Source organism: Pseudomonas sp. B14(2022) (genome assembly GCF_012030485.1).
In the GTDB taxonomy this organism is placed as follows: Bacteria; Pseudomonadota; Gammaproteobacteria; order Pseudomonadales; family Pseudomonadaceae; genus Aquipseudomonas.
On the sequence record NZ_JAAUVM010000007.1, the window covers coordinates 113111 to 170781 of the forward strand.

General features: G+C 61.9%; 46 protein-coding genes (2 of these 46 running past the window's edge). 24 read left to right on the plus strand and 22 right to left on the minus strand.

Annotation, left to right across the window (positions count from 1 at the left end):
• Nucleotides 1-1046: the 5' portion of a glutamine--tRNA ligase/YqeY domain fusion protein gene (locus HCF10_RS13020; RefSeq protein WP_131698096.1), read on the minus strand. Its footprint begins 655 nt before the window's first position; the window shows 1046 of its 1701 coding nt (coding positions 1-1046); its start codon is at nucleotides 1044-1046; the stop codon falls past the left edge of the window.
• A 249-nt stretch (nucleotides 1047-1295) separates the two neighbouring features.
• Here HCF10_RS13020 and HCF10_RS13025 point away from each other — a divergent pair, with 249 nt between their 5' ends.
• Together HCF10_RS13025 and lpxH are read left to right on the plus strand one after the other, a co-directional pair.
• Entirely contained in the window at nucleotides 1296-1799 is a 504-nt protein-coding gene (locus HCF10_RS13025) for a peptidylprolyl isomerase (RefSeq protein WP_065927032.1), read from the plus strand.
• Complete coding sequence (gene lpxH / locus HCF10_RS13030; RefSeq protein ID WP_145337638.1) at nucleotides 1796-2545, plus strand: UDP-2,3-diacylglucosamine diphosphatase; 750 nt, start codon at nucleotides 1796-1798, stop codon at nucleotides 2543-2545. Before HCF10_RS13025 ends, lpxH begins: the two co-directional genes overlap by 4 nt.
• A gap of 94 nt (nucleotides 2546-2639) precedes the next feature.
• On the opposite strand, the gene HCF10_RS13035 is transcribed toward lpxH, so the two are convergent.
• The 7 genes from HCF10_RS13035 to HCF10_RS13065 all read right to left on the minus strand — a co-directional run bounded on the left by HCF10_RS13035 (nucleotide 2640) and on the right by HCF10_RS13065 (nucleotide 13557).
• Nucleotides 2640-4169, minus strand: coding sequence for a DHA2 family efflux MFS transporter permease subunit (locus HCF10_RS13035; RefSeq protein ID WP_131698098.1), 1530 nt, complete (start codon nucleotides 4167-4169; stop codon nucleotides 2640-2642).
• Nucleotides 4169-5368: an HlyD family secretion protein gene (locus HCF10_RS13040; protein ID WP_167655685.1), complete on the minus strand. Its 1200-nt coding sequence runs from the start codon at nucleotides 5366-5368 to the stop codon at nucleotides 4169-4171. Before HCF10_RS13040 ends, HCF10_RS13035 begins: the two co-directional genes overlap by 1 nt.
• 15 nt (nucleotides 5369-5383) lie before the next feature.
• Nucleotides 5384-6835, minus strand: a complete 1452-nt coding sequence (locus HCF10_RS13045; protein ID WP_167655686.1) for an efflux transporter outer membrane subunit — start codon at nucleotides 6833-6835, stop codon at nucleotides 5384-5386.
• Nucleotides 6832-7305, minus strand: coding sequence for a MarR family winged helix-turn-helix transcriptional regulator (locus tag HCF10_RS13050; RefSeq protein WP_167655687.1), 474 nt, complete (start codon nucleotides 7303-7305; stop codon nucleotides 6832-6834). Before HCF10_RS13050 ends, HCF10_RS13045 begins: the two co-directional genes overlap by 4 nt.
• A gap of 144 nt (nucleotides 7306-7449) precedes the next feature.
• Nucleotides 7450-11121, minus strand: coding sequence for a translocation/assembly module TamB domain-containing protein (locus HCF10_RS13055; RefSeq protein ID WP_205885673.1), 3672 nt, complete (start codon nucleotides 11119-11121; stop codon nucleotides 7450-7452).
• Entirely contained in the window at nucleotides 11121-12848 is a 1728-nt protein-coding gene (locus HCF10_RS13060; protein WP_145337633.1) for an autotransporter assembly complex protein TamA, read from the minus strand. Before HCF10_RS13060 ends, HCF10_RS13055 begins: the two co-directional genes overlap by 1 nt.
• Nucleotides 12849-12912: 64 nt before the next feature.
• Nucleotides 12913-13557, minus strand: a complete 645-nt coding sequence (locus tag HCF10_RS13065; RefSeq protein WP_131698104.1) for a GNAT family N-acetyltransferase — start codon at nucleotides 13555-13557, stop codon at nucleotides 12913-12915.
• 168 nt (nucleotides 13558-13725) lie between these two features.
• Between HCF10_RS13065 and xthA the strand changes: the two genes are divergently transcribed.
• Both xthA and HCF10_RS13075 read left to right on the plus strand, forming a co-directional pair.
• Nucleotides 13726-14538, plus strand: a complete 813-nt coding sequence (gene xthA, locus HCF10_RS13070; protein WP_131698105.1) for an exodeoxyribonuclease III — start codon at nucleotides 13726-13728, stop codon at nucleotides 14536-14538.
• A 149-nt stretch (nucleotides 14539-14687) separates the two neighbouring features.
• Nucleotides 14688-16022 carry a substrate-binding domain-containing protein gene (locus HCF10_RS13075; RefSeq protein WP_167655689.1) on the plus strand — a complete coding sequence of 445 codons (1335 nt, stop codon included), beginning with the start codon at nucleotides 14688-14690 and terminating at the stop codon, nucleotides 16020-16022.
• 120 nt (nucleotides 16023-16142) lie between these two features.
• Here the strand turns inward: HCF10_RS13075 and HCF10_RS13080 are convergent, their stop codons facing one another.
• Nucleotides 16143-17372 carry an acyl-CoA dehydrogenase gene (locus tag HCF10_RS13080; RefSeq protein WP_029298342.1) on the minus strand — a complete coding sequence of 410 codons (1230 nt, stop codon included), beginning with the start codon at nucleotides 17370-17372 and terminating at the stop codon, nucleotides 16143-16145.
• A 166-nt stretch (nucleotides 17373-17538) separates the two neighbouring features.
• On the opposite strand from HCF10_RS13080, the gene HCF10_RS13085 reads away from it, so the two are divergent.
• The 3 genes from HCF10_RS13085 to HCF10_RS13095 all read left to right on the plus strand — a co-directional run bounded on the left by HCF10_RS13085 (nucleotide 17539) and on the right by HCF10_RS13095 (nucleotide 19898).
• A complete protein-coding gene (locus tag HCF10_RS13085; RefSeq protein WP_131698107.1) occupies nucleotides 17539-18474 on the plus strand; it encodes a LysR family transcriptional regulator in 936 nt (311 codons plus the stop codon).
• Between the two features lie 115 nt (nucleotides 18475-18589).
• A complete protein-coding gene (locus HCF10_RS13090) occupies nucleotides 18590-18982 on the plus strand; it encodes a MerR family transcriptional regulator (RefSeq protein ID WP_090402693.1) in 393 nt (130 codons plus the stop codon).
• A gap of 16 nt (nucleotides 18983-18998) precedes the next feature.
• On the plus strand, nucleotides 18999-19898 hold the full coding sequence (locus HCF10_RS13095) for a hydroxymethylglutaryl-CoA lyase (protein WP_167655690.1): 900 nt from the start codon (nucleotides 18999-19001) through the stop codon (nucleotides 19896-19898).
• 549 nt (nucleotides 19899-20447) lie between these two features.
• Here HCF10_RS13095 and HCF10_RS13100 read toward each other — a convergent pair.
• Together HCF10_RS13100 and HCF10_RS13105 are read right to left on the minus strand one after the other, a co-directional pair.
• Nucleotides 20448-25619, minus strand: coding sequence for an NEL-type E3 ubiquitin ligase domain-containing protein (locus HCF10_RS13100; RefSeq protein ID WP_167655691.1), 5172 nt, complete (start codon nucleotides 25617-25619; stop codon nucleotides 20448-20450).
• 81 nt (nucleotides 25620-25700) lie between these two features.
• Nucleotides 25701-27335 carry an AMP-binding protein gene (locus tag HCF10_RS13105; protein WP_167655692.1) on the minus strand — a complete coding sequence of 545 codons (1635 nt, stop codon included), beginning with the start codon at nucleotides 27333-27335 and terminating at the stop codon, nucleotides 25701-25703.
• A gap of 150 nt (nucleotides 27336-27485) precedes the next feature.
• On the opposite strand from HCF10_RS13105, the gene HCF10_RS13110 reads away from it, so the two are divergent.
• The 4 genes from HCF10_RS13110 to HCF10_RS13125 are packed head-to-tail and all read left to right on the plus strand — an operon-like array spanning nucleotide 27486 to nucleotide 33012.
• Nucleotides 27486-28649 (plus strand): isovaleryl-CoA dehydrogenase, encoded by a 1164-nt coding sequence (locus HCF10_RS13110; RefSeq protein WP_131698111.1) that lies wholly within the window; start codon nucleotides 27486-27488, stop codon nucleotides 28647-28649.
• 11 nt (nucleotides 28650-28660) lie between these two features.
• A complete protein-coding gene (locus HCF10_RS13115) occupies nucleotides 28661-30268 on the plus strand; it encodes a carboxyl transferase domain-containing protein (RefSeq protein ID WP_053138385.1) in 1608 nt (535 codons plus the stop codon).
• Between the two features lie 15 nt (nucleotides 30269-30283).
• On the plus strand, nucleotides 30284-31090 hold the full coding sequence (locus HCF10_RS13120) for a gamma-carboxygeranoyl-CoA hydratase (protein WP_167655693.1): 807 nt from the start codon (nucleotides 30284-30286) through the stop codon (nucleotides 31088-31090).
• Nucleotides 31087-33012 (plus strand): acetyl/propionyl/methylcrotonyl-CoA carboxylase subunit alpha, encoded by a 1926-nt coding sequence (locus HCF10_RS13125; RefSeq protein WP_167655694.1) that lies wholly within the window; start codon nucleotides 31087-31089, stop codon nucleotides 33010-33012. The genes HCF10_RS13120 and HCF10_RS13125 overlap by 4 nt, the downstream gene beginning before the upstream one ends.
• Here HCF10_RS13125 and HCF10_RS13130 read toward each other — a convergent pair.
• The gene (locus tag HCF10_RS13130; RefSeq protein WP_145337623.1) at nucleotides 33009-33644 is read right to left on the minus strand and encodes a LexA family protein; all 636 of its coding nucleotides are present in this window, start codon (nucleotides 33642-33644) and stop codon (nucleotides 33009-33011) included. The genes HCF10_RS13125 and HCF10_RS13130 overlap by 4 nt on opposite strands.
• Nucleotides 33645-33775: 131 nt before the next feature.
• On the opposite strand from HCF10_RS13130, the gene HCF10_RS13135 reads away from it, so the two are divergent.
• Complete coding sequence (locus HCF10_RS13135; protein ID WP_131698116.1) at nucleotides 33776-34126, plus strand: DUF6124 family protein; 351 nt, start codon at nucleotides 33776-33778, stop codon at nucleotides 34124-34126.
• Between the two features lie 464 nt (nucleotides 34127-34590).
• Entirely contained in the window at nucleotides 34591-35742 is a 1152-nt protein-coding gene (locus tag HCF10_RS13140) for a M14 family metallopeptidase (protein ID WP_167655695.1), read from the plus strand.
• An 18-nt stretch (nucleotides 35743-35760) separates the two neighbouring features.
• Here HCF10_RS13140 and HCF10_RS13145 read toward each other — a convergent pair whose 3' ends face one another.
• Nucleotides 35761-36300, minus strand: a complete 540-nt coding sequence (locus tag HCF10_RS13145) for a cytochrome b (RefSeq protein ID WP_167655696.1) — start codon at nucleotides 36298-36300, stop codon at nucleotides 35761-35763.
• Nucleotides 36297-37379 (minus strand): catalase family peroxidase, encoded by a 1083-nt coding sequence (locus HCF10_RS13150; protein ID WP_131698118.1) that lies wholly within the window; start codon nucleotides 37377-37379, stop codon nucleotides 36297-36299. Before HCF10_RS13150 ends, HCF10_RS13145 begins: the two co-directional genes overlap by 4 nt.
• Nucleotides 37380-37548: 169 nt before the next feature.
• On the opposite strand from HCF10_RS13150, the gene HCF10_RS13155 reads away from it, so the two are divergent.
• From HCF10_RS13155 to HCF10_RS13170, 4 genes are all read left to right on the plus strand, one after another.
• Nucleotides 37549-38055 (plus strand): RNA polymerase sigma factor, encoded by a 507-nt coding sequence (locus tag HCF10_RS13155; protein ID WP_167655697.1) that lies wholly within the window; start codon nucleotides 37549-37551, stop codon nucleotides 38053-38055.
• Nucleotides 38052-38789 carry an anti-sigma factor family protein gene (locus tag HCF10_RS13160; protein ID WP_131698119.1) on the plus strand — a complete coding sequence of 246 codons (738 nt, stop codon included), beginning with the start codon at nucleotides 38052-38054 and terminating at the stop codon, nucleotides 38787-38789. The genes HCF10_RS13155 and HCF10_RS13160 overlap by 4 nt, the downstream gene beginning before the upstream one ends.
• Before the next feature lie 62 nt (nucleotides 38790-38851).
• Nucleotides 38852-39946, plus strand: a complete 1095-nt coding sequence (gene zapE / locus HCF10_RS13165; RefSeq protein WP_167655698.1) for a cell division protein ZapE — start codon at nucleotides 38852-38854, stop codon at nucleotides 39944-39946.
• Nucleotides 39947-39988: 42 nt separating this feature from the next.
• On the plus strand, nucleotides 39989-41293 hold the full coding sequence (locus HCF10_RS13170) for a protein kinase (protein WP_167655699.1): 1305 nt from the start codon (nucleotides 39989-39991) through the stop codon (nucleotides 41291-41293).
• Nucleotides 41294-41369: 76 nt separating this feature from the next.
• Here HCF10_RS13170 and HCF10_RS13175 read toward each other — a convergent pair whose 3' ends face one another.
• Together HCF10_RS13175 and HCF10_RS13180 are read right to left on the minus strand one after the other, a co-directional pair.
• Nucleotides 41370-42077, minus strand: coding sequence for a YebC/PmpR family DNA-binding transcriptional regulator (locus HCF10_RS13175; RefSeq protein WP_131698122.1), 708 nt, complete (start codon nucleotides 42075-42077; stop codon nucleotides 41370-41372).
• Nucleotides 42078-42176: 99 nt separating this feature from the next.
• On the minus strand, nucleotides 42177-43034 hold the full coding sequence (locus tag HCF10_RS13180; RefSeq protein WP_131698123.1) for a LysR substrate-binding domain-containing protein: 858 nt from the start codon (nucleotides 43032-43034) through the stop codon (nucleotides 42177-42179).
• Between the two features lie 113 nt (nucleotides 43035-43147).
• On the opposite strand from HCF10_RS13180, the gene HCF10_RS13185 reads away from it, so the two are divergent.
• The 3 genes from HCF10_RS13185 (at nucleotide 43148) to HCF10_RS13195 (ending at nucleotide 45784) form a co-directional block, all read left to right on the plus strand.
• On the plus strand, nucleotides 43148-44257 hold the full coding sequence (locus HCF10_RS13185; RefSeq protein WP_167655700.1) for a 2-aminoethylphosphonate--pyruvate transaminase: 1110 nt from the start codon (nucleotides 43148-43150) through the stop codon (nucleotides 44255-44257).
• Between the two features lie 28 nt (nucleotides 44258-44285).
• Complete coding sequence (phnX, locus tag HCF10_RS13190; protein ID WP_167655701.1) at nucleotides 44286-45113, plus strand: phosphonoacetaldehyde hydrolase; 828 nt, start codon at nucleotides 44286-44288, stop codon at nucleotides 45111-45113.
• A 113-nt stretch (nucleotides 45114-45226) separates the two neighbouring features.
• The gene (locus tag HCF10_RS13195; RefSeq protein WP_131698126.1) at nucleotides 45227-45784 is read left to right on the plus strand and encodes a cytochrome b; all 558 of its coding nucleotides are present in this window, start codon (nucleotides 45227-45229) and stop codon (nucleotides 45782-45784) included.
• Here HCF10_RS13195 and HCF10_RS13200 read toward each other — a convergent pair.
• Both HCF10_RS13200 and HCF10_RS13205 read right to left on the minus strand, forming a co-directional pair.
• Nucleotides 45774-46664 carry a 1-aminocyclopropane-1-carboxylate deaminase/D-cysteine desulfhydrase gene (locus tag HCF10_RS13200; protein ID WP_167655702.1) on the minus strand — a complete coding sequence of 297 codons (891 nt, stop codon included), beginning with the start codon at nucleotides 46662-46664 and terminating at the stop codon, nucleotides 45774-45776. The two genes, HCF10_RS13195 and HCF10_RS13200, sit on opposite strands and share 11 nt — an antisense overlap.
• A gap of 57 nt (nucleotides 46665-46721) precedes the next feature.
• The gene (locus tag HCF10_RS13205) at nucleotides 46722-48761 is read right to left on the minus strand and encodes an NADPH-dependent 2,4-dienoyl-CoA reductase (RefSeq protein ID WP_131698128.1); all 2040 of its coding nucleotides are present in this window, start codon (nucleotides 48759-48761) and stop codon (nucleotides 46722-46724) included.
• Between the two features lie 211 nt (nucleotides 48762-48972).
• Between HCF10_RS13205 and HCF10_RS13210 the strand changes: the two genes are divergently transcribed.
• Together HCF10_RS13210 and HCF10_RS13215 are read left to right on the plus strand one after the other, a co-directional pair.
• Nucleotides 48973-50103, plus strand: a complete 1131-nt coding sequence (locus HCF10_RS13210) for a carbon-nitrogen hydrolase family protein (protein ID WP_167655703.1) — start codon at nucleotides 48973-48975, stop codon at nucleotides 50101-50103.
• A gap of 4 nt (nucleotides 50104-50107) precedes the next feature.
• The gene (locus tag HCF10_RS13215; protein WP_167655704.1) at nucleotides 50108-51142 is read left to right on the plus strand and encodes an AraC family transcriptional regulator ligand-binding domain-containing protein; all 1035 of its coding nucleotides are present in this window, start codon (nucleotides 50108-50110) and stop codon (nucleotides 51140-51142) included.
• Nucleotides 51143-51150: 8 nt separating this feature from the next.
• On the opposite strand, the gene HCF10_RS13220 is transcribed toward HCF10_RS13215, so the two are convergent.
• Both HCF10_RS13220 and HCF10_RS13225 read right to left on the minus strand, forming a co-directional pair.
• Nucleotides 51151-51408, minus strand: coding sequence for a hypothetical protein (locus HCF10_RS13220; RefSeq protein ID WP_145337611.1), 258 nt, complete (start codon nucleotides 51406-51408; stop codon nucleotides 51151-51153).
• A gap of 76 nt (nucleotides 51409-51484) precedes the next feature.
• Entirely contained in the window at nucleotides 51485-51961 is a 477-nt protein-coding gene (locus HCF10_RS13225) for a MarR family winged helix-turn-helix transcriptional regulator (protein WP_131698132.1), read from the minus strand.
• Between the two features lie 145 nt (nucleotides 51962-52106).
• On the opposite strand from HCF10_RS13225, the gene aceE reads away from it, so the two are divergent.
• Nucleotides 52107-54767 carry a pyruvate dehydrogenase (acetyl-transferring), homodimeric type gene (gene aceE / locus HCF10_RS13230; RefSeq protein WP_167655705.1) on the plus strand — a complete coding sequence of 887 codons (2661 nt, stop codon included), beginning with the start codon at nucleotides 52107-52109 and terminating at the stop codon, nucleotides 54765-54767.
• A gap of 1 nt (nucleotide 54768) precedes the next feature.
• On the opposite strand, the gene HCF10_RS13235 is transcribed toward aceE, so the two are convergent.
• Nucleotides 54769-55557, minus strand: a complete 789-nt coding sequence (locus tag HCF10_RS13235; RefSeq protein ID WP_145337609.1) for a DUF2242 domain-containing protein — start codon at nucleotides 55555-55557, stop codon at nucleotides 54769-54771.
• Nucleotides 55558-55646: 89 nt separating this feature from the next.
• Entirely contained in the window at nucleotides 55647-56543 is an 897-nt protein-coding gene (locus tag HCF10_RS13240; protein WP_131698135.1) for a LysR family transcriptional regulator, read from the minus strand.
• A gap of 119 nt (nucleotides 56544-56662) precedes the next feature.
• Between HCF10_RS13240 and HCF10_RS13245 the strand changes: the two genes are divergently transcribed.
• Nucleotides 56663-57671, plus strand: partial view of an MFS transporter gene (locus HCF10_RS13245; RefSeq protein WP_167655706.1) — the 5' portion only. 197 nt of this gene lie beyond the right edge of the window; the window shows 1009 of its 1206 coding nt (coding positions 1-1009); it begins with the start codon at nucleotides 56663-56665; its stop codon lies beyond the right edge, outside the window.

Here is a 57671-nt window from a genome sequence, read left to right on the forward strand (position 1 = left end):
GCGTCGAGGTCCTGGCGGATGCTGAACTCGAGCATGCCGTAGTCGACCACACCGTCGGAGCGGTTGGTGCCGACCATCTCGCAGAAGTTGCGGATCGACGCCGGGGTGTAGCCGCGGCGGCGGAAGCCCGACAGGGTCGACATGCGTGGGTCGTCCCAGCCATTGACGTGCTTTTCATCCACCAGTTGCTTGAGCTTGCGCTTGCTGGTGATGGTGTAGTTGAGGTTCAGGCGGCTGAATTCGTACTGACGCGGGTGCGCCGGTACCGGCAGGCTGTCCAGGAACCACTCGTACAGCGGGCGATGGCTCTCGAACTCCAGGGTGCAGATGGAGTGGGTGATGCCTTCGATGGCGTCCGACTGGCCGTGGGTGAAGTCGTAGTTCGGGTAGATGCACCACTTGTCGCCGGTCTGGTGGTGGTGGGCGTGGCGGATGCGGTACATGATCGGGTCGCGCAGGTTCATGTTCGGCGAGGCCATGTCGATCTTGGCGCGCAGCACGCGGGCACCGTCCGGGAACTCACCGGCGCGCATGCGGGCGAACCAGTCGAGGTTCTCTTCTACCGAACGGTCGCGGAACGGGCTGTTCTTGCCCGGTTCGGTCAGCGTGCCACGGTACTCCTTGGCCTGCTCCGGAGTGAGGTCGTCGACGTAGGCCTTGCCGGCCTTGATCAGCTCGACGGCCCAGTCGAACAGCTGGTCGAAGTACTTGGAGGCATAGCGCACTTCACCGGACCACTCGAAGCCCAGCCACTTGATGTCGCTTTCGATGGCGTCGATGTATTCCTGGTCTTCCTTGGCCGGGTTGGTGTCGTCGAAACGCAGGTGCGTGACGCCACCGAACTCCTGGGCCAGGCCGAAGTTCACACAGATCGACTTGGCGTGACCGATGTGCAGGTAGCCGTTGGGCTCTGGCGGGAAGCGGGTGACGATCTGCGTGTGCTTGCCCGAATCCAGGTCCGCCTGGATGATCGGGCGCAGGAAATTGACCGGGACGGCAGGTCCGGCCTTGGAATTCGAGGTAGGGTCGACAGTGGGCTTGCTCATAGGATCCTTGAACAGACAGGTTCGTGGCCGGTTGGGGCCAGATAAAACAAAGGCGATATCATAGCTGATGCTGTCAAGACACTGACAGGTCACGACCAAAAACTGCTGCTTTAATTAACCGGGCGGTAAAAAACCACCTCGAAATTCCTGCCGGGCACGCTAAACTGCGCGCCTTGGCCGCCGTTTAGCCAGACAGGTAAGGCGCCCCAGGCGTCCAAACCCACGAATTCCCTGAAAAGAGTAGTGAACATGACCCAAGTCAAACTGACCACCAACCACGGTGACATCGTCATCGAGCTGAACGCCGAGAAAGCGCCGATCACCGTCGCCAACTTCATCGAGTACGTTAAGGCCGGCCACTACGAAAACACGGTTTTCCACCGTGTCATCGGTAACTTCATGGTCCAGGGCGGCGGTTTCGAGCCGGGCATGAAAGAAAAGAAAGACAAGCGCCCAAGCATCCAGAACGAAGCGGACAACGGCCTTTCCAACGACAAGTACACCGTCGCCATGGCCCGTACCATGGAGCCGCATTCGGCCTCCGCGCAGTTCTTCATCAACGTGGCCGACAACGCCTTCCTGAACCACAGCGGCAAGAACGTACAGGGCTGGGGCTACGCCGTGTTCGGTAAAGTCACCGAAGGCCAGGACGTTGTCGACAAGATCAAAGGCGTGTCGACCACCTCCAAGGCCGGTCACCAGGACGTTCCGGTCGAAGACGTGATCGTCGAGAAAGCCGAGATCGTTGAGTGATATTACTGATTTCAGATTTGCATCTGGAAGAGGAACGCCCGGACATTACCCGGGCGTTTCTGGATCTGCTCCACACCCGCGCCCGTGGCGCCCAGGCGTTGTACATTCTGGGGGACTTCTTTGAAGCCTGGATTGGCGACGATGGGATGACGCCCTTCCAGCGTTCGATCTGCGAGGCTCTGCGCGAGCTGAGCGACAGCGGTACCCCGATTTTTATCATGCATGGCAACCGCGACTTCCTGCTCGGCAAAGCGTTCTGCAAAGCGGCAGGCGCCACGTTGCTCAAGGATCCGAGTGTCGTGCAGCTCGCAGGCGAACCCGTGCTGTTGATGCACGGCGACAGCCTCTGCACCCGCGACCTTGGCTATATGAAGCTGCGGCGCATCCTGCGTAACCCGATTGTGCTGTTTATCCTGCGTCACTTGCCGTTGCGCACCCGCCATCGGCTGGCGCGCAAGCTGCGCAGTGAAAGCCGTGCGCAAACGCGCATGAAGGCCAACGACATTGTCGATGTCACGCCCGAGGAAGTGCCGCGGGTGATGCAGCAGTTCGGCGTGCGCACCCTGGTCCACGGCCATACGCACCGCCCGGCGATCCACAAGTTGCAGATTGGTGACCAGGCGGCCAAGCGCATTGTGCTGGGGGATTGGGACAAGCAGGGCTGGGCGTTGCAGGCAGATGAGCAAGGGTTTCAGTTAGCGGCGTTTGACTTCGTCAATCCGCAGCTGGCGTTGCCTGGCAACTGATCCTCGAATCCCACTGATCCAATGTGAACAGAGATCAAAATGTGGGAGGGGGCAAGCCCCCTCCCACAATTGATTGCATTTCAGTCTTTGCCAATCAGTGGCCGGACGCTTCCGGCCCTGCCTTGGCACCAAACGGCGGCTTCGCCAGCCACACCAGCAGCATCAACCCCATGAACATCCACCCCAGCAACGTGAAGTAATCCACGGTGGACATCATGTACGCCTGGCTGGTGAGGATCTGGTCCAGTTGGGCGTAGGCCTTGTGCCCTGCCCCACCGAGCGCCTGCAGTGCGTCGCGGGTGGCGGAGTCATAGGTGGTCATGTTCTCGCTCATGTACGCATGGTGCTGGTCTGCCCGGCGAATCCAGATCCAGGTGGTCAACGAGGCCGCAAAACTGCCGCCCAGGGTCCGCAGAAAGGTCGCAAGACCAGCGCCGTCGGCAATCTGATGCGGTGGCAGGTCGGACATCAGGATGCTCAAGGTCGGCATGAAGAACAGCGCCACGCCGATGCCCATGAACAACTGCACCAGGGCGATGTGGGTGAAGTCCACCTCATTGGTGAAGCCCGCGCGCATAAAGCAGCTCAGGCCAATCGCCAGGAACGCCAGGCCTGCCAGCAGGCGCAGGTCGAACTTGTGCGCGTACTTGCCCACAAACGGTGACATCAGCACCGGCAGGATGCCGATCGGCGCCACCGCCAGGCCGGCCCAGGTGGCGGTATAGCCCATCTGGGTTTGCAGCCATTGCGGCAGGATCAGGTTGATGCCGAAGAAGCCCGCGTACCCCAAGATCAACACAATCGTGCCGATGCGAAAGTTACGGTAGGCAAACAGCCGCAGGTTGACCACCGGGTGCTTGTCGGTCATTTCCCAGATGATGAACACCGCCAGGGCAATCACCGAAATCGCCGCGCCCACAATGATGAAGTTGGATTCGAACCAGTCCAGGTCGTTGCCCTTGTCGAGGATGATCTGCAGGGCGCCGACACCGACGATCAGGCTGAGCAGCCCGACGTAATCCATCGGTTGGTAGCTGGTTTCCACCGGGCGTTTCTTGAGCTGCGAACGCACCACCATCACCGCAAAGATACCGATGGGGACGTTGATAAAGAAGATCCACGGCCAGCTGTAGCTGTCAGTGATCCAGCCACCGAGGATCGGCCCCGCAATCGGCGCCACCACCGTGACCATCGCCAACAGCGCCAGGGCCATGCCACGCCTGGCCGGCGGGTAGACCGCGATCAGCAAGGTCTGGGTCATCGGGTACAACGGCCCGGCCACCAGACCTTGCAGCACCCGGAAGCCGATCAACTCGGGCATCGAGGTGGAAATACCGCAGAGGAACGAGGCCAGCACAAACAGAATGGTGGCCCACAAAAACAGCTTCACTTCGCCAAAACGCCGGCTCAACCAACCGGTGAGCGGCAAGGCGATGGCGTTGCTCACCGCAAACGAGGTGATGACCCAGGTGCCCTGCTCCGAACTCACGCCGAGGTTGCCGGAAATGGTCGGCAACGCCACGTTGGCGATGGTGGTGTCGAGCACCTGCATAAAGGTCGCCAGCGACAGGCCAATAGTGGCCATCAACAGGCTGGGCGGCGTGAAGGAGGCGTTATTGCTCATCAGCGTTGCACAGCCTTGGGCGCGGCGTTGCTGTTGTCATGGATCAACTGGGTGATCATGGCGTCAGCCTCGGCCAATTGGCGGTCATACACGTTGGTGGTGAACGAAGCCTTCTGCGGCGCCTGTTGCGCCAGCACCGGGCCGCTCTGGTCATGCAGGTCCACATTCACCACCGTGCTCAAGCCGACCCGCAGCGGGTGCTTGGCCAGTTCTTCGGCATTGATGTGGATGCGTACCGGCACCCGTTGCACGATCTTGATCCAGTTACCGGTGGCGTTCTGCGCCGGCAGCAGGGCAAACGCGCTGCCGGTACCGGCGCCGAGGCTATCTACGGTGCCGCTGTACTTAACATCGCTGCCATAGATGTCCGACTCAATGTCCACCGGCTGGCCAATGCGCATATCGCGCAGCTGGGTTTCCTTGAAGTTGGCGTCGATCCACAGCTGGTTCAGCGGGATCACCGCCATCAGCGCAGTACCCGGCTGCACACGCTGGCCCAGTTGCACGGTGCGCTTGGCCACATAGCCGGTGACCGGTGCGATCAAGGTGCTGCGGGCATTGGCCAGGTACGCCTGGCGCAGTTGCGCAGCGGCCGCTTGCACGTCCGGGTGGGACGAGATCACGGTGTCATCCACCAGCGCGTTGCTGGTCTTGAGTTGTTGCTCAAGGTTGGTCAGGGCGTTCTTGGCGGCGGTCAGGCTGTCACGGGCGTGGGACAGTTCTTCCTGGGAAATCGCGCCGCCCTGGGCCAGGGTCTTACGGCGGTTGAAATTGTCCTGGGCGGTTTGCACGTCGGCTTTCTGTGCGTTGACCTGGGCTTTCATGCCATCGACGTTGCTGTACAAGCCACGCACCTGGCGCACGGTGCGGGCCAGGTTGGCCTGGGCACTTTGCAGGCCGACGGCGGCGTCGTTGGGGTCGAAGTTGATCAGCACCTGGCCTTCGTGGACCAGGTCGCCATCGTCGGCGCCGATGCTGACCACGGTGCCGGTGACCAGCGGGGTGATTTCCACCACGTTGCCGTTCACATAGGCATCATCGGTGCTTTCGTTGAAGCGCCCGTAGAGTTCATACCAGCCCCATACGCCCACAACACAGAGGATGACGATCAGCGCCAGGCCAATCAGCATGACTTTGCGTTTGCGCGGGTTGTTGTCTTTGGGTTGTTCTGTAGCGTTGGTGTTTTCGGCAGTGGCCATGACAAATACCTCAAATTATTCCGTGCGAGTGGCTGGGGTGGTCGACGCCACGTTGTCGGCGTTGTATCCGCCACCCAGGGCCTGCATCAATTGAATCGACAGATCGATCTGCGCGGCATTCAGGGTCGCCAGCTGACGCTGGGCCTGCAGCAATTGCTGCTCGATGCTGAGCACATCCAGGTAGTTACCGATCCCTGAGCTGTAGCGCTGCATGCCGGTGTCGTAAGACTGCTGGGCAATGTCCGCAGCATGTTGCTGGGCCTGGATCTGCCGACCGGTTTCGCGCAGTTGCGAAAGGGTGTTGCCGATATCGCCCAAGGCCTGCACCAAGGTCTTGTTGTACTGGGCTACCGCCAGGTCGTAGTCGGCATCGCGGGCATCGAGGTCGGCGCGCAGGCGGCCGCCGTCGAAGATCGGCAGCGAGATCGTCGGCGCAATATTGAAGAAGCGGCTGGCCGAGCCGAACATCGCATCCCCCAGCAACGACTCGGCCCCGGCGCTCGCGCTGAGGTTGAGGTTGGGGTAGAAGCGCGTCTTGCTGGCGGCGATGTCCTTGCTCGCCGCCTCGACTCGCCAACGCGCGGCGATCAGGTCCGGGCGACGGCCCAGCAGTTCGGCGGGCAGCACCGAAGGGACGGCGACGGCGGCGGGTTTCAACACGCTGGGGCGCGCCAGCTCATTGCCGCGGTCCGGGCCTTTGCCAAGCAACACCGCCAGGGCGATCTTGGCGCTCTGCAGTTGTTTTTCCGCGTCGATCAGTTGCGACTGGGAGCTGGCTTCCAGGCTCTCGGTCTGCTGGTACTGGTACTGGCTGTCGATGCCCGCGCTGAGGCGACGCTTGCTCAAGTCGAGCATTTGCCGGGTGCGCTTGAGGTCATCGCTGGCCAGGTCTCGCACGATATGCGCCTGGCCCAGGTCGCTGTAGGCCTTGGCCACATCGGCGGCGAGGGTCAGGCGCGCGGCCTGCTGGTCGACTTCGGCGGCGCGGGCCTGGCCCAACGCGGCTTCCCAGGCGGCGCGCTGGCCACCCCAGAGGTCGAAGTTGTAATTGAAGCTGGCACCGATATTACGCACGGTCGAATAGGCATCGCCCTCGCCGCGCGGGTCCTGGTCCTTGGCCAGGCGTGAACGGCTCACGCCGGCGCTGGCATCCAGGGTCGGCATGCGCGCGGCATTCGCGGCATAGGCGGCGGCTTCGGCCTGATGGGCACGGGCGCTGGCGACTTGCATGTCGGGACTGTTTTGCAGGGCTTCCTGGATCAGGCCGTCGAGCTGCGGGTCGCCGAGGCTTTTCCACCAGTCGGCGCTGGGCCAGGCAGCATTCGACAGGGTCACGCCGCTCAGGGATTTGCCGGTTTGCAAGGTGTTGGCGTCGAGGCGCTTGCCCTGGGTGTCGAGGCCGCTGAAGTTGGCGCAACCGGCCATGCTCATGGCCACAAGCACCAGGCATAGGGCACGTGTGTTCATTCTTTACCTACCCGCTGCAGGGTGATGGGATCACCGGCAGCTATCAGAATTTTCTTGAGGATCCGTTCCAGGGTTTGCAGCTCGCCGGGCTCAAGTACGCCCGCCAGCTGGTTCAACGCTTGGGCGCCTATGTGCGGCAGCATGTCTGCCAGGCGCTGGCCGTCGGCAGTCAGCACCAACTGCACCTGGCGACGGTCCAGCTCGGAACGCTGGCGGCTGAGCAAATTTTTCTGCTCCAGCCGGTCGAGCATGCGGGTCATCGAACCGCTGTCCAGGGACAGGTTGCGGCACAGCTCTGCCGGGGTGTCGACGCCGAACTGGGCCATGATGATCAACACCTTGAACTGCGCGGCAGTGATGCCGTGGGGTTCCATGTGGGTGTCGATGATGCGGTCCTTTAGGATCGCCGCGCGGCCCAGCAACAGGCCAAGGTGGCAGTTGTGGAAGTTTTCGGGGGTGAAATGAGGCATCGGAAGTCACCTTATTACTGCCTAGGCAGTGAATGTATGACGAGATGTTACTGCCTAGGCAGCGAAAGTCAAATGGAATAATTAGCTTGCTTGCTAATGTGGGAGGGGGCTTGCCCCCTCCCACATTTTGTACTGCGAAAGGATCTAGAAATCGCGCTTGTAGAAGATGTCGAGGGAACTGGCCACACCACTCGCCACTTCCAGGTACACCCTCTTGCTCAGCAGGTAGCGCAAGGCGATGGTGCTGGCCGGTTCGAACACCCCCACGCCGTAACGCAGGCTGAGTTTCTCGGTGATCTTGCCGCTGGCCACCACCGCCGTGGTGGTGCCGCTGCCCTGGGTGTCGAGGTCGAAGTCCTGGATGCCCAGCTTGTTGGCAAGATCCGAGGTGACCCCGGCGCTGCCCATCAGGCCCAGGCCAAGTGCGGCCTGGGCGAGCATGTTGTTGTCTTCGCCCGTGGTGCTCAGCGGGCGACCCAGCACCAGATAGGACAGCGCCTGCTCCTGGCTCATGGCCGGTTCCGAGAAGATCTGTGTGGTGGGCTGCTCGGCGCTGCCGCTCAGGCGGATGCCGGCCACCACATCATCGGTCTTACGAATCGCCTCAATATCCAGATAGGGCTGGTCGAGCGGCCCGGCGAACAGCAGGCGTGCACGGCGCACATCGAGCCGTTGCCCGTAGGCACGATAGCGACCGTCGTTGAGCCACAACTCGCCACGGGTATCCATGTTGTCGCCGATGTGCACATGGCCCTGCACCTTGGCGGTCAGGCCAAAGCCCGAGAAGTTGAGCTGGTCTTCGCCCACTGCCACGTCGATATCCATGGCCATGGCCATCGGCGGCTTGCCCTCTTCGGTCTGGCTGCCGACGATCACGGTGTCATCCGAGACCTTGACGGTGGAAGGCGGCAACTCACGCATGGTAATGTCGCCGCGTGGGATCCGCACCTTGCCGGCAATCGCCAGTTTGTCGTTCTTCAGGCTGATTTTCAGGTCCGGCGCCACTTCCAGCGTGGCGTAGGGTTCCACCGTGACCGGCAGTTGCGACCCTTGCAGGCTGAGGTCCACCGCCAGGGCCTGATCCCAGTCGATCTGGCCCTTGAGGCTGCCCTGCCCGGCCTTGCCACTGCGCCATGCGCCGTTCAACTGCACGCGTTCACCGGCAATCAGCGCCTGCACGTTCAGGCCTTCAAGGCTGATGGGCAGCTCCGGCCCGGAGACTTCGCCGCCCACCAGGTTAAGGTTGCCGTTGACCTGTGGCGCCAGCAATCCTCCGGAGAGCCGGCCGCTGCCGTTGAGCTTGCCGTTGAGTTTCTCGACCATTGGCACAAACGGCCGTGCCACGGCGAGATCGAGGCCGGTCAGGCTGAAATTGCCGCTGATCGGCTTGTTTTTCGGCAACGGGTTGATCTGCGCCTGCAACAGCAACTCGCCGAGCTTGCCGCCACGGAAGTTCAGCTGGGTGTCGATACGCTTGGGGTTGAGGGTGGTTTCCAGCTTGAGGGTGTCGTAGGGGAAATCCAGCCACTGGTCCTTGTCCTTCACGCGCAGGGTGCCGCCACTGGCATCCACCGAGACCACGCCTTTGGGGCCGCTGTCGGGCAAGTCCAGTTGGATGTCGGCGTTGAGCTTGCCCTGCCAGGCGAAGTCCTTGGGCAAAAACGCCGCCAGGCTGTCGATGGGGAATTGCTTGAGGTGGTAGCGCAACTTGGGTTCGGGCATCAGGCGCTGGTCTTCACCGCACAGGCTGGCGGCGCCGGAGACCCAGCAGTGGGCCGCGAAGGTCAGCTTGCCGTCGGCCATGCGCTCGATTTTTGCCGGCGCTTGCAGCCTCCAGTCCTGGCCACCCGCCTGCACATCGCCACTGGCCAGGCGGCCGCGCCAGTTGCCTTTGTCGAGGTTGCCATCCAGGGCCAGGGCCAGTTTGACCAAGGGGCCGGCCAGGTCGAGTTGGACCTTCTGGCTCCTGATGTCGCCCTGGGCGCTGGCGGTGAGCGTGCCGACCTGGGTGTCGCCGCTTTGAATGCCGCTGCCCTTGAGGTCGATTTTCGCGCGCTGGGCACTGTCCAGGTTCGCGTCCAGGCTCAGGCTTTGCAGGCGATTATCGGCGAACGCCAGTTGCTGGCCCTTAAGGTCGAGTTTGCCTTGGGGCGCCTTGAGGCTGCCGGCCACGTCGAGTCGGCCATTCACCTGCCCACGCAGCTGCGGCCACAGCTGGGCCAGGCGCGCCAGCTTGATGTCGATCTGCCCGGCCAGGCGTTGCTGCAGGCTGCCGCTGCCGTTGATGCGGTTGTCGCCCAGGCGCATATCCAGGTTGGCCAGGGTCCATTGCTCGCCCGCGCCTTCGGCCTTGGCCGCCAGCACTGCGGTTTGCCCGCGCAGGCGGCCCTTGAGGTCGAGATCGGCGTTGAGTGTGAGCTGTTCGTTTTTGAATTCACCTTGGCTGCGCAAGGGGCCAGCCAGCGTGCCAGGCAATTCCGCCACCCAGAAAGCCGGGTTCAGCGCCGACAGGTCCAACGCTGTATCCCAGGCAATGCCATCGGCAAATTGCAGGTTCAGATGCCCTTCGGCCTTGCCTTGGCCGGCGGTCAGTTTCAGCTCCGGCAGGAAGATTTGCGTGAGGTCGCCACTGAACGGCGTGACCACATTGAATTTGCCGGCCGGGCCGTCGAGGTCGGCCTTGAGGTTGCCGAGGTAGTTGCCGTCTTTGTAGGAAACCTCACCGTTAAAGGTGCGCACTACCACCTGTGGCTCGTCGATCAGCGGATAGAGGCGATGCCAGGGAAAATCCAGCCAATCGATCTTGGCCTCGGCGCTGAAGCCTTGTTGCCAATCCAACTGCGCCGTGAGCTTGAGGCTTTTTTTGTCGCCGGCATTCAGGTCCAGGCCAGCGATCTGCGCGCCCTTGGCGTCGACCCTGCCTTGCAGCAGCAGGTCCACCGGGCCTTTGTCCGCCGGCAGCACAGCTTTGCCCAGCAGTTGGTAGCCACTGCCCAGGTCACCCTTGGCGGTGAGGTCCAGTTGATTGAGTTGCAGGGTGTCGGGCAGATCGGCGCTGAGTTTGAAGCCATCGGCTGTGATATGCACCTCGGCCGGGAGGTTGTCCGCCAGGGGTTGCAGCTCGCCCTTGAGTTTGGCCGGCAGGTAGCCGCTGCTGTCGGCGTCGAGCCTGAGGGTCTTGAGCAGGTCGCCCTCGACCTTGAGCGCGACCGTCCACGGCGCGCCGCCGGGGGCGTAGGGCAGGCTCAGGTTGCCGCTGGCGGTCAGCGGCCATTCGCCACTGGGTTGCAACAGGCCGTTCAGGTCCAGCACCAGGCCGTCCCGTTGCAGGTGCGCCGCGTCAATCTGCATGCCGGCGGCGGTCCAGTGCGCGGCCAGTTGCAGGCCCTTGAGTTCTTCGCTGCCGTTAAACAGCAGGCTGCCGACACGAACGTCGCCCAACTGAATGGAAACGGGCAGCTTCAGGTCCGGCAATTGAATCGGCCCGCTGCTCTCTTCGGTGCTCGGCGCAACGTCCAGGCGGACTTGCTCCACGTCCAGGCGATTGATGCACAGGGTCATGCGCAGCAGGCACGCCGGTGACCAGTCAAACGTCGGGGCATCGAGTTCGACGCGACTGCCGTCTTGCGCCCACACCAGATGATCGGCGCTCCACTGGCCGCCCAGACGGCCCTGGAAATTCTCCACGCTCAACCCCGGTACACGCCCCAGCGCCCAGCGACTGCCCGCCTGGGTACCGAGGACCGCCCACAGGGCCAGCAACAGCACGGCAAGGATGGCCAACACGGCCAGCCCCGCTATTTTCACACCACGCATCACAGCTCAGGCCCCATGGAAAAGTGCAATCGAACGCCGCCCGGGTCTTCCAGGGCATGGGCCAGGTCCAAGCGGATCGGACCGACCGGCGAGACCCAGCGAATGCCGACGCCGACGCCGGTTTTCAGGCTGGGCAAGTCCAGGGAGTTGAACGAGTTACCCTGGTCGATAAACGTCGCTATCCGCCATTTTTCGGCGATGGAATATTGATACTCGGCGCTCAGGGCCACCATGTAGCGGCCGCCGATACGGTCGCCCCGGTCGTTCTCGGGTGACAGGGTCTGGTACTCGTAACCGCGCACGCTCTGGTCGCCACCGGCGAAGAAGCGCAATGACGGCGGCACCGACTTGTAGCCGTTTGTCGCACTGCCGCCGACCTGCGCCCGTGCCAGGAAACGGTGGTTGTCCCACAGGGTGGTCAGGCCCTTGACCATGGCCGTGCCGTAAAGCAGGTTGGTGTCGGACCCCAACCCCTCCTTGGCCACCTTGCTGTCGAATTGCAGGCGGTAGCCGTTGTGGGGGTCGATGCGGTTATCGCTGCGCAGGTAGGAATAACTGATCCCCGGCATCACCAGGTTACTCAGGCCCGAGTCATTGCCCAGGCGATATTCTTCGCGCTGGTATTTGAGCGAGATCACCCGCGTCCAGCCACTGGGCAACTTGCTGTGCCATTCGGGCCCGAGGGTGAGCAATTTACTCAAGGTGTCGGTGTTGGCGATTTCTTCATTCTGGTAACCGCCGGCAAAACGCAGCTTATCGGTGAGCGGCGGGTCGAGCGGGATGTCGTACCACAGCCCAACGTTCTGCCGTGGCGCCGACAACTCGGCTTCCCAGCCATAGCTGTGGCCCTGGGGATTGACCCAGTGGCGCGTCCAGTTGGCCTTGCCGCGCGGGCCGACGTCGGTGGAGAAACCCAGGCCCAGGCCCATGGTGCGGGGCTTGCGGGTCTCCAGGTTGACGGCCACCGGAATCACATCATTGGCCGAAGCTGCGGGGGCCGCGTCGACGCGCACGCCTTCGAAAAAGCCGCTGGCTTGCAGGTTCTGGTTAAGTTCGGCGATCAGTTCGGAATCGTAGGGGGCGCCACTTTTAAACGGCACCATGCGTTGCAGCAGCTCTTCGTCAAAGGGCGTATCGCCGGCAAAGCTGACCTTGCCCAAGGTGTAGCGCGGGCCGCTGTCATAGATGAGTTCGATATCGGCGACGCCGGCCTGGGGGTCTACCGAGAGTTTCTGACTGGTAAAGCGCCCGCTGAAAAAGCCGTAGCGCGAGGACTGGTTCTGGATAAGACGCTTGGCGTCTTCGTAGTGGCCGTGATTGAGCACGGCGCCGGACTTGAGGTCATCGCTGGCGGGCACGCGAAAGGCCTTGAGGTTCGCGGCAGGGCCGTCGACCCGAATGTTCACGTTGCGCAAATGCACCGGTTCGCCGGGGTCGATGGTGAGGATCAGGCGCGGGTTCTCGCCGCCCTTCACATCGCTTTCGATCCGGGGCTGATAGAAACCGAGTGCCTGGGCGGCTTTGCGCGCCTGCTCTTCGGCACCACGGCTGAACCGCAGCAAGGCCTCTTCATCACGCTCGCCCACGCCACCGATATAGCCTTCGATGTTGGCTTTCAACGCGTCGTTTGAAGGCTTGATCCGCACGTCCAATTCGCTTTGCGCGAATGCGCCGCAGCTTGTGAACAGCAGAACCAAGCCGCTGGTAAATCTTCCTGGAAACTTCATAGGCGCGGATGCTACACGAGCTGGGGAGAAACTTAGAACTCAGACGATTCTGAAAAATTCTGCGCTAAGCCGTTGCAGCATGTAACACCTGCGGATTGGGGTGGAAAAATACGTGTTCCAGAATCGGTCCTACCGCCACTTCGCCGATCTCTTCATAGCCCTGGCGCTTGTAGAACTCCAGATAGCGCGAATTCCCCGTATCCAGTACCACACCGGATGAGTGCGGGTCTTCCGCGCACCAGTTGTGCACCGCTCCCAGCAGCTGTTCACCGTAGTGCTTGCCCTGGAATTGCGGGTGAATGCCCATCAGCGGCAACACATGCACCGACTCGTTGGGCAAGCAGGCCATTACCGCATAGTGGTAGTCCAAGTAGCGCCGGGTGCCGCGCACGCCGGTGCTCAACCACATACGCAATTGCCAGGCCCAGCTTTCGGTAATCCCCAGGCGCCGCTGTGGGGGCGCGATCAGCGCGATGCCGATCAGGCGGTCGTTGATGAACAGCCCAATCGCCGGAAGTTTCTGGAAGAAATGCTGCTTGACCAGTTCGCGCACCGTGGCGCGTACCCGTTGTTCATAGCCTGCGCGTTCAGCTTCAAAGATGTAGGCAAACGTCGGCTCATGCCGATAGGCCTGGTACAGCAGGGAGCGGGCTTCGCGGGAATAGCCGCTGTTGAGCAGGCGAACTTCGCCAATGGCAGTGTCAGTCATACAGTCAATCTCCCTGGGCGCCACTCAATAGATGGCGTTCTTATGGGTACGAACCTACGCAGCACCAGTCGTTCCCAGACATTAGCAGTGCATCTGTCCTACCGCCACGCTGGCCCCCGTCCGACTTGTCCGCTAGCATCGCCCTTTTGCCAGACTGGACCGCCGACCATGAAAATCGTCTCCTTCAATATCAACGGGCTGCGCGCCCGCCCTCATCAGCTGGCGGCACTGATTGAAAAACACCAACCCGACGTCATCGGCCTGCAGGAAACCAAGGTCCACGACGACCAGTTCCCCCTGGCCGAAGTGCAGGCCCTGGGCTATCACGTGTACTACCACGGGCAAAAAGGCCACTACGGCGTGGCACTGCTCTCGCGCAAAGAAGCATTGAGCGTGCACAAGGGCTTTGCCAGCGATGAAGAAGACGCCCAGCGCCGCTTTATCTGGGGCACCTTCGCCGATGAAAACGGCCAACCGATCACCATCATGAACGGCTATTTCCCACAAGGTGAAAGCCGCGACCATCCGACCAAGTTTCCGGCCAAGCGCCGCTTCTACGCAGACTTGCAACACCTGCTGGAAAGCCAGTTCAGCAACGACCAGGCCCTGGTGGTGATGGGCGACGTAAATATTTCCCCGGAAGACTGCGACATCGGCATCGGCGCCGACAACGCCAAGCGCTGGCTGAAAACCGGCAAGTGCAGCTTCCTGCCCGAAGAGCGCGAATGGATGGCGCGCCTGAAGAATTGGGGCCTGGTGGACAGTTTCCGGCACCTCAACCCCGAGGTGGCCGACCGTTTCAGCTGGTTCGACTACCGCAGCCGTGGGTTCGAGGATGAGCCCAAGCGTGGGCTGCGCATTGACGTGATCATGGCGTCAACCGGCCTGGTGCCGCGGGTCAAGGATGCGGGCGTGGATTATGACCTGCGGGGTTTGGAGAAACCGTCGGACCATGCACCGATCTGGCTTGAACTCAGCTGATCGCCCTGACTGTGCTCGGGCCAAATGTGGGAGGGGGCTTGCCCCCGATCGCGGTGTATCAGTAACAGATAAGCTGACTTTCAGTCACATTACTGAAATCCAACTGACTTAATCTCGCAGCACTCCCTTTGGCTTGAGAAGGTGCCGGCATGATGCTGCGCGTTCTGTTCCTGTTGTGTTGCGCATTTTCCCTCTCCGTTGTGGCTGCCCCCCTCCCCGTTCCCGACCAAGGCCCGGCTTTGCGCATTCAGGGTTCCAACACCATTGGCGCGGCGTTGGGGCCGGCGCTGGTCAAGGGCTTGATGGAGCATCAGGGCCTGCAGGCGGTGCACAGCGAAGCGGCCGAGGGCGCCAATGAACAGCGCGTGGTCGGCAAGACGCGCCAGGGCAAGACAGTCACCGTCGAGGTGGCGGCCCATGGCTCCAGCACAGGGTTTGCCGCGCTGAAAAAAGCCAGCGCCGACCTGGCTGCGTCTTCCCGTCCGATCAAGGACAGCGAACTGGTGGACCTCGACCCCCTGGGCGATCTTAAAAGCCCCGAGGCCGAACAGGTGATCGCCATCGACGGCCTGGCCATTATCCTCAACCCGCACAACCCACTGAATACGTTGAACACCGAGCAACTGGCGCAGATCTTCAACGGCGAGATCGACACCTGGGAAGCGCTGGGCGGTATCGGTGGTGCCATTCATTTGTACGCGCGGGATGACCAATCCGGCACCTATGACACCTTCAAGGAACTGGTGTTGCGCCTGCGCGGCAAGCCCCTGGCCGCGTCCGCCAAGCGCTTCGAGTCCAGCGAAGCGTTGTCCGATGCGGTGAGCCGGGATCCCCAGGGCATCGGCTTTATCGGCTTGCCTTACGTGCGCCAGGCCAAGGCGGTGGCGATTGTCGATGGCGACTCGCAACCGATGCTGCCATTGAACAGCCTGATTGCCACCGAGGATTACCCGCTGTCACGCCGGCTGTTCTTCTACCTGCCGCCGTCCTCCAGCAACCCGTGGGCCAAGGCCCTGGTGGACTTTGCCCAGAGCAGCAAAGGCCAGGCGATTGTGGCGGCCAACGGGTTTATCGCCCAGCAGGTGCAGGCGATGACGGTGCAACCCCGTCCCTCGATGCCTGACGACTACCAAGCGATTGCCCGTGACGCCCAGCGTTTGACCGTGAATTTTCGCTTCGAGGAAGGCAGCGCCAGCCTGGACAACAAGGCGCGCCAGGATGTGCAGCGCGTCGTGGCCTATATAAAGAGCCACGCCAAACTCGACAAGCAGGTAACGCTGGTGGGATTCGGCGACGCCAAGAATGACCCGCAACGGGCGGCGCTGCTGTCGAAGCTACGGGCGATGGCGGTGCGCCGGGAGCTGGTCAAGAACGGCGTGGTATTGCGCGATATTCGCGGCTTCGGCGCACAGATGCCGGTGGCGGCGAACACGGCGGATGAGGGGCGGATCAAGAATCGGCGGGTGGAGGTTTGGGTGTACTGAGGGCTTAGCCTTGCGGTGTTCGGAATGGCCTCATCGGGGGCAAGCCCCCTCCCACACTTTGAATGTATTCCCAAATCAAAATGTGGGAGGGAGCTTGCCCCCGATGCAGGCGACGCGGTGTTACTGCCCGCTGCGCATCAACTCTTTAGGCACATACTTGCCGATCTCGAACTTGCCGATTGCCGCGCGGTGCACTTCGTCCGGGCCGTCGGCCAGGCGCAGGGTACGTTGCATGGCGTACATGTAGGCCAGCGGGAAGTCGTTGGAGACGCCGGCGCCGCCGTGGATCTGGATCGCGCGGTCGATCACCTTCAACGCCACGTTCGGCGCCACCACCTTGATCTGGGCGATTTCACTTTTCGCCACCTTATTGCCCACGGTGTCCATCATGTACGCCGCTTTCAGCGTCAGCAGGCGCGCCATGTCGATTTCCATGCGTGAGTCGGCGATTTTGTCGATATTGCCGCCCAGGCGCGCCAAAGGCTTGCCGAACGCGGTGCGGCTGACGGAGCGTTTGCACATCAGTTCCAGCGCGCGCTCGGCCATGCCGATGGAGCGCATGCAGTGGTGGATACGGCCTGGGCCAAGCCGGCCTTGGGCAATCTCGAAGCCTCGGCCTTCACCCAGCAGTACGTTTTCGTACGGCACACGGACATTGTCGAACAGCACTTCGGCGTGACCGTGGGGCGCGTCGTCGTAGCCGAACACCGGCAGCGGGCGTACGATTTTCACCCCAGGGGCGTCCACCGGCACCAGGATCATCGAGTGCTGCTGGTGGCGCGGTGCATCCGGGTTGCTCAGGCCCATGAAGATCAGGATCTTGCAGCGCGGGTCGCAGGCGCCGGAGGTCCACCACTTCTTACCGTTGATCACCCACTCGTCGCCCTGGCGCTCGGCGCGGGCGGCCATGTTGGTGGCGTCCGAGGAGGCGACATCGGGCTCGGTCATGGCGAAGGCCGAACGGATCTCACCGCGCAGCAGCGGCTCGAGCCAGCGTTGTTTCTGCTCTTCGTTGGCGTAGCGCACCAGCACTTCCATGTTGCCGGTGTCGGGGGCGGAGCAGTTGAACGGCTCCGGGCCCAGCAGTGAGCGGCCCATGATCTCGGCCAGGGGTGCGTATTCAAGGTTGGTCAGGCCGGCGCCCAGTTCGGATTCGGGCAGGAACAGGTTCCACAGGCCTTCAGCTTTCGCCTTGGCTTTCAGCTCTTCCATGATGGCGGTGGGCTGCCAGCGGTCGCCTTCGCTGACTTGGCGTTCGAACACCGGCTCGGCCGGGTAGACGTAAGCGTCCATGAACGCGGTGACGCGTTCACGCAGTTCCTGAACCTTGGGCGAATAGGCGAAATCCATGAGCAGCTCCCTTCTTTGAGAGGTTGTTTAGGTCATGCAATCGATGCTAGAACAGCGCTGATAATTTACCTAGCCTATTCTCGGCGTGTATTAACATTCATCACCGATATATGATCGACGTATGAGCACGTAACAAATCGCCACCTAATAATAAGAGCGCAACCCAATGAATCTGAGCAAGGTCGACCTCAACCTCTTTATCGTCTTCGACGCGATCTACACCGAAGCCAACCTGACCCGCGCCGGGCAGATCGTCGGCATCACCCAGCCGGCGGTGTCCAACGCTCTGGCCCGCCTGCGCGAGACGTTCAACGACCCGCTGTTCGTGCGCACCGCCCAAGGCATGGTGCCCACGCCGATGGCGCAGAACATCATCGGCCCGGTGCGCAATGCGTTGTCGTTGCTGCGGGTGTCGGTGCAGGAAAGCCGCATCTTCAACCCACAGCAGGCGGCCAAGACCTACCGCATCAGCATGACCGACCTCACCGAAGCGGTGATTCTGCCGCTGCTGTTCCAACGCCTGCGTCGCCTGGCGCCCACCGTGGTGATCGAGAGTTTTCTGTCCAAACGCCGCGAGACCACCAAGGAACTGGCGGCCGGGCGCCTGGATTTTGCCGTGGATGCGCCGCTCAACACCGACCCGCAGGTGCGCCACGTCAAGCTGATGGAAGACCGCTACGTGTGCGCCATGCGCAAGGGCCATCCCATGGCGGGCAAGGACAAATTCACCCTGGATGACTACCTGTCGCTGACCCATATCCATATCTCCAGCCGCCGCAACGGTCTGGGCCACGTCGACCTGGCCCTGGGCAAGATGGGCATCCAGCGCAAGATCGCCCTGCGCTCCCAGCATTACCTGATGGCCTCGCAAGTGTTGCAGCAGACCGACATGGTCATGACCGTGCCCGAACGTTTCGCCCGCCGCCATGAACTGCACTGGTTCCACCTGCCGGTCAATGACGTGCCACCGGTGGAAACCCACCTGTACTGGCACGAAAGCACCGACCAGGATCCGGCCAACCGCTGGATGCGCGAGCAGATGATCGAGTTGTGCCAGCAAGTCACCGCCCACGAAAAGAAGCTGGATAAACAACAGGCCTGAGGTTCAAGAACGCTACCTGTGGGAGGGGGCTTGCCCCCGATGGGCTGCGCAGCGGCCCTTGACGTTCACGTCAACCTGCCATTAGCTTAGCGCCAAGACCCTCTTGAGCGCCCCCATGAGCACGACCTACAGCATCTCCGACCTCGCCCGCGAGCTCGACATCACCACCCGCGCCATTCGCTTCTATGAAGAACAAGGCTTGCTGGCCCCGGAACGCCGGGGCCAGGAGCGCATCTATTCGGCACGGGACAAGGTCAGCCTGAAGCTGATCCTGCGGGGCAAACGCATCGGTTTTTCCCTCGCGGAATGCCGCGAGCTGATCGAACTCTACGACCCCACCGGCGGCAACCAGATCCAACTCAACAGCATGCTGGCCAAGATCGCCGAGCGCCGTGAGCAGTTGGAACAGCAACTGCTGGACATCGAACAAATGAAGCTGGAACTGGACACCGCCGAAGAGCGTTGCACCCAGGCACTGGCCCACACCATGGGCCAGGTTGGCCATTGATCAGAAGGTAGCTGCCATGTCCCTCCCCTCCCATGTACGCCTGGTGGAAGTCGGCCCGCGCGACGGTTTGCAGAACGAAGCCCAACCCATCAGCGTGGCCGACAAGGTCCAATTGGTGGACGCCCTCAGCGCGGCGGGCTTGAGCTATATCGAAGTCGGCAGTTTTGTCTCGCCCAAGTGGGTGCCGCAAATGGCCGGTTCTGCCGAAGTATTCGCGCAGATTCAGCGCAAGCCCGGCGTGACCTACGGCGCGCTGGCGCCAAACCTGCGTGGTTTCGAGGACGCGTTGGCGGCGGGCGTAAAGGAGGTGGCGGTGTTTGCCGCGGCCTCCGAGGCGTTTTCCCAGCGCAATATCAACTGCTCCATCAGCGAAAGCCTGGAACGTTTTGCGCCGATCATGGCCGCAGCCAGGCAGCACGGCATCAGCGTGCGCGGCTATGTGTCCTGTGTGTTGGGTTGCCCTTACGAAGGTGAGATCGCGCCCGAGCAAGTGGCGGCGGTCGCGCGGGAGTTGTATGCCATGGGCTGCTACGAGGTCTCCCTGGGGGACACCATCGGCACCGGCACGGCGGGCACCACGCGGCGGCTGTTCGAGGTGGTCGGCGCGCAGGTGCCACGGGACAAACTGGCGGGCCACTTCCATGACACCTATGGCCAGGCCATCGCCAATATCTATGCCAGCCTGCTGGAAGGCATTACGGTATTCGACAGCTCTATTGCGGGCCTCGGCGGCTGCCCTTACGCCAAGGGCGCCAGCGGTAACGTCGCCACCGAAGATGTGCTGTACCTGCTCAATGGCCTGGGGATCGACACCGGTATCGACCTGGACGCATTGATTCGCGCAGGCCTGCAAATCAGTCACGTACTGGGCCGCCCTACGGGTTCGCGCGTGGCCAAGGCACGTAACGCCGTTTGAGTAGCGCGGCCGTGACAATGTGTTACCGCACGGCTACACGTCGAGTAACACGGGAACATATTTAGTCGCATTTGCCGCAGCAAAAATCTTACTAAAAAATTAACTTATTGATTTTAAAGAGTTTTTAAAAGTTGGCACGCCTTCTGCTATCTCTATGGCATAACAAGAATAAAAAGCACCAAACCTAATAAAAATAAGACGAAACGACTCTGACATAACAAAAACAACACGGCAGAGACGCAGCTAACAGATTTTTTTGGAGAAGATGTGCTTCGCAGGGTCCGGCATGCCGAAACCCGCAACCGGTTAGTGAAAAATAAAACTACCTCAGGTAGCTACCCACTGGTTGGATCGTTAACGAAGAAGCAGATCAGCGCTCAAAAAAATACGTTTGCTCTTGACCCCGGATGGGGGTCGCCAAAAACAGCGGTAAAGGGTAACGGTTGCCAAAAACAACAATAGACCGCCCCTCAATAATAAAAAAAGAGCACGCAACGACAAATTAAAGGGGACCTCCGGGTCCCCTTTGTGCTGTCTGCACCCTGGTATTTAAAGCGGTGTTCCTTGGGTGGCGGCGAAGTTGTTGAGCACCCTGCGGGTCAAGATTCGCAGTGATCGTTGTTCCAGCGCCTGCCGCTCCACTCCCAACTGCTTGAGTTCGCTCTCAAAAAACGCACTCTGCATCGCGCCGTTCACGAGTATTTCATCCCGGCGCCTGCCCAAGAGGCCGGCCAGCCGGTCAGTCACCTGGTCATGCATCGCCTGCCACTGGTCTTTTGTGGCCTGGTCTGCGGCGCTAACCTGCTCGCCTTGCAGATCCGAAAGCTCAAATAACGCGGTGCTTTTCTCGTCGATCAGATCAAGCTCCGGTGTCATCAATGCCTTGAGCTCCTGGGGGTATCGACTGCGAAGATGTGTTTCCCAGAACAGTCGCCCGGTCAAAAAAGTCTCTTCGGCAGCGGTATTGCGCTCGTCCCTCAGCACCTGCGCATAGGCTCCGTCGATCGCTGCCTGACTCACATTGGCCTGCTGGGGAAACAGCATCTCGCGGGACTTGACCGGCAACTCAAGCCGGTCTGCAAGCAGGGTACGGTATGCCAGGATGACTTCGACCTGTTCAGTAAACCCAGGCCCCCTGGCCTCGACATCCCGCTGAGCAATGGCGTCCACCAGGGTTAAACGAAACAGCTTCCTGCCCGTAGCGATCAGCGAGCCTTCAACGTGCTCCGTTCCCACCATTTCCAGTGCCCTGGCCCCCATCAGCTCGCTTTCAAGGTTCATGAATTCAACCGAACTGCCGTCGCCACAGGTGACTCGATCATCGGCGGTGGTAAACAGCGATTCGCGAATAGCCTGGCTTTCACTTGCGGCCTCAAGCATGTCCCACACTCGCTGCGCCAGTGAGGGGCGGGTCACTGCACTGGCGTACTCGGCACTGCGGGTGGTATCGGCCAATACGGTAAAAAAAGCCGCCGACTCAGGAATGCTCCGCAGTTCGTCCCAGATCCCACCACGCCGTGTCAGCTCTGCGGCCGATGGCTCGCCCAGCCAGAGATCACGCGCCTCATCCACGGTGACGTGCTCGCCCCATTGCATCAAGGGCTCGCCCATTTGAAGGCGCGCAAGGGTGGCCGCCGACAAGGGATTTTCGTGCACGTTGATGCGCTCCCGGTGCTGATAAGCGTATTCAGGCAACGTGGTGATCTGGTTTGCATGCAGGTCGATACGGGCGAGAGCAGGCAAACGTTCGACGCCGACGGGAAATCGGGTGGTGCCGGTGTTCGGCAGATACAACTGGTTCAACTCGCGTAAGCGGCTTACATCGGCCGACCATCCCAAACGTCGATTGTGTCCCAGATTCAAAATCTTCAACTGCTGCATGCTCTCCAGGCGCGTTCGGCTCTGCTCGGTCAGTTGGATGTCATTGCTCTTCAAGTTGAGTTTGGTCAGCCCTGCCCCGCCGTTTCGAAGCGCCGGCAGTTGGGTGAAATTGTTTTCGCTCAGGTTCAACCAGCGCAAGCCGCCAAATGCCTGCAGAAAAGGCAAAGAACGGTCTGAAAGCCCCATTCGACGTAACTTCAGATGGCCCACATGATCCATATTGGCGGTAATCGCAGGCAGCTCACCGACCGCTTCTTCGGATAGATCCAGCACATGGCCGATGGGTGTGCCATCCCCCGCGAATGCCTGCGCGCCACCTCGCTGCCAGACTTCGTTGATCGTCGCCGACACTCTGCGCCTGGCACTCGCATAGCCCGACTCCTCCTCCTGCCAGTTCACCAGTGCTTTATTCAGATCGAAAAACTCCGTTTCCAGGTGCGCCAGCCTCGCCAATAGCACAGCATCCGCCGCACCTTGAAGCCCTAGCAGGGTCTCGACTTCAGCCAGGGACTTCGAGGGGTAAAGCACCATCGCTTTCATTGTGCAAACAAACGGACGCTGTGCCGCGCGCCCCACCGGACTCAGCGGATAACCGATGCGCCCATCCGCCAGGCGCATCGGTGATTTGAATCCAGGCCTGATCGTTTGCAGGCCCAGCGCACGCCGGCTTGCCTGCTCGCTCAGTGGCAGGCGCCCCAGTTGCCCTTTCAAGGCCTGGGTGGAGGACAGTAACGCTGTCCGGTGGGTGAACTGCCCGCCGCTGGCGAACCACAGCGCGCTGAAAAATGCGTCTTTGTCACTGCGACAATAGAGTCTTTGCTGCGGCACGCTGTATAACATCCACTCCTTCATGTCGCTGCGGATCAGACGAAGCTGCCTGGGGGCGGTCGCATCGCCGACCCGGTCCAGCACAGCCCCCTCATACGTATCGGCCCGCAGCTCAATACACACCCCTTCCAGTTGCCCCGGAATGGCGGCCAGCTTGTGCAGCGCCAGGTGTACACCGTCCATTGTCAACGGGTTGTCGAACAGCAGGTCGGCATGCGCCCGCATGACACGCGCCTTTTGCGCGTAACGGCGTGCCTCTTCGGCCAACCGCAACGGCAAGCGTGATGTGGGTTCAATGCAACGTGCCAACTCTTCGGGCCTGGCGTGGGCGACTATTTCTTCGGCGGCCAATTTAGGCAGGCTGGGAAAGCTGCGCTGGAGCCACTGGACATGGACATCACTGGAGATATCACCGGCCGACATTTCCAGATTGAACAGCTCATTCCGGGTGTTTTTAGCCGCTGTCAGCAATCGATCCCGGTACCTTGCGGCCCTGGCTGCAGGTGTACGCTGCGCACGCATCAGTTGCGCCATACGTTCTTCGGCGAATGTCGGTTTACCGTCAACCGAACGCTCACCGCGCGTAATGATGCCCAGCATCACCTGTTCCGCGTGTATCTCCTGCTCGACCTCGTCTTCATCCAGCAACTGGCGTATTTCACCTTCAGTCAGTTGATTAAGCATGGCGGGGAACAGGACCCCACTGCCGAGCTGTTCAGGCTGCAACTTGACCACGTCACGTGGTCTTCTCACTTTGCCTGAAAGCCACGTCAGATTGCCCTCGGAATCAAAGGCTATCAGCACCCGCGATTCAGGCCACATACCATTGTCGATCAACAACTTGACTTGCATGAACCAGTTGACGCGACTGAACACATTGGGGTCGGGGCTGCTCAGCCGATCGATAAAAGCCTGATGCTTGGCGTCGCACTCAAATCGCCGGAGCATGTCTCTGAAGAGTGGCGGCGGCGCCCGATGCTCGATAAACACCTGACGCAACTCGTCATCCGACACTCCGCTGAATAGCCTCGCCTGCTCAAGCTGGCTATCGCTCAGGTGATCGACCGTATGGCCAATACGCCGGAGCAGTGTCTTGCGGTCCCACGTCAGGGGTTGTTCGAACTCATGGACCCAGGCGCCCATACCGTTATGGTGAATGCGTGGCGCATAACGTGAATCGCCGTCGGGGTGCAAGAGCCTGGATTCACCCTCGGCGCCGGTGACGACCTTGTAGTGACCACCGTCAGTTGCCGGCAGATAGAGGCCTCCCTCATGGGCATACAGCCCCTGCGCGTTCGGCCGCAGCCCTTCGGGCAAGGCGATCCGGTGCAGGTATTGGCCCGGATTGACACTGTGCAAACGCGTGCGCCCACCGAACTCCACATGCACCAGACGCTTGATAAATGCCGTGTCTTTGGCTGCCATCAGCACTTTGGGCACCGCCAGCCCCGCCAGATCCAGACCCACCGCCGAAAAGTGCGCCCAGGCCGTGCGAGTGTCGCCTTCGGACCACGCTTCAATACCTTCGCCTATCTCATAGACCATCTGCACGGCCGCAACGACCAGCATGGCCTCCCCCAGGAAGGGCACCACGAAAGAAGCCAGATTGAGAATATCCAGTGCCGTGCTTCCCCACGACCAGAGCCAGGCGTTATACGCCTGATCATTCTTCGATTGAGTGGAGACCACGGCGGTACTGGCGTTGTTCATGATCAGCCGGATACGCTGCGTCGCGCAGTCCATCCAGACATCAGACCATGAAACACCGTACGTCCCCTGGTCGGTGATTCGAGCTTTATTTGCCGGAACAAAATCCTGATCCTCGGCATGCGCCGCGCCTGGATCAAGCAAGACCTTGAGCCGGGTAAAAAAACTGTCCTGATGGGCGAGCGGCACGAACTGGCTGAAGAATTTGCGGTATTCATCACGGCACAGGCGGGTGGTCAAATGGTCGGTAAAGGCGGCTATGTGGTCATAGCTCTTGAGGGGATGGAGGGGGTCGCCAGGGATATACACCATGCAGGGCATCGGCAGGAGCTGGGCATTCCTTATGTTTACCCGCCACTCCACCGGACCGATGATCAGGATGTTCTCGATGTAGAGGTTACACAGCCGCAACGGCGAAAACTTCACTGTGTGTCCTGACCACTTGCCGCTCGACTGACTCACCAAAACGTCGTTGATCAACTGGTGTTGCGCAGGCTGGATATCGCCCTTCATCAAGGCGATGTCTGCCGCCAGTTCCAACTGGTTTTGATGGCTGATGATCAGGCTGCTAAACAACTTGCCCGCCGGCTGGTTCTGGGTTCCTGGCGCAAGGTGGTGGTTGATGGCGGCTCGCAGATATTCGTAGTAGGAACGCCCCAGATCCAGCTCCCTGCACAGTTGGGCAAACGCGTGGGCCTGGATGTCGAGTTTGAGCGACTGGACGTTGGCTGAGGGATGCACCTGCGCGCTTGAATGCCGGTAAAAGTCGTACCGGGTGATCAAGTGACAGTCCTTACACACCGGCTCGCTCGCCTGTTCCGGAGCAAAGTTGTTCAGCGCCGCCTCCAACAGGCTGACACCTTTATAAGAATAAAACTGCGGGCCCAATTCGCTGACGCGCGTGGTCGAAACCTCAGTGAGCTGCGCGTCGCAGGTGGTCTGTTCCAGCTTGCGGGCATAGAACACCTTTCTGGTATCCAGCCGTTGCCCGAACTTTTTTTCGATCGCGTCCGCCAACAATGGCTCGGCATACTCTGCCGGCGGTTTCAGTTCACCGAGCATCTGATCCAATTGGTTCAACGACGCCCTGCTGCGCTTGTGGACCTTACCCAGCCGGTCCCTGTCAGCCTGCGAGGCCTTTTTGTACCAATCAGGAATACGCAAATCCAATGACGCCAGTTCAGCTTTGCGGCTGCCCTGCGCCTCGGTATACCAGTCGGGGATATTGTCCCTGATGACGCTCAGGTGCGGACTTTGCGCGTCCGAAACCCTGTCTGCAGGAGGGGCCGTGATGTTGTCTGTCATGCGTATAGCCTTCGAGTGGCGAAATAATGCGCCACTCTAGGCAACACCTCCGCGCGGGGCGCGGTAGGAATGCACCCCGTTTCAGCGGTTGATGCTCAGCTCCTCAAGGCTGATCTCACGCATGCGGAATTTCTGGATCTTGCCCGTCACCGTCATCGGAAACTCCTCTACGAACTTGAAATACCGGGGCGTCTTGAAGTGTGCAATGCGGCCCTTGCACCAGGCCTGCAGTTCCAGGTCGTCGGCCACATGGCCCGGATGCAACTTGACCCAGGCCACGATCTCCTCGCCGTAGCGCTCATCCGGAATGCCGATGACCTGCACATCGGCCACCGCCGGGTGGGTGAAGAAAAACTCTTCCACCTCGCGCGGGTACACGTTCTCGCCACCGCGAATGATCATGTCCTTGTTGCGCCCGGCGATGCACACATAGCCGTGGGCATCCATGGTTGCCAGGTCGCCGGTGTGCATCCAGCCGGCGTCGTCGATAGCCTCGCGGGTGCCCTCGGGGTTGTTCCAGTAGCCGAGCATCACGCTGTAGCCACGGGTGCACAGTTCGCCGACCTGGCCACGGGGCAGCGTGTTACCGGCTTCATCAATGATCTTGCTTTCCAGTTGCGGCTGGGTGCGGCCGACGGTGGTCACGCGGCGCTCCAAGTCATCATCCGCCCCGGTTTGCAGGGACACAGGGCTGGTCTCGGTCATACCGTAGGCAATCTGCACCTCACCCATGTGCAATTCGCCGATGACCCGGCGCATCACCTCGATGGGGCACGTGGCGCCGGCCATGATGCCGGTGCGCAGGGTGGACAGCTCGAACTCGCCCCGGCGCGGGTGATCGAGCAGGGCGATGAACATGGTGGGCACGCCGTACAGGCCGGTGGCGCGCTCTTCGGCCACGGCGGTGAGGGTCAGCAGCGGGTCGAAGCCATCATTCGGGTAGATCATGGTGGTGCCGTGGGTGATGCAGCCCAGGTTGCCCATCACCATGCCGAAGCAGTGGTACAGCGGCACCGGGATCACCAGGCGGTCCTGCGCGGTGAGGCCCAGGCTTTCGCCGACCATATAGCCGTTATTGAGGATGTTGTGATGACTGAGGGTGGCGCCCTTGGGGAAACCGGTGGTGCCGGAGGTGTACTGGATATTGACGGCTTGATCGAAGTACAGGCTGGCCTGGCGGCTGTGCAACTGCTCGGGCGGCAGGCCTGCACCGAGGGCCGCCAGTTCCGACCAGGGCAGGAATCCCGGGGGCGGGCTGGGGTCGAGGCTGATCATGCCGCGCAGCTCAGGCCGCAGTTCCTGCAACATCGCGTGGTAGTCAGAGGTCTTGAACGAGCCGGCGCACACCAGCCACTCGCAGCCGGACTGCTTGAGCACGTAGTCCAGTTCACTGCTGCGGTACGCCGGGTTGATATTGACCAGGATCACGCCAATCTTGGCGCTGGCGATTTGGCTGATGCACCACTCGGCGCAATTGGGCGCCCAGATGCCCAGGCGATCGCCGGTTTGCATGCCCAAGGCCAGGAACGCACGGGCGTGCATATCGACGGTCTCGGCCAGTTGCCGCCAGGTGTAGCGGCGCTGCTGATGGCGCACCACAAGGGCTTCACTATCGGGGTATTGCGCCACGGTGTGATCGAAAGCTTGGCCAATCGTCATGGCCAGCAAGCTCTTGTCCTGGGAGCCACGGCTGTAGCTCGGATGCGGTTGATCCATAACGACCCCTGTTGTCTTTTTTGTAGGTTGACGTATACGTAAACTACGATTGACAGCGCCGTAACGCAAGCTTACGTTAACGTAAAGGTGAGCGCCCTTCCCTGGCGCGCCATCCACACAACAACAAAGCTCACATTAAGGTGCCTGTCCATGAGTTACCCGTCCCTGAACTTCGCCCTCGGTGAAACCATCGACATGCTGCGCGACCAGGTGCAGTCCTTCGTGGCCAAGGAAATCGCGCCCCGTGCAGCACAGATCGACATCGACAACCTGTTCCCCGCCGACCTGTGGCGCAAGTTCGGGGATATGGGCCTGCTGGGCATCACCGTGCCGGAAGAATACGGCGGCGCCGGCCTGGGCTACCTGGCCCACGTGGTAAGCATGGAAGAAATCAGCCGTGGCTCGGCCTCGGTGGCGCTGTCCTACGGCGCTCATTCCAACCTGTGTGTGAACCAGATCAACCGCAACGGCAGTCACGAGCAGAAACTCAAGTACCTGCCCAAACTGATCAGCGGCGAACACGTCGGCGCCCTGGCCATGAGCGAGCCGAACGCCGGTTCCGATGTGGTCTCGATGAAACTGCGCGCCGACAAGCACGGCGACCACTATGTGCTCAACGGCAGCAAGACCTGGATCACCAACGGCCCCGACGCCAGCACCTATGTGATCTACGCCAAGACCGACCTGGAAAAGGGCCCGCACGGCATCACCGCGTTTATCGTCGAGCGCGACTGGAAAGGCTTCAGCCGCAGCAACAAGTTCGACAAGCTCGGCATGCGCGGCTCCAACACCTGCGAGCTGTTCTTCGATGACGTCGAAGTACCCGAGGAAAACATCCTCGGCGTGCTCAACGGCGGTGTAAAAGTGCTGATGAGCGGCCTCGATTACGAGCGCGTGGTGCTGTCCGGCGGTCCCACCGGGATCATGCAGGCGTGCATGGACCTGATCGTGCCCTACATCCACGATCGCAAGCAGTTCGGCCAAAGCATCGGCGAATTCCAACTGATCCAGGGCAAGGTCGCCGACATGTACACCCAACTCAACGCCAGCCGCGCCTACCTCTATGCGGTGGCCCAGGCCTGCGAGCGCGGCGAAACCACGCGCAAGGATGCGGCCGGGGTAATCCTCTACAGCGCCGAACGCGCCACGCAAATGGCCCTGGACGCGATCCAGATCCTCGGTGGCAATGGCTATATCAATGAATTCCCCGCCGGGCGCCTGCTGCGGGACGCCAAGCTGTATGAAATCGGCGCTGGCACCAGTGAAATTCGGCGGATGCTGATCGGTCGCGAACTCTTCAACGAAACCCGCTGAAGGAGCGCCCCATGGCCACCTTGCATACCCAGCTCAACCCACGCTCCGCGGAGTTCGCCAGCAACAGCGCAGCGATGCGCCAACAGGTCGACGCCCTGCACACCTTGCTTGCCCACGTGCAGCAAGGCGGCGGTGCCAAGGCCCAGGAGCGCCATACCTCGCGTGGCAAACTGCTGCCGCGCGAGCGCATCAATCGCCTGCTGGACCCGGGCTCGCCGTTCCTTGAACTCAGCCAACTGGCCGCTCATCAGGTGTATGGCGAAGACGTGCCGGCGGCCGGCGTGATTGCCGGGATCGGCCGCGTGGAAGGCGTCGAATGCATGATCGTCGCCAACGACGCCACCGTGAAAGGCGGTTCCTACTACCCGCTCACGGTGAAAAAACACCTGCGCGCCCAGACCATCGCCGAGCAAAACCGCCTGCCGTGCATTTACCTGGTGGACTCCGGCGGCGCCAACCTACCGCGCCAGGATGAAGTGTTTCCCGACCGCGAACACTTCGGGCGGATCTTCTTCAACCAGGCCAACATGAGTGCCCAGGGCATCCCGCAGATCGCCGTAGTAATGGGCTCGTGCACCGCCGGAGGCGCCTACGTGCCGGCCATGGCCGACGAAGCGATCATGGTGCGCAACCAAGCCACCATCTTCCTGGCCGGCCCGCCGCTGGTGAAAGCCGCTACCGGTGAAGTGGTGAGCGCCGAAGACCTCGGCGGTGCCGATGTGCACTGCAAGATCTCCGGCGTGGCCGACCACTATGCCGACAGTGACGAACACGCCCTGGCCCTGGCCCGTCGCAGCGTGGCCAACCTCAATTGGCGCAAGCAGGGCCAATTGCTGCAACGCACGCCCGTGGCGCCGCTGTACAGCAGCGAAGAGCTCTACGGCGTAATCCCGGCCGATGCCAAGCAGCCGTTCGATGTGCGCGAAGTGATCGCACGGCTGGTGGATGGCTCGGTGTTCGATGAGTTCAAGGCGCTGTTCGGCACTACCCTGGTGTGCGGCTTTGCGCACTTGCACGGCTACCCGATTGCGATCCTGGCGAACAACGGGATTCTGTTCGCCGAGGCCGCGCAAAAAGGCGCGCACTTTATCGAACTGGCCTGCCAACGCGGGATACCCCTGCTGTTCCTGCAGAACATCACCGGGTTTATGGTCGGGCAAAAATACGAAGCCGGGGGCATTGCCAAGCACGGCGCCAAGCTGGTGACGGCGGTGGCATGTGCCAAGGTGCCGAAGTTCACGGTGATCATCGGCGGCAGCTTTGGCGCCGGCAATTACGGGATGTGCGGGCGCGCCTACGACCCGCGCTTTTTGTGGATGTGGCCCAACGCGCGGATTGGCGTGATGGGCGCCGAACAGGCTGCGGGCGTGCTGGTGCAGGTCAAGCGTGAGCAGGCTGAACGTGCAGGCGTCGGGTTCAGCGCCGAAGAGGAAGCCGCGATCAAGCAGCCGATCCTCGACCAGTATGAAACCCAGGGTCACCCTTATTACTCCAGCGCACGCCTGTGGGACGACGGCGTCATCGACCCGTTGCAGACCCGCGACGTGCTGGCCCTGGCCTTGTCCGCCGCGTTGAATGCCCCCATCGAGCCGAGCCGCTTCGGTGTGTTCCGCATGTAAATGGAGTTGTCCCCCATGAGCGATTTCAACACCCTCGAACTGATCACCGACAGCCGTGGCTTTGCCACGCTGTGGCTCAGTCGTGAAGCCAAGAACAACGCGTTCAACGCCGAGATGATCCGCGAACTGATCATCGCCCTCGACCATGTGCAAGCTGATGCGTCCCTGCGTTTCCTGGTGCTGCGTGGGCGCGGCAGGCACTTCAGCGCCGGCGCCGACCTGGCCTGGATGCAGCAGTCGGCCGAACTGGATTACCACACCAACCTGGACGACGCCCGCGAACTGGCCGAGCTGATGTACAACCTGGCCAAGCTGAAAATCCCCACCCTGGCAGTGGTGCAAGGCGCGGCCTACGGTGGCGCGCTGGGCCTGATCAGTTGTTGCGACATGGCCATCGGCGCCGATGATGCGCAGTTCTGCCTGTCGGAAGTGCGCATCGGCCTGGCCCCGGCCGTGATCAGCCCGTTCGTGGTGCAGGCCATCGGCGAACGTGCGGCGCGGCGCTATGCCCTGACCGCCGAGCGGTTTGGCGGCCAGCGTGCACGGGAAATCGGCCTGCTGGCGGAAAGCTACCCGAGTGGCGAACTGGACCAGCAGGTGGAACAGTGGATCTCCAACCTGCTGCAAAACAGCCCGTCGGCGATGCGCGCCAGCAAGGACCTGTTGCGCGAAGTCGGAAACGGCGCGCTCACCCCTGCCCTGCGCCGCTATTGCGAAAATGCCATTGCGCGCATCCGTGTCAGCGCCGAAGGCCAGGAGGGTTTGCGCGCGTTCCTGCAAAAACGCCCGCCCAGCTGGCAGCCCCAGGAGCCGCGTTCATGAGCACGCTGACCACCGTACTGGTGGCCAACCGCGGCGAGATTGCCTGCCGGGTAATGCGCACCGCCAAGGCCATGGGCCTGACCACCGTGGCGGTGCACAGCGCCGTCGACCGTGATGCGCGACACAGCCGCGAGGCGGATATTCGTGTCGACCTGGGGGGCAGCAAGGCTAACGAGAGCTACCTGAAAATCGACAAACTGATCGCCGCCGCCCAGGCCAGCGGCGCCCAGGCCATACACCCAGGCTACGGCTTCCTGTCGGAAAACGCCGGGTTCGCCCGTGCGATCGAAGCGGCGGGCCTGATCTTTCTCGGGCCGCCCGCCTCGGCTATCGACGCCATGGGCAGTAAATCCGCGGCCAAGGCCCTGATGGAAACCGCCGGCGTGCCCCTGGTGCCGGGGTATCACGGCACAGAGCAAGACCTGGACACCTTCCGCGATGCCTGCGAGCGCATCGGCTATCCGGTGCTGCTCAAGGCCTCGGCCGGTGGCGGCGGCAAGGGCATGAAGGTGGTGGAGGATGTCAGCCAACTCGCCGAAGCCCTGGCCTCGGCCCAGCGTGAGGCGCTGTCGTCCTTCGGCAATGGGCAGATGCTGGTGGAGAAATACCTGCTCAAGCCACGCCACGTAGAGATCCAGGTGTTTGCCGATCAGCATGGGCATTGCCTGTACCTCAATGAGCGGGATTGCTCGATCCAACGCCGCCATCAAAAGGTCGTCGAGGAGGCGCCGGCACCGGGGCTGAGCGTTGCACAGCGCAAGGCGATGGGCGAAGCGGCGGTGCGTGCGGCCCAGGCCATCGGTTATGTCGGCGCGGGCACCGTTGAGTTTTTGCTGGACGCCCGTGGCGAGTTTTTCTTTATGGAGATGAACACGCGGCTGCAGGTGGAACACCCGGTCACCGAAGCGATTACCGGCCTCGACCTGGTGGCCTGGCAGATTCGTGTCGCCCAGGGCGAAGCGCTGCCGATCACCCAGGAGCAGGTGCCGCTGATCGGCCATGCAATTGAAGTTCGCTTGTATGCCGAGGACCCCGCCAACGACTTCCTGCCCGCCACCGGGCACCTGGCGCTGTACCGCGAATCCGCCCCCGGCCCGGGGCGTCGCGTGGACAGTGGTGTCGAGCAAGGAGACAACGTTTCGCCGTTCTACGACCCGATGCTTGGCAAGCTGATTGCCTGGGGCGAAGACCGTGAACAGGCGCGCCTGCGGTTGCTGGGCATGCTCAATGAGTTTGCCGTGGGTGGGCTGAAGACCAACCTGGGCTTCCTGCGGCGCATCATTGGCCATCCGGCATTTGCGGCGGCTGAATTGGATACCGGGTTCATTCCGCGCTATCAGGATGAGCTGCTGCCGGTGGCCGGGACGTTGAGCGACGCGTTCTGGCAGGCGGCGGGTTCAGCCTTCATGCAGAGCTTGCCTGCGGGTGATGGGCCGTGGGCGGACACCCGTGGATTCCGTGCAGGGCTGCCCGCCGAGGTCTCGCTGCACTTGAGCTGCAATGGCCAGGACCGCCTGGTGACGCTGACCGCAGACGCCGCAAGATTGCAGGGCGAACAGTTAGTGATCGAACACCAGGGCGTCCGTCGTTCACATCTGGCAGTGCGCAACGGGCACGAAGTTTTCCTGCGTTGGGACGGCGAGATGCAGGGCGTGAGCCTGTTCGATCCGATTGCGGCGGTCGAGGCCAACCAGTCGCACCAGGGCGGCCTCACGGCACCGATGAACGGCAGCATCGTACGGGTGCTGGTGGACGTCGGCCAAACGGTCGAGGCCGGCACGCAACTGGTGGTGCTCGAAGCGATGAAGATGGAGCACAGCATCCGCGCGCCCCAGGCCGGGGTAGTCAAGGCACTGTTCTGCCAGGAAGGCGAAATGGTTGCCGAAGGGTGCGCGTTGGTGGAACTCGAAACCGCGGACTAGAACTTCGCCGTGGCCTGCACCACGACGCCCAGGATGCGGCAATCAGCGGTGAACAGCAGTTTCGGGTAGGTGGGGTTGAGCGGCACCAGGTAGAGCTGGCCGCTCTCCTCCATCAACTGGCGGAAGGTCGCGTGAGGGCTGTCGGCCCGTTGGGCGACTACCAGTTTGCCGGGTTCGGCGGCGATGGCCGGATCCACCAGGATCATCATCCCCGCGGCGATGCTCGGGCCGCTGAGCGCAGTCATGGCGTCACCTGTCACCGGCAGCCAGAAGGCGTCACCCTGGGCGTGGTAATCCGTCAGCTCGAAGCGTGCGGCGCCATAGGCCGGGCGCTCTTCGCGAATTTCGCACAGGCCTTTCCACTCGCTGACCGGGTAGCGAAAGTACGACGTGTACTGTCTTGCCGGGCCACGGACCTCGTCGGCCTTCTCACGCAGCTCCTGCACCACTTCCAGGTCGCCCAGCCCCAGCGCTGCCAGCACCCGGTTCATGTCCACCAGGCTCGGCACGCGGCGCTTGTTGAGCCAATGGCCGACGCCACCCTGGGACATGCCCAAGCGTTCAGCCAACTCCCCCTGGGTGACCTTGCGGTCTTTCATGCTGGCCTTGACCAACGCTATCCATTTATCCATGGGCGCCGACAATACGTCAGGTATTTTCCAGGGCAATAAACAGTTTGTAGTAATCCATAAAACGACATAAATACGATACGTACTATCATCGAGCATAAGGTTTTCGACACCCACCCAGAGTACCGCCCCTTATGACGACGAGCCCGTATCTCCTGCCTGAACCCCCTGAAAACGATGACGTGCAAAACCTGCGCAGCAGCGGTGCTGCCCAGCGCGCGCTGGACTTTTACTTGAAAGAAAATATGTCAGCACCCGTTCCGGATATGAGCTTGTTCGCCATCAAGCCTGGCATCAGCCAGGAGGAAGCCTTGGTACACGCCTCGGACCTGTTGCGCAGTGCCGCTGCCACGGCCTACGAATCAGCGAGCAGCCATCAGGGCAATCAGCGCGACCTGGCATTTTCAGTGGTGTATTTGATTGATATGGCGAAGGCGATGGTGGAGCGGTCGTTGCAGGCAACGGAGGTTCGGGCGAACGGATAACAGGCGCAGAAGAAAAATATTTCTATCCGATGGATAAAAACATTTGACTTGCAAATGATAATGATTATTATTGGGCTCAGCTGATCGCGAGATCAGTCGATAGACCAAGAGACCTTAGGTCGGACTCTTGGAATATCTCCTCATCAGGCTAATCACGGTTTTTGACCCGGCTCTTTGGCCGGGTCTTTTTTTTGCCAGTTTCCCTGGCATGGCTTCAGGCTAATGAAGACTGTGTGTTGCTTGATGGCGCGCATGGTAGCAAAAGACCATCGCCAAAAGAAAGCCAGTACAACGCTCTGGCGCACATCTCTGGGAAATAGCGCTTGAGAATCAATCTCATAGACTCTAAGCTGCGGCGGCGTCACGGATGACGCCCCCCTCCCCCGCAACAATTTTGCATCCAGGCTTTACCAGACTCCTGTGTAATATAGCCGCCACAACACTCATATTCAGGCAACCAGACTATGACCGTGGCCTTGACCTCCATCAAGATCAGTACCGACTTCGACAGTGGCAATATCCAGGTGCTCGACGCCAGCGATGCCTACAATTTGCTGCTTTCCATCCAGCCCGATACCCGCAGCCACCATTACCAATGGTTCCACTTCAAGGCCGAAGGCATGCACGTGGGCCACACCCATAATTTTCGCCTGAGCAACGCCGGTGGCTCTTCGTATAAGCACGCCTGGAGCGGCTACAACGCTGTCGCGTCTTATGATCACGTCAACTGGTTCCGAGTCCCTACGCGCTTTGACGGCGAGATCCTGCACATCAGCCTCGAAACCAGTGAGAAGCATGCCTGGTTGGCCTACTTTGAGCCCTACAGCCGCGAACGCCACGACTGGCTGATCGACCAGGCCCTGAAGTACGCCGGCACCCAACTGCTGGCCACCGGCAAAAGTGTCGAGGGCCGCGATATTCAACTGTTACGGCGTGGCAAAGGCGGCGAAGGCCGGCGCAATATCTGGATCATCGCCCAGCAGCACCCCGGCGAACACATGGCCGAATGGTTTATGGAAGGCATCATCGAACGCCTGCAACAGGATGGCGATGCCGAGATGAAAAAACTCCTGGCCGTTGCCGACCTGTACCTGGTGCCGAACATGAACCCCGACGGCGCCTTCCACGGTCACCTGCGTACCAACGCCATGGGCCAGGATCTCAATCGCGCCTGGCAAAGCGCCAGCCAGGAGATCAGCCCGGAAGTGCTGTTCGTGCAACAGCAAATGCACCAGTACGGCGTCGACCTGTTCCTCGACATCCACGGCGACGAAGAAATCCCCTACGTGTTCACCGCTGCCTGCGAAGGCAACCCCAGCTACACCCCGCGCATCGAAGCGCTGGAAAAACGCTTCCGCAGCCATTTGAGTTCGCTGACCCGTGACTTTCAAACCACCCACGGCTACACCCGTGACTTGCCGGGTGAAGCCAATATGACCCTGGCCTGCAACGCCGTCGGCGAGCAATACGACTGCCTGTCCCTGACCCTGGAAATGCCGTTCAAGGACAACGACAACGCGCCCAACCCGCAAACCGGTTGGTCAGGCGAACGCTCCAAACAACTGGCCAAGAACGTATTGAGCAGCGTGGCCGATATCGTCACGGTCCTGCGCTAACGCCCTTTGCCCCCGGCATCAGTCCTTGGTGCCGGTCATGCTCTGCAACACCCCATCGCGCCGAATCAACCCATGGAACAGCGCCGCCGCCAGGTGCAACAGCACCGTCAGGAACAGCATGTAGGCCAGATACCCATGGGCCTTGCGCAATAGCGCAAACAGCGGCGCATCCGCCGCCACCAACGCCGGCAACTGTACCGAACTGCTGAGCATCACCGGGTCGCCCGCCGCCGAAATCATCGCCCAGCCCAGCAGCGGCAATACCAGCATCAACCCATACAAGACCAGATGCGACGCCTTGGCCGCCAGCACTTGCCACAGCGGCAAGTCAGACGGCAACGGCGGCTGGCGGGTGGAGAAGCGCACCGCCAGGCGCACGATCACCAGCACCAGGATCGCGATCCCCAGCGGCTTATGCAGGTGGATCAACCACTCATGCCGCTCCGACACTGACGCCGCCAAGCCTGCGCCGATAAACAACATGGCGATGACCATCAGCGCCATCAACCAGTGCAGCAGGCGCGCCAGGGGCGCAAAAAACCGAGGTTGGGCATTCATGGCTTGGACTCCGCTGGGGCACTGTGCAAGGGGCTGACTTCACCGGCACGGCGCAGGAAAGAACTGGCATATGCCGCCGAACGTGCAGCCAGCAGCGGGTCATTGGAGGCTTCGATGCCGCTGGGCAAGATCAACGGATCGAAATTGATGTCGCGACAATCACCGTCGGCCTGGGGTTGGCTGCTTTGCAACACCAGGGTGCCGGCATTCAGCACCTTGTGCTCACCGGTCCAGGGTTTGCTCGCGTCCTCCAGCGGGTCGCCGGGGTTGGCCAGGGTCATGTTCAACTGCCAACGCAAAGGCCCTGAGGCCAGGCGTTGCACCAGGTCTTTCTCAAGAAAATCGCCCCCGGCCGGTGCGGTCTCCCCCGCCGCATCCTGACGCTCGGGCACTACGCCCCAGCGCACGGCCTGGCGCTTGCCCTCGGCACTCACCAAGTAAAACGCGTTGATACCGTTATAGGTTTCGGTCGCATAACTGGCCGATGGCTTGGCCGTTTTGACCCATGCAAGGAATGGCGCCGCCTCAGGGTGTGCGGCAAAAAATGCCGGCATATTCGCCGGGTTCGGCTTGCCGGTAGCCGGGTCCGGCGCGCCGGCCTTGAGCATCTGGTAGAACGCCTCGGGCGTGCCCACCGGGAACACCGGCATGCTGTTCATGCCGGTACGCCATTGCTGGCCGTTGGCCAGGCTGAACTGCACGGCAAAGCTGCGGATCGGCACACTGCTGTCCGGCGCATAGGGGTTGCCGCTGGGCAAGGCGAAGCGGCCGATCAACGGGGTCCTGGCCTCACTGAACACTTGGGCGCTGGAGTAGGCACGGGCCTCGGCACTGCTTTCGAAGTACCCGGCCACGCACACGCCCTTGGCGTGGTTACGCCGGAATCCAGGGTGCACGCCGTTGTTGGTTTCCAGGGCATTGACCAGGGTTTTCGGGCGCAGGCGTTGTGGGTCGAGGCTGCCATTGACGTAGGCAAATGCCCCGGCCATAACCGCAACCACGGCCCCAATACCCGCAAGTCGTGCGATCAGGCTCGCCGTGCTTAACGGGGGACGTGGCGGTGATGAGTGATCTACCATGAACAAACTCCAGGGCCTGAAGGCCTTTGGGGGTAAACATAAGGTCGGAGCATTAAGACGAACGCCGATCCGCTCTATTCCCAGGCCCTGGATTTATTTTCCACGGTCGGGAATAACCGTTCACGCCGGACGTCTCTCTAGTCCCAGCGTAGTGACCAGCCAGACACACATGCATGAACTCGACGAACCGTTACGTGAACTCATCCCCAGGCTGCGGCGTTTCGCTGTGTCCCTGACCCGTAACGCCAGCAGTGCCGACGACCTGGTGCAGGCGACCCTGGAGCGGGCGATCACCCGTTGGGCCGACAAACGCATTGAGGGCGATTTGCGCGCCTGGCTGTTCTCGATCCTCTACCGGCAGTTCCTCGATGCCCACCGCCGCACCCGGCGCTATGCACGCATGCTGGAATTTTTTACCGGCCGCGATGATGCGCAGCCGTCGGTGGAGCGCACCGTCATCGCCCAAGCGACCCTGCAAGCCTTCGACCAGCTCAACACCGAACAACGCGCGCTGCTGTTGTGGGTGTCGGTGGAGGGCTTGAGCTACAAGGAAGTCGCGCAAATACTCGAGGTGCCGATTGGCACCGTGATGTCGCGCCTGTCCCGGGCGCGCCAAGCGTTGCGTCAACTCAGCGATGGCTACATCGCCAGCCCTTCCCTGCGGATACTCAAATGATCAGCCTGCCCCCCAGCGAACGCGACCTGCATGCCTACGTCGATCACCAACTCCTGGACAGTGATCGCCGTGTGCTCGAAACCTACCTGGCCGCCCATCCCGAGCTGGCGGCCCAAGTGCAGGCCTGGCAGCAGGACGCGCAATTGCTGCGTGCGTCATTGAGCGGCGCCCTGCAACAACCGGCCAACCCGGCGCTGGACCCGACGCTGATTCGCCAGCGCCTCAAGCATCAATCGCGCCGCCACGTTGCCACGGCCGCAGTGCTGCTGATTGCCGTCAGCCTCGGCGGCCTCGGCGGCTGGCATGCCCGTGAAGCCACGCAACCGCCGCTGCTGCCGATGGCCGACGCGATGCAAGCGTTCCGCCTGTTTGCCCAGGAGGGCATCATGCCCGCCGACTACAACGGCCAGGACCGCGGCACGATGCAGGCGTGGCTCGACCGCTACTTCAATCAAGCCCATCGCCTGCCGGACTTGAGCCAAGCGGGCTACACGCCCGTCAGCGGGCGACTGCTCACCACCGATCAAGGCGCCGCCGCCATGGTGCTGTACCAGGACGCACAAGGTCGGCGCATCAGCTTCTACATCCGCCCACCGGGCCCGGACAACGGTTTCCTGCCCCGTGGCGAGCGCACGGCGGATGGGTTGCAAGCCCAATACTGGTCCGGCGGCGGCTACAACTATGCGGTGGTCAGCCCGACTGACCAGCCGACGCCGCCGCTGCAGCCGTTCTAGATTGGTCAAATCGCCACCGGCGCCCTAAAGTAAGCGACCACCGCACTACAGAGTGACTCGCATTGGCCGTGCTCCCCCTTATCCGTCGTTTGTTCGGTAAAAAAACCGACACACTGGACGACACGCCCATCCAGACGTTCTTTCAGGACAAAGCCCGGCAACTGGGTTACACCCTCAGTGCTGGCCAAACCCAGGCCATCACCGCCATGGCGCGCCAGACCCAGCACCTGCTCGCCGGCCAGCCTACCCGCAGCCTGTACCTGCACGGCCCGGTGGGGCGCGGCAAAAGCTGGCTGCTGGACGGTTTCTTCCAGGCGCTGCCCATCGCCGAAAAGCAACGCGTGCATTTCCATGAGTTTTTCGCCCAACTGCACCGCGGTATGTTCACGCACCAGGCGACGGACGATGCATTGGCCATGACCCTGGACGAACTGCTCGACGGCTGCCGCGTGCTGTGTTTCGACGAGTTCCACGTGCACGACATCGGCGATGCCATGCTGATTACCCGGCTGTTCAAGGCCCTGTTCCAGCGTGGCGTGTGGGTGCTGGTGACCTCCAACTATCCACCCGAAGGGCTGTTGCCCAACCCGCTGTACCACGAGCGTTTCAAGCCGGTGATCGACTTGATTGCCGCGCGTATGGACGTGCTGGAAGTCAGTTCGCCCGAGGACTTTCGCAGCCTGCCCCAGGCCCAGGCCGTGCAGCGCTTTACCACCGGCTGTTACCTGTGGCCGGGCACGCAGGCCCAGCGTGCGGCGCTCGACCTGCCTGTCAGCGGCGGCCCGACGCAGACGCTGACGGTGGGCAACCGGAGATTGATCTGCCGCCAGCATCAAGCCCGCACCATCGTATTCACCTTCAACGACCTGTGCGAACAGCTGACGGCGGTGATGGACTACCTGTTGCTGTGCGAGGCGTTCGATCACTGGGTCATCGACGGCCTGCCCCACCTGGCAGAGTGTCCGATCGCCGTGCAGCAGCGTTTTATCAACCTGGTGGACGTGCTTTACGACAAGGACAAGCACCTGATCCTGATCGGCGAACAACCGCTGGCACAGGCAATGAGCGGCCAGGCCATCGACCTGGCGCGCACTGCCAGCCGCCTGAGCCAATTGCAACAGGCCAACCCGCAACGGATGCGCGACCCGGTATCATGAGCGCCATTTACGCCCCCCCCTTGCCGAGTGACCGCGCCGTTGATGAATACCCTCGCCCAACTCAAGGCCGGCCAATTGGCCGGCATTACGCGCCTGGACCTGTCCTGCGGGCTCACCGAATTCCCTGAGGAAATCTTCGGGCTGGCCGACTCCCTGGAAATCCTCAACCTCAGCGGCAACGCCCTGAGCCGCCTGCCCGACGACCTGCACCGCCTGCCGCACCTGCGCGTGCTGTTCTGTTCGGACAACGCCTTTACCGAACTGCCGGAATGCCTGGGCCAGTGCGCCAAACTGAGCATGATCGGCTTCAAGGCCAACCAGATCAGCCACGTGCCCGCCGCCGCGCTGCCACCGTTGCTGCGCTGGCTGATCCTCACCGACAACCGCATCAGCCAGTTACCCCGCGAGTTGGGCGAGCGGCCGCTGCTGCAGAAACTGATGCTCGCCGGGAACCAACTGACGCAGTTGCCGGAGAGCCTGGCCAACTGCAGCAACCTGGAGCTGATCCGCATCGCCTCCAACCGCCTCACGCGCCTGCCCGAATGGCTGTTGACGCTGCCGAGCCTGACGTGGCTGGCCTATGCGGGCAACCCGGTAGAAATGGCTGTGGATGGGGGGGCGGACGACGCGACAGCGGATATTCCCTGGACGGAACTGGAACTGGCCGACGTGCTGGGCGAAGGTGCCTCGGGGGTGATTCGCAAGGCCCTGTGGGTCCCCACGGCCAAGCCCGTCGCCGTCAAGCTGTACAAAGGCACGATCACCAGCGACGGCTCGCCGCTGCACGAAATGCAGGCCTGCATCGCCGCCGGGTTGCACCCTAACCTGATCAAGGTGCAAGGCCGCGTGGTGGGTGCCCCTGAGGGTCAGGCCGCGTTGGTCATGGACCTGATCGACCCGAGCTACCGCAACCTCGCCGCCCTGCCGAGCCTGGCCTCGTGCACCCGCGACGTCTACGACCCCACCACCCGCTTCAGCGTCGTCACAGCCTTGCGCATGGCCCGGGGCATCGCCTCCGTGGCCGCGCATTTGCACCGGCACGGCATTACCCATGGCGACCTGTATGGCCACAATATCCTGTGGAATGAAGCGGGAGAGTGTTTGCTCGGGGACTTTGGCGCGGCGTCGTTTCATGCCAAGGCAGACACCTTGGAAACGCGAGCATTGCAACGCATTGAAGTGCGCGCGTTCGGGGTGTTGCTGGGGGAATTGCTGGAGCGGGTTGAGGCGGGGTTGATTGACGAGGCGCTGTTGGATTTGCAGAAAAGCTGTTGCCAGCCCGACGTGTTGGCACGGCCGAGCTTCGAAGAAATCAACGCCTTGCTGCAATCCATCCAGCACCACTAAGCAAATGTGGGAGGGGCGGTGCGACGATTCGACTTGCCCTCTCCCACATGTGGATCGCGTTTCTTCAGCGGATAAATCAGCCCGCCAGGCCGACGAACATGTCCTGCACGTCATCGTGGTTGTCCAAGCCTTCGAGGAAGGCTTCGACTTCAGCCATCTGCTCATCGGTCAGGCCGCTTACCGGGTTTTTCGAGATGTAGCCCAGCTTGGCCGACAGCACGGTGAAACCCTGTTCCGGCAACGCTTTTTGCACGGCGTCCAGGTCGGTGGTTTCGGTGATGAACAGGGTGGTGCCTTCTTCTTCACCGTCTTCAAAGTCCTGCGCACCGGCTTCAATCGCTGCCATTTCCGGATCGGCATCCGGGGTGTCCGGCGAGGCTTCGATCAGGCCGACATGGTTGAAATCCCAGGCCACGGAGCCGGAAGCACCCAACTGCCCCTTGCGGAACGCCACGCGGATTTCCGCCACGGTGCGGTTGATGTTGTCGGTCACGCACTCGACGATCAACGGTACCTGGTGCGGGGCGAACCCTTCGTAGGTCACGCGGTGGTATTGCACGGTTTCACCGAGCAGACCGGCGCCCTTCTTGATGGCACGGTCCAGGGTTTCCTTGGGCATCGAGGCCTTTTTGGCCTGTTCCACCACCAGACGCAGGTGGGCGTTGGTCGCGGTGTCGGCACCGTTGCGGGCGGCGATGGTGATTTCTTTCACCAGCTTGCCGAAGATCTTGCCCTTGGCATTGGCTGCCGCTTCTTTATGTTTGACTTTCCACTGTGCGCCCATGACTCACTCTCTTCTATACATCGCGCCGAAACGTCTGCTGGCCGGCGCTTTGGGGGCAGAGTTTATAGCGCGAGAACGCATCGTTCCACCAAAAAACCCTCAGGGCGCCAACTCGAAGAACGCCTGAATCAGGCGCAACGAACGGCGCCGCTCCATGCAACCGAGCGTATGCCGGTTGACCAGCCCATCGCCCTCAATCGCCACGGCCTGCACGCGCGGGTCGGGGCTGACTTCCACGGACGAAACCACGCCCACCCCCAACTCAGCGGCGACGGCTTCGGTCACCGCCTCGCGGCTGTCCAGTTCCAGCAGCACCTTGGGCTGCACATTCGCGGCCATGCAGGCGTCATCGAAGGTACGCCGGGTGATGGAACTGGGCTCGCGCAGCACCATGATCACGTCGTTGAGTTGCTCGAGGCGAATACCCTCGGGTTGCTGCGCCCACGGGTGGCTGGCCGGCACCAATGCGCAAATGCGCGATTCGTTCAACGGTTGCAGGTGCAGGCCATTGCGCGGCTCCACTTCGGTGAGCACCGCCACGTCCGCATGCTCGGACAATAGCGCAGCCAGGGTTTCCTGGGCATTGCCCAGGCGCAGGTTGACGGTAATCCCGGGGTAGCGCGCGCGCAGGCTGGCAATCATCGGCATCACCAGGTGCGGGCCGTCCGCCGCGACTTCCAGGCGCCCGGTCAGCAGTTGGCGGTTGGCCTCCAGCATCGTCTGGGCTTCGTCCACCAGGCCAAAGATGGCCCGTGTGATCGCCGCCAGCCGCGCGCCCTCCTCGGTCAACTCCACCCGTCGCGCGGTGCGCCGCAGCAACGGAATCTGGTAGTGCTCCTCCAGGGCCTTGATATGCCCGGTCACCGCCGGCTGGCTGATGAACAGCCGTGCTGCGGCACGGGTAAAGCTGCCCTCGCGGGCCACGGCGTCGAATGCGCGCAGTTGGAACAGGTTCATAGCTATCGGCCTCACTGATAGCTCGCATAACAACAAACAATTTGATTGATGACAAGCCAAACTGCAATTTAGGCGCCGTAGCTTCAACCCCTGATGCCTTGCGAGGACTTGAGATGCCCCCTGCCGCGCCGATTCTGCTGACCCCTGGCCCCTTGACCACATCGAACCGCACCCGTCAGGCCATGATGGTGGACTGGGGTTCATGGGATGACCGCTTCAACCAACTCACCGCCAGCGTTTGCGAGCAATTGCTGGCGATCCTCCACGGCGAAGGCAGCCACCAGTGCGTGCCGTTGCAAGGCAGCGGCACCTTCGCGGTCGAGGCCGCCATCGGCACCCTGGTACCGCGCGACGGCAAGGTGCTGGTGCTGATCAACGGCGCGTACGGCAAGCGCCTGGCCAAGATCTGCGCAGTGCTCGGCCGTGATTTCAGCACCTTTGAAACCGCGGAGGACGAGCCCACTACCGCCGCCGATGTGGACCGCCTGCTGGCGGCAGACAGCGCCATCACCCACGTTGCGTTGATCCACTGCGAAACCAGCACCGGCATCCTCAACCCGCTGCCGCAGATCGCCCAGGTCGTCAAACACCACGGCAAGCGCCTGATCATCGACGCCATGAGCTCATTCGGCGCGCTGCCGATCGATGCCCGCGAGGTGCCGTTCGACGCGCTGATCGCCGCCTCGGGCAAGTGCCTGGAAGGTGTGCCGGGCATGGGTTTCGTCTTCGCCGACAAACAGGCGCTGGCCGCCGCCCAGGGCAACTGCCATTCCCTGGCGATGGACCTGTTCGACCAGCACAACTACATGACCAAGACCGGCCAATGGCGCTTTACCCCGCCAACCCATGTGGTCGCCGCCCTGCACGAAGCGCTGCTGCAATACCAGGAAGAAGGCGGCCTGCCCGTGCGCCACCGACGCTATGCCGACAACTGCCAGGCATTACTCGACGGCATGGCCGCACTGGGCCTGCGCAGCTTCCTGCCGGCGGCGATCCAGGCACCGATCATCGTGACCTTTCATGCACCAGAAGACCCGCGCTACCAGTTCAAGGATTTCTACGAACGGGTCAAGGCCAAGGGTTTCATTCTGTACCCCGGCAAATTGACCCAGGTGGAGACGTTCCGCGTGGGCTGTATCGGCCATGTCGACGCAGCCGGCATGCGTGCTGCGGTCAAGGCGATCGGCGAGGTGCTGGAAGAAATGGAAGTGTTGGACATCTGATTGCCCCTTACCCACAGGATCATGAACCATGAACTATCAAAACCCCAACACCCTCCAGGCCGTCATCCTCGACTGGGCCGGCACCGTGGTCGACTTCGGCTCCTTTGCCCCCACGCAGATTTTTGTCGAGGCCTTCGCCGAGTTCGATGTGCAGGTTTCCATCGAAGAAGCCCGTGGCCCGATGGGCATGGGCAAGTGGGACCATATCCGCACCCTGTGCGACCAGCCGCAAGTCGCCGAGCGCTACCGCCAGGCGTTCGGTCGCACGCCTACCGATGACGACGTGACGGCCATCTACCAGCGCTTCATGCCGTTGCAGATCGAGAAGATCGCCGAACACTCGGCGCTGATACCCGGCGCCCTCGACACCATCGCCCGGTTGCGCGTGCAAGGCATCAAGATCGGCTCTTGCTCCGGCTACCCCAAGCAAGTCATGGACAAGGTCGTCGCGTTGGCCACCACCAACGGCTACGTCGCCGACCACGTGGTCGCCACCGACGAAGTGCCCAACGGCCGCCCATGGCCAGCCCTGGCACTCGCCAACGTGATCGCGCTGGGCATCGACGATGTGGCCGCGTGCGTCAAGGTCGACGACACCGTGCCGGGCATCCTCGAAGGCCGTCGCGCCGGGATGTGGACCGTGGCGCTGACCTGCTCCGGCAACGCCCTGGGCCTGACCTACGCGCAGTTCCGCGCCCTGGACAGCGCCACGTTGGCCAGCGAACGCACGCGCATCGAATCGATGTTCGCAGGCTCCCGCCCGCATTACCTGATCGACACCATTACCGACCTGCCGGCCGTCATCGCCGACATCAACCAGCGCCTGGCCCGTGGTGAAATGCCGCAAAGCTACTGATAGAGGTCAAGACAACGGCATCGCGTCGGGCAAACCGCACAAAACAGGCTTACAGTAAAAGGACTTCGTCGCCAAAGAACGAAGGTTTGCCCTGATGAGTGAGGAACCCAGCGATGCCGTGGAAAAATTCCGATACGCGCTACAGCACCATGTCGATTGCGCTGCACTGGTTGATGGTGGTGCTGCTGGCGGTGGTGTACGCCTGCATTGAGTTACGCGGCCAGTTCCCCAAAGGCAGCGGCGCACGCACGTTGATCGTCGAGATGCACTTCATGTTCGGCCTCACCGTGTTTGTGCTGGTGTGGCTGCGCCTGTTCGCGCGCAGCCTGGGGGTTGCCCCCAAGATCGTACCCGCCCCGCCGCAATGGCAAAGCCTGCTGGCCACGCTGATGCACTTCGCGCTGTACGCCTTGATGATCGGCATGCCGATTGCCGGTTGGCTGATCGTCAGTGCCGAGGGACATTCGGTGATGTTCTATGGGATCGAGCTGCCGCCGCTGATCGCTGAAAACAAGGCACTGGCCAAAGAGATTGAAGGCTGGCACGTGCTGTTCGGCCAGATCGGTTACTGGCTGATCGGGCTGCATGCGTTGGCGGGGATCTTTCATCACTATGTGATGCGTGATAACACGGCGCTGCGGATGATGCCGGGTAAGCGCGCTAGGCTGTAAACCCTCGGCGGCCCTGCAAGCCACCGGTATGCACAAAGATCAGGCGAGTGCCGGGCGCGAAACGCCCGGCTTCGACCTGCTGCTTCAACGCCAGCAACGCTTTGCCGGTATAGAGCGGTTCCAGCGGTAAACCGCAGGCCTGTTCGGTGGTGTCGATAAACTCAAGCAACAGCGGGTCAACCTTGGCAAAGCCACCCCGACTGGCGTCCAGCAACTCATACCCGCCCTGCACGAGGGCGCTCACGTTCTGCGCCACACCATGATCATCCGGTACCGCCATGGCGCCGTACACCGGATGCGCGCCCGCCTCCGCCAGCGCCAACCCCGCCAACGTCGTACCGGTGCCTGCCGCCAACCACCAGGCGTCGTAATCGGCCCAACCCAGGGTGTTCAATTGCCTGCGTGCCTGCTCGACCAATACCCCGCACCCCAGCGCCCCGGCCATCCCGCCGCCGCCTTCTGGCACGGGGTAAAGATCGGGATATTGCTCGCGCCACGGCAACCAGAAATCCGGCTCATGGCGCGCGCGATAGCCGCCATACCCCAACCAATGCAGGTGCATGCCAAAGGCTTTCAGGTCGAGGATGGTGGGTGTGTCCTGGGGATGGCCGCGCAACAGGCCGACAGTGGGGAAACCAAAGCGTTTGCCCGCCGCTGCCAGCGCGTGCAGATGATTGGAGTAAGCGCCGCCAAGGCTGATGATGCCGCGGGCACGGGCTTGCTGCGCCTGGGCCAGATGCTCGGTGAGCTTGAACCACTTGTTGCCGCTGATCAGCGGGTCGATGCGGTCCAGGCGCAGCACGGCCAGCTCGACGCCATTAAGCCAATCGAGCTGCATGGCTTCAAGGGGGGCGTGGGGAAGCCAGTCAAAGGGACCCATCGGGCGGCATCTGCATGGAAAAAGGGGCGGTAGTCTAACACCGCCCCTTGCGTCGCCTTACAGCTCGGCGGCGAGGCGCGAGCCTTGGTTGATGGCGCGCTTGGCATCCAGCTCGGCCGCCACATCGGCGCCGCCGATCAGGTGCACGTTCTGCCCTGCGGCGACCAGGCCATCCTGCAACTCGCGCAGCGGGTCTTGCCCGGCGCAGATGACGATGTTGTCCACGGCCAGCAGCTGCGGCTCACCCTCGGCGCCGATGCGGATATGCAGGCCGTCATCGTCGATCTTCAGGTATTCGACGCTGTTAAGCATCTGCACGCGCTTGTTCTTCAAGCCGGTACGGTGGATCCAACCGGTGGTCTTGCCCAGGCCGTCGCCGACCTTGGAAGCCTTGCGTTGCAACAGGAACACGTCACGGGCCGGGGCATGGGGTTGCGGCTTGATCCCGGCCACGCCGCCACGGGCTTGCAACTGGGTGTCGATGCCCCACTCTTTCCAGAACGCTTCACGGTCGAGGCTGGTGGATACGCCTTCATGCACGAGGAATTCCGACACGTCAAAACCAATGCCGCCGGCGCCGATCACCGCCACGCGCTTGCCGACAGGCTTGCGCTCGAGGATCACGTCCAGGTAGCTCAGCACCTTGGCGTTTTCAACGCCCGGAATCGCCGGCGTGCGCGGCGCAATGCCGGTGGCCAGGATGATCTCGTCATAACCGCCCGCCACCAGGTGTGCGGTGTCGACGCGGGTGTTGAGGCACAGCTCGACGTGGGTGGTCTGCAACTTGCGATTGAAGTAGCGCAGGGTCTCGAAAAACTCTTCTTTGCCCGGTACGCGCTTGGCGATATTGAATTGGCCGCCGATCTCACTGGCCGAATCGAACAAGGTCACCTGGTGGCCACGCTCAGCCGCCACGGTGGCAGCGGCCAGGCCTGCGGGGCCGGCACCGACCACGGCGATTTTCTTGATCTGCTTGACCGGCAGGTAGTTGAGTTCGGTTTCATAGCAGGCCCGCGGGTTGACCAGGCAGGTGGTCAACTTGCCGCCAAAGGTGTGGTCCAGGCAAGCCTGATTACAGCCGATGCAGGTGTTGATTTCATCGGCGCGGCCGGCGGCGGCCTTGTTGACGAACTCGGGGTCGGCGAGGAACGGCCGCGCCATCGAGACCATGTCGGCATCGCCTTCGGCGAGGATCTGCTCGGCGATTTCCGGTGTGTTGATGCGGTTGGTGGTGATCAGCGGGATCTGTACCGCACCGCGCAATTTGGCCGTGACTTTGCTGAACGCGCCACGCGGCACCTTGGTGGCAATGGTCGGGATACGCGCTTCGTGCCAGCCGATGCCGGTGTTGATGATGGTCGCGCCCGCCTGCTCGATGGCCTTGGCCAACTGTACGATTTCTTCCCAGACGCTGCCGCCTTCCACCAGGTCGAGCATCGACAGGCGGAAGATAATGATGAAGTTCGGGCCCACCGCTTCACGCACGCGGCGCACGATCTCCACCGCCAGGCGCATGCGGTTTTCGTAGCTGCCGCCCCAACGGTCGGTGCGGTGGTTGGTGTGGGCGGCGAGGAACTGGTTAATGAAGTAGCCTTCGGACCCCATGATTTCCACGCCGTCGTACTCGGCGACCTGGGCCAGCAGCGAACAGGTGACAAAATCCTGGATCTGCTTCTCGATGCCTTCCTCGTCCAGCTCCTTGGGCTTGAACGGGTTGATCGGTGCCTGGATCGCACTCGGCGCGACCTGTTTGGGGCTGTAGGCATAACGGCCGGCGTGGAGGATCTGCATGCAGATCTTGCCGCCCGCCTCATGCACGGCCTTGGTGACGATCTTGTGCTTCTGCGCTTCTTCTTCGGTGGTGAGCTTGGCCGCGCCGGAATACACCCCGCCTTCATCATTTGGGCCAATGCCGCCGGTGACCATCAGCCCCACGCCGCCCCGGGCACGCTCGGCAAAGTAGGCCGCCATGCGCTCGAAACCACCGGGCTTTTCTTCCAGGCCCGTGTGCATCGAGCCCATCAGGGTACGGTTACGCAAGGTGGTAAAACCCAGGTCCAACGGGGCCAGCAGGTGCGGGTAGGCAGCAGCGGTCATGGTCAAGCTCCACAACGGATCATCACGGGGCGTGGGGGGCTCGAATGGCACCCCATCGGGTTATGTCCCACAGACTAAGAGGCGGTGGACGACGGCTCAATGACTGAAACTGACAAGTTATTGATCCAAATGCACAGCACCCCTTGGCAAGCCGCCGCATGGGCCCTACCCTAGTCGCGAACCCTGCACCCGGTCTGTTGTCTGTTGCCCCATGCGTAAACTTCTAGCTTTTACCGTCTCCATGGCCCTGGTTGCCGCCGTCGCCGCGTATCTGGTCTGGACCCAGGAGCGCCCCGTGGCGCATTACCTGTCGGACCTGCGCATCACCCTGGCCGTGAATGAAGGCCTGCCTGCTGATCGCGGCAACCTGCTGGGCATCCAGCCAGAGCTGTTTCCGGCTGATTACCAGAGCCTGGAACGCCTGCACCTGAAGCTCTCGGCCTATCTGCAAAAGGCCCGGGACCAGGGGTTGATCAACGAAAAAACCATCGTAGTGCTGCCTGAACATATCGGCACATGGCTGATGTTGACCGGTGAAAAAAATGAGGTGTACCAGGCGCTGCACGTGAAGGATGCGATGAACTGGCTGTCGGTCAGCAACCCACTGCTCTTTGCGCGGGCCTGGATCAGCGCCACCGGCGACAACCGCACCGATGACGCCTACCTGCGTATGAAAGCCCCCGGCATGGCGCGGGACTATCAGGTGCTGTTCGGCGGCCTGGCCAAGGAGTTTGGCGTCACGCTGGTGGCCGGTTCCATCGCCTTGCCCAACCCCAGCGTGAGCCAGGGACAACTGCAGGTCGGCCATGGCGCCTTGTACAACGCCAGCGTGGTGTTTGCGGCAGATGGTTTGCCCATCGGAGAGCCACAGCGCCAGCTCTATCCGATCTACGATGAACGCGGCTTTATCGAACCTGGTGACGAAAACGTCGTCAGCGTGGTCGACACCCCGGCCGGGCGCCTCGGCGTGTTGGTCGGCAGTGACAGCTGGTACCCGGACACCTATCGCAAGCTCAACGAGCAAGGTGCGCAACTGATTGCAGTGCCGGCCTTTGTGCTCGGTCGCGATACCTGGGATCGACCATGGCGCGGCTTCAAGAGCGTGTCCACGCCGCCGGAAATCAGCCTCAAGCCTGAAGAACTCAGCGAAGGTGAAGCCTGGCGCCGCCTTACGCTGATCAGCCAACACCCCGTCAGCCAGGCAACCGCTGGCATGAGCGTATTCCTGCGTGGGCAGTTCTGGGACCTGGGCACGGCCGGGCGCAGTTTTCTCAGCAGCAACGGGCAGATCAGCGCCGACGGCGACGCCCGTGGCGCGCGCCTGCTGAATATCTGGCTGTAACCCCGTGAAGCCGGTGCGCCTGGGTGATCTGTCGGTGGGCTTCGTGCACACCCTGGCCGACGCAATCCACAGCCACGGCCTCGACCCGCAACCGCTGCTGCTGCAATACGGCCTCGACCCCGCGCGCCTCGCCGAAGCGGGTGCACGCTTGTCGATCCCCCGTTATATGCGCCTGGGCCATGCGGCCATCCAACTCACCGGCGACCCCGGCCTGGGCCTGCGCATGGGCCAGCTCAGCCGCCTGAGCCAAGCCGGACTGGCCGGGGTCACCGCCGCCCAGGCGCCCAACGTGCGTGAGGCGGCGCGCACGCTGACCCGCTTCGAAGCGCTGTACGGTTCCAACTATCGTGGGCAATCGAGTTTTCACGAGGACGCCGAAGGTGCCTGGCTGCGGTTCTATTCCATCAGCCCCTATAACGCCTACAACCGCTTTGTGGTGGACTCGATCATCGCCGGCTGGCTGCAGCAACTGTCGAGCCTGGCCCAACAAACAGTGCAGGCGCAGCGGATTGAAATCGAATTTGAAGCGCCGGACTACAGCGAACAGTACGCGCTGCTGGGCGATGGCCCGATCCAGTTCGGCGCCGAGGCCAATCAACTGCGCCTGAGCCAGCAAACCCTCGCGCTGCGTAACCCGCAGCATTGCCCGAGCACCTGGCAGCTGTTGTTAAAGCTCTGTGAACACGAGTTGGAGCAGCTGACCCGCACCCGCAGCCTGCGGGAGCGCATTACCCGCTTGCTCGGGCCGATGCTCAATGGCGGCCGGGAACCCGACCTGGAAGAAGTGGCGGCACGCTTGAAGCTGCCGACCTGGACACTGCGCCGCAAACTGGCCGAAGAAGGCACGCAGTTTCGCGCAATTCTCAACGATACCCGTCGCGACTTGGCCATGACCTACATTCGCGATACGGAACTGGCGTTCGGCGAAATCGCCTACTTGCTCGGTTTTGCCTCGGCCCAGGCGTTTCAACGGGCGTTCAGGCGGTGGAACAACCAGACCCCAGGGGAATTTCGCCGCAGTCAGCGGCATTCCGCCTGAAGTCGGTCTTACAGCTCGGTGGCGTCATCGGCCGGATCCAGAGGATCCAGTTCAAAGGCCTGGTACTCCAGCAGTTCTTCCTGATATTCGTCCATGGTGGGCTCCTTGTTTTGAATTAAAAGCGGCTGCAGATAAATGACCTGCACAGCCAGCCTAAAGTGCCGTGATGACGAAAAAATGTCGACGTCATGACGTTCCTGCACTCCAGGATTAAACGTAGCAGCGTGATGCGGATTTAGCACCGGGGTTTTGAGGCGCGATTGCAATCAGGCATGCACCGAAATGGACGGGAATGCATTCCAATGTGGGAGGGGGCTTGCTCCCTCACACATTGGATCTGCATCAAGTTTCAGACTTGCGTCGACCACGGGTTTGAACACCCGCCTCCATCGCCATCCCGGCAGTGCGCTCCAACGCATCGGCAAACGCCTGGCGTTGCTCCGGCTCGATCTGCGACAGGAACAACTCGTCCACCGTACTTTCGTAAATCTTCCACATTTTCTTGCGCAACGCTCGGCCGGCGTCGGTGATCGACGCAAAGGCCGCGCGGCCATCGCCGTCGGAGCGGGAGCGCACCACCAGGCCGTCCTTTTCCAGTCGGTCTACCAGCCGCGTGAGGTTATAGCGCTCAATGGCCAGCACATCGGCCAATTCGTGCATGCGGCGGGTGCCTTCGGGGCCGCTTTCCAGGCCCCACAGTGCGTCGTACCAGGCGTAAGGCGGCAAGTCGGCGGCCGCCAGGCGGCGCTCGATTTCACGGATGACCGTCCTGTGGGCCCTGACAAAACGGAACCATACATCAGGCTCTTTCGACGACATGCAACACCATCCGGTGGATTTCAAGAAGGTTGCAATAGTAGCTCATCCCGCGCTAAATTCGGTCATGTAGTTGCAATTGCAATAACTTTGACGACGCTCCCACAAGGAGCCCGCCACTAGAAATCCGCCGACCCTGGAGCCTCACATGACCCCGAATAACGCAGTCAGACGCGACGTCGATCCACAGGAAACCCGCGAGTGGCTGGAGTCCATCGAATCGGTGCTGTCCACCGAAGGCCGCCCGCGCGCCCATTACCTGATCGATCAGTTGCTGGATTTCGACGTGGCGCGGCATGGCGACTTCTACGGGCGGGTGACCACGCCTTACGTCAACACCATCCCGGTGGATCGCCAGTTGCCCTACCCCGGCAATCTGGCCATCGAACGCCGCACCAATGCGTTTATCCGCTGGAACGCCATGGCCATGGTCTTGCGTGCAGGCAAGCACTCAGGCGTGGGTGGGCATATTGCGACTTATGCGTCAGCCGCGGTGCTGTACGACGTAGGTTTCGACCACTTCTTCCGTGGCCGCACCGACCACTTCGACGGCGACCTCGTGTACATCCAGGGGCACTCTTCGCCAGGCATCTACGGCCGCGCCTACCTCGAAGGCCGCATCAGCGAAGCGCAACTGGATAACTTCCGCCGCGAAGCCGGTGGTGAAGGCATTTTGTCCTACCCCCACCCACGGCTGATGCCGGACTTCTGGCAATTTCCTACGGTGTCCATGGGGCTGGGGCCGATCACTGCGGCCTATCAGGCACGTTTTATGCGCTACCTGGAGTTTCGTGACCTCAAGCAACACCAGGGCCGCAAGGTCTGGGCATTTCTGGGTGATGGTGAAATGGACCAACCGGAATCCCTGGCCGCTATTTCCCTGGCCGGGCGCGAGAAGCTCGACAACCTGATCTTCGTGGTCAACTGCAACCTGCAACGCCTGGACGGCCCGGTACGCGGCAACGCCAAGGTGATCCAAGAGTTCGAAAGCCTGTACCGTGCCGCCGGCTGGAATGTGATCAAAGTGATCTGGGGCGGTGGCTGGGATGCACTGCTGGAAAAAGATACAAGCGGCCTGCTGCGCCAACGCATGATGGAATGCGTGGACGGTGACTATCAGAACTACAAATCCCAGAACGGCGCCTACGTGCGCGAACATTTCTTCGGCAAATACCCGGAATTGCTGGCACTGGTTGCGGACCTGTCCGACGACGACATCTGGAAACTCTCACGGGGCGGCCATGACCCGGACAAGGTCTACAACGCCTATGCCGCCGCCGTGCGTCACAGTGGCCAACCGACGGTAATCCTGGCAAAAACCGTCAAGGGCTTTGGCATGGGCGAGGCCGGCGAAGGCCAGAACATCAACCACCAATTGAAGAAGATGGGCGCCGACGCCGTCAAAGCCTTCCGCGACCGCTTCGGCCTGGAAGTGCCCGATGAGCAACTCGCTGAAATTCCTTACCTCAAGCCCACAGCCGACAGCGAAGAAGCCCGTTACTTCGCCGCACGTCGCCAGGCCCTGGGCGGCTATGTGCCTGCGCGCCACACCGCGGTCGAATCGCTGCAGATCCCCGAACTGAGCGCCTTCGCCACTCAGCTCAAGGACACTGGCGAGCGCGCGATTTCCACAACCATGGCCTTCGTGCGCATCCTCGGCACCCTGCTGAAAGACCCGCACCTGGGCAAGCTGATCGTGCCCATCGTGCCAGACGAATCCCGCACCTTCGGCATGGAAAGCCTGTTCCGTCAGATCGGCATCCACTCCGCCGTCGGCCAGCTCTACACCCCACAGGACTCCGGGCAACTGAGCTATTACAAGGAGAGCAAAGACGGACAGATCATGCAGGAAGGCCTGAATGAGTCCGGCGCCATTTCCTCGTGGATCGCAGCAAGTACGTCCTACAGCAACCACGGCCTGATGACCGTGCCGTTCTATATCTTCTACTCGATGTTCGGCTTCCAGCGCGTCGGCGACCTGGCCTGGGCGGCGGGCGATGCACGAGCACGCGGCTTCCTGCTCGGCGCCACAGCCGGGCGCACCACGCTGATGGGCGAAGGCCTGCAGCATGACGATGGCCATAGCCATATCCTGTCGTCGGTGATTCCGTGCTGTGTGTCCTATGACCCGACCTTTGCCTACGAACTGGCGGTGATTATTCGCGAGGGCATGCGGCGCATGTATGTCGAGCAAGAGGACATTTACTACTACATCACCCTGCTCAACGAAAACTACCCGCACCCGGCGATGCCCGAAGGCGTGGAGGACGGGATACTCAAAGGCATGTACCGGCTCAGCACCAACCCTCAGGCACAGGTGCAACTGATGGGCAGTGGTTCGATCCTGCGAGAAGTGATCGCGGCCGCAGAGCTGCTCGCCAACGATTTCGCCGTGCAATGCGACGTATGGAGTGTGACGAGCCTGACCGAATTGCGCCGTGACGGGCACGCGGCGGAACGCTGGAACCTGCTGCACCCCGAGAGTGAGCCGCGCGTAAGTTACGTCGAGCAATGCCTGGAGGGGCAAACGGGGCCGGTGGTGGTCGCGACGGACTACATGAAGCTATTCGCTGATCAGATTCGTCCGTTCGTGCCGGGCCGGCGCTTTGTCGCGCTAGGCACTGATGGCTTCGGGCAATCAGACACCCGGGAAGCCTTGCGCGAGTTCTTTGAGGTGGATCGCCACTTCATCGCCCTGGCTGCCCTGAAGGCGCTGGCGGATGACGGCGCGATCGGTCGCGACAAGGTCAGTGAAGCGATCAACCGCTACGGGATCAACGTCGACAAGGTGAATCCCGTAGCGGTCTGAGCTACTGCGCAGGCGTCGGCAGGGGCGGAATCGCTTCTGTCGGCGCCGGCAGGTCCGGCGTGGTCGTGGCGGGCGCGGGCGCGGGCTCGGCCTGCGGCGCAATCGGTGCGGGTTCAGGCGCGGGCACAACCGGCTCCGAAGCAGCCGGTGCGGCAGGCTCTTCCTTCGGCGCCTCGACTTTCTCCGCAGCCGGAGCGGCCTTCGGCTCCGGCACACCGAGGTCGGCCTTTGGCTGCTCGGGAATATGCTCAGCCTGCTTCACTTCCTGGGGCAGGAAGACGTCCACCAACGCAAAGTAGCGATCGTAGAACTTCGGCGCGGACACCGTCTCACTGGCCACCTTCACCATCGAGTCATCGGTGGAGCCGATCGGCATCGACACCGACCCCAGCACGCCTACACCCAGGCTCGCGGAGTTGTTGACCTTCTTCAGCGCATAACGATCCTGCAGGGCGTTGGCAAACATCGTCGAGTGCTTTTTACCTTTGCCATCATCGGCACACACCACGTTGAAGCTGATCTGCAGGTGAGTTTCGCCGGTCTGCTGGAAGCTCTTGTTGCCCACGACCAGTTTCGGATCGCTGCTGGTGATGATGTAGCCCTGGCTCAGCAACGCACGCCGCGCGGCCTCGCACGCCGCTACATCACTAACCGGATAATCCCGGGAAAATGTGCCGGAGTCGTCGAAGTTCTCATGTTCATAAATAGCGGTCTTGGGTGACGAGCAGCCCGCGGCGCCCGCCAGCACCAGCGCCAGCCCGAGGCTACGCAAGTGGAATGATGTCGACATTGATAATCCTGAGGAAAACGGTCTGGGCGGTATTGTGCAACAGAACGAGGCCTTGGCGCGCGCATTCCTGTCGGTAAAACGTCACAGGGTTACGCAACGGGGCCTGCAGGGAAAAGCCCGGCGCACATATGGTCAATAAACACGCGCACCTTGGTCGAGGTATGGCGACCGGGCCACAACATCCAGAAATTGCCCCGGTGTTCCAGGTAATCATCCAACACCCGCTGCAAGCGCCCCTCGCCCACGGCCTGGTTGACCATGTAGTCCGGCAGGCAGGCAATGCCCAATCCCTCGAGCACCACATGGTTCAGAGACTCGATGGTGGTACTGACCAACGGCGTACGCAACAGCGGTTCCGCGGCACCCAAGGCAAGACGCAACGGCCAGGGCTCGAGCTTGCCCGTGGCGCAGAACTTGTGGCGCAGGCAGGCGTGGCCATTGAGGTCCTGTGGTTGCTGCGGGGTGCCGTGCTGGGCGAAGTAGCCCGGTGTGGCGACGAGCACCAGCTGGTAGTGGCCCAGGTGGCGCGCCATCAAGCGCGAATCTTCCGGCTTGCCGGTGCGAATCACCGCGTCGAAACCTTCCTCGATCACGTCCACCATACGGTCAGAGAAATCCACATCCAACTCGATATCCGGGTAGGCGCGCATAAAGTCACTGAGTACTGGCATCAACAAGCCCCGCACCTGCGGCACACTGATGCGCAGCTTACCCCGTGGCGTTGCACTGGCGTTTGTCAGCTCCTGCTCGGCCGCTTCCACCTCAGCGAGAATCCGCCGCGACCGCTCAAGGAACAGCGAGCCTTCACTGGTCAAGGTGATACTGCGCGTGCTGCGGTGAAACAGCCGCACGCCCAGGCGCTCTTCCATCCGCGCAATGCTTTTGCCCACGGCCGACGACGACACCCCCAGCACACGGCCGGCGGCGGTGAAGCTGAGCGTCTGCGCCACCTGCACAAATACCGAAAGGCTGCCCAAGCTGTCCATGATCCCGCCTTTAGCGATTGCGGACACCGGCGTCCGATAAGTTCGGAACCTTAGCCTGTTTTTCCGCCAACCACAGCCCCCTACTCTGCCTGCTTGCCCTTTTACCTGGATAAAACCTCATGAGCAGCAGCCCTTCACTCACCGCATCAGCCCAGCGGGATTCATTACCGCTGGGCGGTCTACTGGCCCTGGCCAGCGCTGGCTTTATCACCATCCTCACCGAAGCCATGCCCGCCGGGTTGCTACCACAGATAGGCGAAGGCCTCGGCGTGTCGCCCGCCCTGGTCGGTCAACTGGTCACGGTCTACGCCCTTGGCTCGTTGCTGGCGGCCATCCCCCTGACGCTGCTGACCCGCGGCTGGCGCAGACGACCGTTGCTGCTGCTTGCCATCGGCGGCTTTGCCTTGGTCAACAGCGTAACCGCGCTGTCCAGCCACTACGGACTGACGCTCGTGGCGCGCTTTTTTGCCGGGGTCTTCGCCGGGCTGCTCTGGGCGTTGCTGGCGGGTTATGCGAGCCGAATGGTGGTGCCACACCTGCAAGGTCGCGCCATTGCCGTGGCGATGCTGGGTGCACCGCTGGCGCTGTCACTGGGTGTGCCTGCGGGCACCTTCCTCGGCACTGCCGTTGGCTGGCGCCTGAGTTTTGCAATCATGACCGGGCTGACCTTGGTGCTACTGGCCTGGGCGCGCTGGCAACTGCCGGACTTTGCCGGCGAACGGACGGATAAACGCCTGGGGCTGCGCCAGCTGCTGAACCTGCCAGGCATTCGTCCAGTGCTGTGGGTAACGTTTACCTACGTACTGGCCCACAACATTCTGTACACCTACATCGCCCCGTTGCTGGTGCCCGCAGGGATCGATGCGGATGTTGACCGAGTGTTGCTGGTGTTTGGCCTCTCGGCGGTGCTGAGCATCTGGCTGACAGGCGTGTTGATTGACCGGTGGCTGCGCGTCTTGCTGCTGATCAGTTGTGCGCTGTTTGGCCTGATCGCCCTGGCGCTGGCGTTCTGGATCAATGTGCCGGCAGTCATCTATACCGCCGTGGCGTTATGGGGCCTGGCGTTCGGCGGTTTGCCGGCACTGCTGCAAACCGCACTGGCCCAATCGGCTGGCGAGTCGGCGGATG

Bases quoted from the DNA above. Each gene is read 5' to 3' on its own strand.
- HCF10_RS13135 (WP_131698116.1), top strand. From the start codon at position 33,776: ATGACGACGAGCCCGTATCTCCTGCCTGAACCCCCTGAAAACGATGAC.
- HCF10_RS13055 (WP_205885673.1), bottom strand. From the start codon at position 11,121: ATGCGTGGTGTGAAAATAGCGGGGCTGGCCGTGTTGGCCATCCTTGCC.
- HCF10_RS13130 (WP_145337623.1), bottom strand. From the start codon at position 33,644: ATGGATAAATGGATAGCGTTGGTCAAGGCCAGCATGAAAGACCGCAAG.
- HCF10_RS13140 (WP_167655695.1), top strand. From the start codon at position 34,591: ATGACCGTGGCCTTGACCTCCATCAAGATCAGTACCGACTTCGACAGT.
- HCF10_RS13105 (WP_167655692.1), bottom strand. From the start codon at position 27,335: ATGGATCAACCGCATCCGAGCTACAGCCGTGGCTCCCAGGACAAGAGC.
- HCF10_RS13095 (WP_167655690.1), top strand. From the start codon at position 18,999: ATGTCCCTCCCCTCCCATGTACGCCTGGTGGAAGTCGGCCCGCGCGAC.
- HCF10_RS13065 (WP_131698104.1), bottom strand. From the start codon at position 13,557: ATGACTGACACTGCCATTGGCGAAGTTCGCCTGCTCAACAGCGGCTAT.
- HCF10_RS13090 (WP_090402693.1), top strand. From the start codon at position 18,590: ATGAGCACGACCTACAGCATCTCCGACCTCGCCCGCGAGCTCGACATC.
- HCF10_RS13145 (WP_167655696.1), bottom strand. From the start codon at position 36,300: ATGAATGCCCAACCTCGGTTTTTTGCGCCCCTGGCGCGCCTGCTGCAC.
- xthA (WP_131698105.1), top strand. From the start codon at position 13,726: ATGAAAATCGTCTCCTTCAATATCAACGGGCTGCGCGCCCGCCCTCAT.
- HCF10_RS13125 (WP_167655694.1), top strand. From the start codon at position 31,087: ATGAGCACGCTGACCACCGTACTGGTGGCCAACCGCGGCGAGATTGCC.
- HCF10_RS13240 (WP_131698135.1), bottom strand. From the start codon at position 56,543: ATGGACAGCTTGGGCAGCCTTTCGGTATTTGTGCAGGTGGCGCAGACG.
- HCF10_RS13060 (WP_145337633.1), bottom strand. From the start codon at position 12,848: ATGAAGTTTCCAGGAAGATTTACCAGCGGCTTGGTTCTGCTGTTCACA.
- HCF10_RS13045 (WP_167655686.1), bottom strand. From the start codon at position 6,835: ATGAACACACGTGCCCTATGCCTGGTGCTTGTGGCCATGAGCATGGCC.
- HCF10_RS13110 (WP_131698111.1), top strand. From the start codon at position 27,486: ATGAGTTACCCGTCCCTGAACTTCGCCCTCGGTGAAACCATCGACATG.
- HCF10_RS13205 (WP_131698128.1), bottom strand. From the start codon at position 48,761: ATGACCGCTGCTGCCTACCCGCACCTGCTGGCCCCGTTGGACCTGGGT.
- HCF10_RS13225 (WP_131698132.1), bottom strand. From the start codon at position 51,961: ATGTCGTCGAAAGAGCCTGATGTATGGTTCCGTTTTGTCAGGGCCCAC.
- HCF10_RS13035 (WP_131698098.1), bottom strand. From the start codon at position 4,169: ATGAGCAATAACGCCTCCTTCACGCCGCCCAGCCTGTTGATGGCCACT.
- phnX (WP_167655701.1), top strand. From the start codon at position 44,286: ATGAACTATCAAAACCCCAACACCCTCCAGGCCGTCATCCTCGACTGG.
- HCF10_RS13085 (WP_131698107.1), top strand. From the start codon at position 17,539: ATGAATCTGAGCAAGGTCGACCTCAACCTCTTTATCGTCTTCGACGCG.
- HCF10_RS13120 (WP_167655693.1), top strand. From the start codon at position 30,284: ATGAGCGATTTCAACACCCTCGAACTGATCACCGACAGCCGTGGCTTT.
- HCF10_RS13080 (WP_029298342.1), bottom strand. From the start codon at position 17,372: ATGGATTTCGCCTATTCGCCCAAGGTTCAGGAACTGCGTGAACGCGTC.
- HCF10_RS13050 (WP_167655687.1), bottom strand. From the start codon at position 7,305: ATGCCTCATTTCACCCCCGAAAACTTCCACAACTGCCACCTTGGCCTG.
- HCF10_RS13170 (WP_167655699.1), top strand. From the start codon at position 39,989: ATGAATACCCTCGCCCAACTCAAGGCCGGCCAATTGGCCGGCATTACG.
- HCF10_RS13200 (WP_167655702.1), bottom strand. From the start codon at position 46,664: ATGGGTCCCTTTGACTGGCTTCCCCACGCCCCCCTTGAAGCCATGCAG.
- HCF10_RS13115 (WP_053138385.1), top strand. From the start codon at position 28,661: ATGGCCACCTTGCATACCCAGCTCAACCCACGCTCCGCGGAGTTCGCC.
- HCF10_RS13040 (WP_167655685.1), bottom strand. From the start codon at position 5,368: ATGGCCACTGCCGAAAACACCAACGCTACAGAACAACCCAAAGACAAC.
- HCF10_RS13155 (WP_167655697.1), top strand. From the start codon at position 37,549: ATGCATGAACTCGACGAACCGTTACGTGAACTCATCCCCAGGCTGCGG.
- HCF10_RS13025 (WP_065927032.1), top strand. From the start codon at position 1,296: ATGACCCAAGTCAAACTGACCACCAACCACGGTGACATCGTCATCGAG.
- HCF10_RS13195 (WP_131698126.1), top strand. From the start codon at position 45,227: ATGCCGTGGAAAAATTCCGATACGCGCTACAGCACCATGTCGATTGCG.
- HCF10_RS13180 (WP_131698123.1), bottom strand. From the start codon at position 43,034: ATGAACCTGTTCCAACTGCGCGCATTCGACGCCGTGGCCCGCGAGGGC.
- HCF10_RS13100 (WP_167655691.1), bottom strand. From the start codon at position 25,619: ATGACAGACAACATCACGGCCCCTCCTGCAGACAGGGTTTCGGACGCG.
- HCF10_RS13175 (WP_131698122.1), bottom strand. From the start codon at position 42,077: ATGGGCGCACAGTGGAAAGTCAAACATAAAGAAGCGGCAGCCAATGCC.
- HCF10_RS13075 (WP_167655689.1), top strand. From the start codon at position 14,688: ATGATGCTGCGCGTTCTGTTCCTGTTGTGTTGCGCATTTTCCCTCTCC.
- HCF10_RS13150 (WP_131698118.1), bottom strand. From the start codon at position 37,379: ATGGTAGATCACTCATCACCGCCACGTCCCCCGTTAAGCACGGCGAGC.
- HCF10_RS13210 (WP_167655703.1), top strand. From the start codon at position 48,973: ATGCGTAAACTTCTAGCTTTTACCGTCTCCATGGCCCTGGTTGCCGCC.
- HCF10_RS13235 (WP_145337609.1), bottom strand. From the start codon at position 55,557: ATGTCGACATCATTCCACTTGCGTAGCCTCGGGCTGGCGCTGGTGCTG.
- HCF10_RS13160 (WP_131698119.1), top strand. From the start codon at position 38,052: ATGATCAGCCTGCCCCCCAGCGAACGCGACCTGCATGCCTACGTCGAT.
- aceE (WP_167655705.1), top strand. From the start codon at position 52,107: ATGACCCCGAATAACGCAGTCAGACGCGACGTCGATCCACAGGAAACC.
- HCF10_RS13185 (WP_167655700.1), top strand. From the start codon at position 43,148: ATGCCCCCTGCCGCGCCGATTCTGCTGACCCCTGGCCCCTTGACCACA.